This is a genomic window from Thermostichus sp. OS-CIW-30 (genome assembly GCF_054060215.1).
Genome location: NZ_JBSSCZ010000024.1, coordinates 1 through 55,129, shown reverse-complemented (window position 1 = coordinate 55,129; position 55,129 = coordinate 1). Strand labels below are relative to the sequence as shown.

General features: G+C 59.0%; 56 protein-coding genes, 1 tRNA gene and 2 pseudogenes (1 of these 59 cut by a window edge). 25 read left to right on the top strand and 34 right to left on the bottom strand.

All coding sequences use genetic code 11. From position 1 onward, the window contains the following. Both ACVWZF_RS10910 and ACVWZF_RS10905 read right to left on the bottom strand, forming a co-directional pair. Positions 1 to 542 carry the beginning of a TIGR03279 family radical SAM protein gene (locus ACVWZF_RS10910; protein ID WP_457411432.1) on the bottom strand. It extends 901 nt beyond the left edge of the window, so only the first 542 of its 1,443 coding nucleotides appear in the window; it begins with the start codon at positions 540 to 542; the stop codon falls past the left edge of the window. Between the two features lie 108 nt (positions 543 to 650). Beyond that, positions 651 to 935 carry a DUF2103 domain-containing protein gene (locus ACVWZF_RS10905; RefSeq protein WP_011432039.1) on the bottom strand — a complete coding sequence of 95 codons (285 nt, stop codon included), beginning with the start codon at positions 933 to 935 and terminating at the stop codon, positions 651 to 653. Positions 936 to 1,012: 77 nt separating this feature from the next. Here ACVWZF_RS10905 and ACVWZF_RS10900 point away from each other — a divergent pair, with 77 nt between their 5' ends. From ACVWZF_RS10900 to ACVWZF_RS10870, 7 genes and pseudogenes are all read left to right on the top strand, one after another. Beyond that, positions 1,013 to 1,714, top strand: a complete 702-nt coding sequence (locus ACVWZF_RS10900) for a molybdenum cofactor guanylyltransferase (protein ID WP_414355646.1) — start codon at positions 1,013 to 1,015, stop codon at positions 1,712 to 1,714. A gap of 32 nt (positions 1,715 to 1,746) precedes the next feature. Beyond that, on the top strand, positions 1,747 to 3,888 hold the full coding sequence (locus tag ACVWZF_RS10895) for an FAD-dependent oxidoreductase (protein WP_457411430.1): 2,142 nt from the start codon (positions 1,747 to 1,749) through the stop codon (positions 3,886 to 3,888). Between the two features lie 375 nt (positions 3,889 to 4,263). Then, positions 4,264 to 4,447: pseudogene (locus ACVWZF_RS10890) on the top strand (hypothetical protein); the annotation flags it as partial. A 46-nt stretch (positions 4,448 to 4,493) separates the two neighbouring features. Next, the gene (locus tag ACVWZF_RS10885; protein ID WP_414329426.1) at positions 4,494 to 4,832 is read left to right on the top strand and encodes a hypothetical protein; all 339 of its coding nucleotides are present in this window, start codon (positions 4,494 to 4,496) and stop codon (positions 4,830 to 4,832) included. Between the two features lie 84 nt (positions 4,833 to 4,916). After that, a complete protein-coding gene (locus ACVWZF_RS10880) occupies positions 4,917 to 5,258 on the top strand; it encodes a histidine triad nucleotide-binding protein (RefSeq protein WP_011432043.1) in 342 nt (113 codons plus the stop codon). Between the two features lie 85 nt (positions 5,259 to 5,343). Then, positions 5,344 to 5,994, top strand: a complete 651-nt coding sequence (locus ACVWZF_RS10875) for a precorrin-8X methylmutase (RefSeq protein ID WP_414329433.1) — start codon at positions 5,344 to 5,346, stop codon at positions 5,992 to 5,994. A 498-nt stretch (positions 5,995 to 6,492) separates the two neighbouring features. Continuing rightward, positions 6,493 to 6,912, top strand: coding sequence for a hypothetical protein (locus tag ACVWZF_RS10870; RefSeq protein WP_457411429.1), 420 nt, complete (start codon positions 6,493 to 6,495; stop codon positions 6,910 to 6,912). Positions 6,913 to 7,016: 104 nt separating this feature from the next. On the opposite strand, the gene ACVWZF_RS10865 is transcribed toward ACVWZF_RS10870, so the two are convergent. Together ACVWZF_RS10865 and hflX are read right to left on the bottom strand one after the other, a co-directional pair. After that, positions 7,017 to 8,765, bottom strand: a complete 1,749-nt coding sequence (locus tag ACVWZF_RS10865) for a diflavin flavoprotein (RefSeq protein WP_414416885.1) — start codon at positions 8,763 to 8,765, stop codon at positions 7,017 to 7,019. Positions 8,766 to 8,880: 115 nt separating this feature from the next. Beyond that, positions 8,881 to 10,647: a GTPase HflX gene (hflX, locus tag ACVWZF_RS10860; protein ID WP_457411427.1), complete on the bottom strand. Its 1,767-nt coding sequence runs from the start codon at positions 10,645 to 10,647 to the stop codon at positions 8,881 to 8,883. A 195-nt stretch (positions 10,648 to 10,842) separates the two neighbouring features. On the opposite strand from hflX, the gene ACVWZF_RS10855 reads away from it, so the two are divergent. Next, positions 10,843 to 10,977 carry a hypothetical protein gene (locus ACVWZF_RS10855; protein WP_414342083.1) on the top strand — a complete coding sequence of 45 codons (135 nt, stop codon included), beginning with the start codon at positions 10,843 to 10,845 and terminating at the stop codon, positions 10,975 to 10,977. 134 nt (positions 10,978 to 11,111) lie between these two features. Here the strand turns inward: ACVWZF_RS10855 and ACVWZF_RS10850 are convergent, their stop codons facing one another. The 7 genes from ACVWZF_RS10850 to ACVWZF_RS10820 all read right to left on the bottom strand — a co-directional run bounded on the left by ACVWZF_RS10850 (position 11,112) and on the right by ACVWZF_RS10820 (position 17,468). Further along, a complete protein-coding gene (locus tag ACVWZF_RS10850; protein ID WP_414400650.1) occupies positions 11,112 to 11,543 on the bottom strand; it encodes a DUF488 domain-containing protein in 432 nt (143 codons plus the stop codon). Beyond that, positions 11,540 to 12,157: a DUF488 domain-containing protein gene (locus ACVWZF_RS10845; RefSeq protein ID WP_011432050.1), complete on the bottom strand. Its 618-nt coding sequence runs from the start codon at positions 12,155 to 12,157 to the stop codon at positions 11,540 to 11,542. The genes ACVWZF_RS10850 and ACVWZF_RS10845 overlap by 4 nt, the downstream gene beginning before the upstream one ends. Continuing rightward, a complete protein-coding gene (locus ACVWZF_RS10840) occupies positions 12,154 to 12,837 on the bottom strand; it encodes a dual OB domain-containing protein (RefSeq protein ID WP_011432051.1) in 684 nt (227 codons plus the stop codon). Before ACVWZF_RS10840 ends, ACVWZF_RS10845 begins: the two co-directional genes overlap by 4 nt. Before the next feature lie 66 nt (positions 12,838 to 12,903). Then, a complete protein-coding gene (locus ACVWZF_RS10835; protein ID WP_457411426.1) occupies positions 12,904 to 13,860 on the bottom strand; it encodes an ABC transporter permease in 957 nt (318 codons plus the stop codon). 6 nt (positions 13,861 to 13,866) lie between these two features. Continuing rightward, the gene (locus ACVWZF_RS10830; RefSeq protein ID WP_011432053.1) at positions 13,867 to 14,916 is read right to left on the bottom strand and encodes an ABC transporter permease; all 1,050 of its coding nucleotides are present in this window, start codon (positions 14,914 to 14,916) and stop codon (positions 13,867 to 13,869) included. Further along, entirely contained in the window at positions 14,906 to 16,468 is a 1,563-nt protein-coding gene (locus ACVWZF_RS10825; RefSeq protein ID WP_457411424.1) for an ABC transporter ATP-binding protein, read from the bottom strand. Before ACVWZF_RS10825 ends, ACVWZF_RS10830 begins: the two co-directional genes overlap by 11 nt. Next, on the bottom strand, positions 16,440 to 17,468 hold the full coding sequence (locus ACVWZF_RS10820) for a BMP family protein (RefSeq protein ID WP_099812061.1): 1,029 nt from the start codon (positions 17,466 to 17,468) through the stop codon (positions 16,440 to 16,442). Before ACVWZF_RS10820 ends, ACVWZF_RS10825 begins: the two co-directional genes overlap by 29 nt. 401 nt (positions 17,469 to 17,869) lie before the next feature. Between ACVWZF_RS10820 and ACVWZF_RS10815 the strand changes: the two genes are divergently transcribed. Continuing rightward, entirely contained in the window at positions 17,870 to 19,144 is a 1,275-nt protein-coding gene (locus ACVWZF_RS10815; RefSeq protein WP_457411423.1) for an amidohydrolase family protein, read from the top strand. A gap of 3 nt (positions 19,145 to 19,147) precedes the next feature. On the opposite strand, the gene ACVWZF_RS10810 is transcribed toward ACVWZF_RS10815, so the two are convergent. The 4 genes from ACVWZF_RS10810 to ACVWZF_RS10795 are packed head-to-tail and all read right to left on the bottom strand — an operon-like array spanning position 19,148 to position 21,513. Next, on the bottom strand, positions 19,148 to 19,606 hold the full coding sequence (locus ACVWZF_RS10810; RefSeq protein WP_414332474.1) for an FxLYD domain-containing protein: 459 nt from the start codon (positions 19,604 to 19,606) through the stop codon (positions 19,148 to 19,150). A 31-nt stretch (positions 19,607 to 19,637) separates the two neighbouring features. Continuing rightward, positions 19,638 to 20,264, bottom strand: a complete 627-nt coding sequence (locus tag ACVWZF_RS10805) for a 5-formyltetrahydrofolate cyclo-ligase (RefSeq protein ID WP_457411422.1) — start codon at positions 20,262 to 20,264, stop codon at positions 19,638 to 19,640. A gap of 44 nt (positions 20,265 to 20,308) precedes the next feature. Beyond that, a complete protein-coding gene (locus tag ACVWZF_RS10800; RefSeq protein WP_414407059.1) occupies positions 20,309 to 20,773 on the bottom strand; it encodes an FKBP-type peptidyl-prolyl cis-trans isomerase in 465 nt (154 codons plus the stop codon). Between the two features lie 59 nt (positions 20,774 to 20,832). Continuing rightward, a complete protein-coding gene (locus ACVWZF_RS10795) occupies positions 20,833 to 21,513 on the bottom strand; it encodes a VOC family protein (RefSeq protein ID WP_011432060.1) in 681 nt (226 codons plus the stop codon). Positions 21,514 to 21,589: 76 nt separating this feature from the next. On the opposite strand from ACVWZF_RS10795, the gene cobJ reads away from it, so the two are divergent. Next, complete coding sequence (gene cobJ / locus ACVWZF_RS10790) at positions 21,590 to 23,485, top strand: precorrin-3B C(17)-methyltransferase (RefSeq protein WP_457394922.1); 1,896 nt, start codon at positions 21,590 to 21,592, stop codon at positions 23,483 to 23,485. A 16-nt stretch (positions 23,486 to 23,501) separates the two neighbouring features. Here cobJ and modB read toward each other — a convergent pair whose 3' ends face one another. Continuing rightward, positions 23,502 to 25,289, bottom strand: coding sequence for a molybdate ABC transporter permease subunit (modB, locus tag ACVWZF_RS10785; RefSeq protein ID WP_457394920.1), 1,788 nt, complete (start codon positions 25,287 to 25,289; stop codon positions 23,502 to 23,504). 37 nt (positions 25,290 to 25,326) lie between these two features. Next, positions 25,327 to 26,088, bottom strand: coding sequence for a molybdate ABC transporter substrate-binding protein (gene modA, locus ACVWZF_RS10780; protein ID WP_457411420.1), 762 nt, complete (start codon positions 26,086 to 26,088; stop codon positions 25,327 to 25,329). A 258-nt stretch (positions 26,089 to 26,346) separates the two neighbouring features. On the opposite strand from modA, the gene ACVWZF_RS10775 reads away from it, so the two are divergent. Continuing rightward, a complete protein-coding gene (locus ACVWZF_RS10775; RefSeq protein WP_414355661.1) occupies positions 26,347 to 26,556 on the top strand; it encodes a TOBE domain-containing protein in 210 nt (69 codons plus the stop codon). A 28-nt stretch (positions 26,557 to 26,584) separates the two neighbouring features. Here the strand turns inward: ACVWZF_RS10775 and ACVWZF_RS10770 are convergent, their stop codons facing one another. From ACVWZF_RS10770 to ACVWZF_RS10705, 14 genes are all read right to left on the bottom strand, one after another. Then, positions 26,585 to 28,237 carry a helix-turn-helix domain-containing protein gene (locus tag ACVWZF_RS10770; RefSeq protein WP_414419367.1) on the bottom strand — a complete coding sequence of 551 codons (1,653 nt, stop codon included), beginning with the start codon at positions 28,235 to 28,237 and terminating at the stop codon, positions 26,585 to 26,587. A 343-nt stretch (positions 28,238 to 28,580) separates the two neighbouring features. Beyond that, a complete protein-coding gene (locus ACVWZF_RS10765) occupies positions 28,581 to 28,838 on the bottom strand; it encodes a hypothetical protein (protein ID WP_011432066.1) in 258 nt (85 codons plus the stop codon). Between the two features lie 99 nt (positions 28,839 to 28,937). Beyond that, a complete protein-coding gene (locus ACVWZF_RS10760; RefSeq protein ID WP_238376962.1) occupies positions 28,938 to 29,207 on the bottom strand; it encodes a ferrous iron transport protein A in 270 nt (89 codons plus the stop codon). A gap of 136 nt (positions 29,208 to 29,343) precedes the next feature. Further along, entirely contained in the window at positions 29,344 to 29,643 is a 300-nt protein-coding gene (locus ACVWZF_RS10755; protein WP_414342063.1) for a 2Fe-2S iron-sulfur cluster-binding protein, read from the bottom strand. Positions 29,644 to 29,685: 42 nt separating this feature from the next. Next, entirely contained in the window at positions 29,686 to 30,051 is a 366-nt protein-coding gene (nifW, locus tag ACVWZF_RS10750; protein ID WP_414419366.1) for a nitrogenase-stabilizing/protective protein NifW, read from the bottom strand. After that, positions 30,048 to 30,311, bottom strand: coding sequence for a CCE_0567 family metalloprotein (locus tag ACVWZF_RS10745; RefSeq protein ID WP_099813097.1), 264 nt, complete (start codon positions 30,309 to 30,311; stop codon positions 30,048 to 30,050). Before ACVWZF_RS10745 ends, nifW begins: the two co-directional genes overlap by 4 nt. A gap of 60 nt (positions 30,312 to 30,371) precedes the next feature. Beyond that, positions 30,372 to 30,827 carry a NifX-associated nitrogen fixation protein gene (locus ACVWZF_RS10740; RefSeq protein WP_414390674.1) on the bottom strand — a complete coding sequence of 152 codons (456 nt, stop codon included), beginning with the start codon at positions 30,825 to 30,827 and terminating at the stop codon, positions 30,372 to 30,374. A 2-nt stretch (positions 30,828 to 30,829) separates the two neighbouring features. After that, positions 30,830 to 31,249, bottom strand: a complete 420-nt coding sequence (gene nifX / locus ACVWZF_RS10735; protein WP_414342057.1) for a nitrogen fixation protein NifX — start codon at positions 31,247 to 31,249, stop codon at positions 30,830 to 30,832. A gap of 81 nt (positions 31,250 to 31,330) precedes the next feature. After that, entirely contained in the window at positions 31,331 to 32,668 is a 1,338-nt protein-coding gene (nifN, locus tag ACVWZF_RS10730) for a nitrogenase iron-molybdenum cofactor biosynthesis protein NifN (RefSeq protein WP_457411418.1), read from the bottom strand. Beyond that, positions 32,668 to 34,062, bottom strand: a complete 1,395-nt coding sequence (nifE, locus tag ACVWZF_RS10725) for a nitrogenase iron-molybdenum cofactor biosynthesis protein NifE (RefSeq protein ID WP_457411417.1) — start codon at positions 34,060 to 34,062, stop codon at positions 32,668 to 32,670. Before nifE ends, nifN begins: the two co-directional genes overlap by 1 nt. Further along, on the bottom strand, positions 34,053 to 34,412 hold the full coding sequence (locus ACVWZF_RS10720; RefSeq protein WP_011430660.1) for a Mo-dependent nitrogenase C-terminal domain-containing protein: 360 nt from the start codon (positions 34,410 to 34,412) through the stop codon (positions 34,053 to 34,055). Before ACVWZF_RS10720 ends, nifE begins: the two co-directional genes overlap by 10 nt. A gap of 3 nt (positions 34,413 to 34,415) precedes the next feature. Next, positions 34,416 to 34,640: a DUF2949 domain-containing protein gene (locus ACVWZF_RS10715; RefSeq protein WP_011430659.1), complete on the bottom strand. Its 225-nt coding sequence runs from the start codon at positions 34,638 to 34,640 to the stop codon at positions 34,416 to 34,418. Positions 34,641 to 34,682: 42 nt separating this feature from the next. Beyond that, positions 34,683 to 35,228, bottom strand: a complete 546-nt coding sequence (locus ACVWZF_RS10710) for a ferritin-like domain-containing protein (protein ID WP_011432075.1) — start codon at positions 35,226 to 35,228, stop codon at positions 34,683 to 34,685. Between the two features lie 54 nt (positions 35,229 to 35,282). Beyond that, positions 35,283 to 35,576 carry an Asr1405/Asl0597 family protein gene (locus ACVWZF_RS10705; protein ID WP_041436135.1) on the bottom strand — a complete coding sequence of 98 codons (294 nt, stop codon included), beginning with the start codon at positions 35,574 to 35,576 and terminating at the stop codon, positions 35,283 to 35,285. A 773-nt stretch (positions 35,577 to 36,349) separates the two neighbouring features. Between ACVWZF_RS10705 and nifB the strand changes: the two genes are divergently transcribed. The 13 genes from nifB (at position 36,350) to ACVWZF_RS10640 (ending at position 48,297) form a co-directional block, all read left to right on the top strand. Further along, entirely contained in the window at positions 36,350 to 37,786 is a 1,437-nt protein-coding gene (gene nifB / locus ACVWZF_RS10700) for a nitrogenase cofactor biosynthesis protein NifB (RefSeq protein ID WP_011432078.1), read from the top strand. A 25-nt stretch (positions 37,787 to 37,811) separates the two neighbouring features. After that, positions 37,812 to 38,105, top strand: a complete 294-nt coding sequence (fdxB, locus tag ACVWZF_RS10695) for a ferredoxin III, nif-specific (protein WP_414332069.1) — start codon at positions 37,812 to 37,814, stop codon at positions 38,103 to 38,105. 34 nt (positions 38,106 to 38,139) lie between these two features. Beyond that, complete coding sequence (gene nifS / locus ACVWZF_RS10690) at positions 38,140 to 39,339, top strand: cysteine desulfurase NifS (RefSeq protein WP_414332070.1); 1,200 nt, start codon at positions 38,140 to 38,142, stop codon at positions 39,337 to 39,339. A gap of 59 nt (positions 39,340 to 39,398) precedes the next feature. Then, positions 39,399 to 40,337, top strand: a complete 939-nt coding sequence (nifU, locus tag ACVWZF_RS10685) for a Fe-S cluster assembly protein NifU (RefSeq protein ID WP_457411415.1) — start codon at positions 39,399 to 39,401, stop codon at positions 40,335 to 40,337. Between the two features lie 277 nt (positions 40,338 to 40,614). Beyond that, complete coding sequence (gene nifH / locus ACVWZF_RS10680) at positions 40,615 to 41,493, top strand: nitrogenase iron protein (protein WP_011430651.1); 879 nt, start codon at positions 40,615 to 40,617, stop codon at positions 41,491 to 41,493. A 95-nt stretch (positions 41,494 to 41,588) separates the two neighbouring features. Further along, positions 41,589 to 43,052 carry a nitrogenase molybdenum-iron protein alpha chain gene (gene nifD / locus ACVWZF_RS10675; RefSeq protein WP_011432082.1) on the top strand — a complete coding sequence of 488 codons (1,464 nt, stop codon included), beginning with the start codon at positions 41,589 to 41,591 and terminating at the stop codon, positions 43,050 to 43,052. A gap of 65 nt (positions 43,053 to 43,117) precedes the next feature. Then, complete coding sequence (gene nifK, locus ACVWZF_RS10670) at positions 43,118 to 44,653, top strand: nitrogenase molybdenum-iron protein subunit beta (protein WP_011432083.1); 1,536 nt, start codon at positions 43,118 to 43,120, stop codon at positions 44,651 to 44,653. Between the two features lie 253 nt (positions 44,654 to 44,906). Then, a complete protein-coding gene (gene nifV, locus ACVWZF_RS10665) occupies positions 44,907 to 46,094 on the top strand; it encodes a homocitrate synthase (RefSeq protein ID WP_457411413.1) in 1,188 nt (395 codons plus the stop codon). Further along, positions 46,084 to 46,233 (top strand): hypothetical protein, encoded by a 150-nt coding sequence (locus tag ACVWZF_RS10660; protein ID WP_011432085.1) that lies wholly within the window; start codon positions 46,084 to 46,086, stop codon positions 46,231 to 46,233. Before nifV ends, ACVWZF_RS10660 begins: the two co-directional genes overlap by 11 nt. Continuing rightward, on the top strand, positions 46,230 to 46,493 hold the full coding sequence (locus tag ACVWZF_RS10655; protein ID WP_011430646.1) for a nitrogen fixation protein NifZ: 264 nt from the start codon (positions 46,230 to 46,232) through the stop codon (positions 46,491 to 46,493). The genes ACVWZF_RS10660 and ACVWZF_RS10655 overlap by 4 nt, the downstream gene beginning before the upstream one ends. Then, entirely contained in the window at positions 46,490 to 46,690 is a 201-nt protein-coding gene (gene nifT, locus ACVWZF_RS10650; protein WP_011430645.1) for a putative nitrogen fixation protein NifT, read from the top strand. The genes ACVWZF_RS10655 and nifT overlap by 4 nt, the downstream gene beginning before the upstream one ends. A 152-nt stretch (positions 46,691 to 46,842) precedes the next feature. Beyond that, the gene (locus ACVWZF_RS10645) at positions 46,843 to 48,072 is read left to right on the top strand and encodes an L-lactate MFS transporter (RefSeq protein WP_011432086.1); all 1,230 of its coding nucleotides are present in this window, start codon (positions 46,843 to 46,845) and stop codon (positions 48,070 to 48,072) included. Positions 48,073 to 48,213: 141 nt separating this feature from the next. Then, a tRNA-Leu gene (locus tag ACVWZF_RS10640) sits at positions 48,214 to 48,297 on the top strand. Here ACVWZF_RS10640 and ACVWZF_RS10635 read toward each other — a convergent pair. Next, entirely contained in the window at positions 48,298 to 50,490 is a 2,193-nt protein-coding gene (locus ACVWZF_RS10635) for a glycosyltransferase 61 family protein (protein WP_238376858.1), read from the bottom strand. A 193-nt stretch (positions 50,491 to 50,683) separates the two neighbouring features. Between ACVWZF_RS10635 and ACVWZF_RS10630 the strand changes: the two genes are divergently transcribed. Next, positions 50,684 to 53,377, top strand: coding sequence for a phycobilisome rod-core linker polypeptide (locus ACVWZF_RS10630; RefSeq protein ID WP_011432088.1), 2,694 nt, complete (start codon positions 50,684 to 50,686; stop codon positions 53,375 to 53,377). A 62-nt stretch (positions 53,378 to 53,439) separates the two neighbouring features. Here ACVWZF_RS10630 and ruvB read toward each other — a convergent pair whose 3' ends face one another. Continuing rightward, on the bottom strand, positions 53,440 to 54,576 hold the full coding sequence (gene ruvB, locus ACVWZF_RS10625; protein ID WP_011432089.1) for a Holliday junction branch migration DNA helicase RuvB: 1,137 nt from the start codon (positions 54,574 to 54,576) through the stop codon (positions 53,440 to 53,442). A gap of 140 nt (positions 54,577 to 54,716) precedes the next feature. Next, positions 54,717 to 55,129, bottom strand: a pseudogene (locus tag ACVWZF_RS10620) (photosystem II q(b) protein); the annotation flags it as partial.

The following is a 55,129-nucleotide window of genomic DNA, read 5'->3' as shown; positions in this document are numbered from 1 at the left end:
CAGGCCAACTGCTCCAAAATCAGGCCAGCCCGCGGGTTTTTGAGCAAGCGGCTGCGCAGCTCCGGGTCGGTAGCATGCACTGACACGTAGAGGGGAGAAAGGCGCAGGCGAGCGATGCGCTCCCATTCGGCAGCAGGCAAGTTGGTGAGGGTGAGGTAGCTGCCGTAGAGAAAGCTGAGGCGGTAGTCGTCGTCCTTGAGGTGCAGCGTTGCCCGCATTTCCGGAGGTTGTTGGTCGATGAAGCAAAAGGGGCAAGCGTTGGCGCACTGGATCAGGCCATCGAACAGGGCTGTCTCAAACTCTAGCCCCAGATCCTCGTCGATTCCCTTCTCCAGCTCAACTGTGCGCGGGATCCCTTGGCTGTCCAAGATCTCCAGGCTTACATACTCCTCGGCGATCAGGAAGCGGTAGTCGATGAGATCGCGGGGGCGTTCGCCGTTGATGCTGACCAGGGCCTCTCCAGGTTGGATGCCCACTTCTGCTGCCAGGGATCCGGGTAAAACAGCGCTGATACGGGCGGGCTTGAGACTAGCACGAGACATAGCTAACTCATCCTCAACTGATGTGCCATTTGCCCCAGCAGGACGAAATTCTGGGTCGGGACAGCGTTGCGGAGCAATAACGAGGCTCGGTTGACTACAAACAGTTGACTACAAACAGCGGAGAATAGCCGCCTCTAGCTCGGTTTGGCTGAGATCCGTTACCACAAACACCTCTTGCACGCTGCTTCCCTTGCGGGCCACCAGCTTGTACCCGCCCCGGATCGGCACCGAAACCCGCAACTGCAACTGGGGGATCCGCCCACGGCTGCAGGACAGAGCGCCCGGCGTCACGGTTTTAATGCCGGCCTGCCGGGTCAGGCGTTCCAAAACAGGGATCAACCCTGAGATATGGGTAGAGTGGTTCCAAACCAGACGACCAGAAGGCTCAGACATGGCGGCCAAAGTGAGGAGAGGATGGGATCCCTATCCTATTCCTCCACAAATACCTGCTGCTCGTTGTGGAAAACTGGATGTCCAAAATGCCTGAAGATTCCCCGCCTGCGGTCGTGGCTCTGATCTTGGCCGGGGGCAACAGCCGCCGCATGGGATCCGACAAAGCCTTGGTGCTTTGGGATGGGATCCCCCTGCTGCGACGGGTGGCTCAGGTGGCAGCAGCCTGCGCCGACGCGGTTTACATCCTCACCCCCTGGCCGGAGCGCTATGCGCCGGTGGTGGATCCCGGTTGGCACCTCTGGCGGGAAAACGTTCCCCCCCTGGTCGGGCAAGACCCACGTGGTCGGGACAGCATTGCGGAGCAACACCGAGGCCCGCTGCTGGCCTTTCAAGAGGGGATCCGGCGGCTACAAACCTTGGCTGCTCCCCCGGAGTGGATCCTGCTGCTGGCCTGCGATCTGCCCTGCTTGCAGGAGCAGGTTCTTGGGGATTGGCGACAGCGCCTTGCCACCCTGCCCCCTCAGACGGTGGCCGCCCTGCCCAAAAGTCAGCGGGGCTGGGAGCCCCTGTGTGGCTTCTATCGCCTGGCGCAGCTAGGTTCTCTGGAGAGTTTCTTGCAGGCAGGAGGAAGATCCTTTCAGGGCTGGTTGTCCCAGGTGCCAACAGCCATCCTGCCCCTGACCGTTCCCGACAGCGGGACGGAGTCCCTTGAGAGGATGCTCACCAATTGCAACACCCCTGCAGATCTGCAGCTGGGGGGAAACCTGGGTAGGGGGTGATCCCTGGGATCGGCAAAGGGAGGGATCCCCTCATGTCACAATGGGTAAAGATTTGCTCGGTTTCTTATCTCGGCGCCGTGCTTACTTCCCTTTACTACCGCGAGATCCCTTGCCCCGATAGTGCTCAAGTGCTGCGCTGGCTACAGGAGTGTATCCCCCTGCCCCAAGGCAGCCAGAAGGTTCTTACCCCCACGGGCCTGCGCCTACAGGGATCCGGCGCTGAGCTGGCCCTTTTCTTGTGGTCGGGGCTGAACACTACCTATCTCAAGGTGTTCCAGTGGTCGGAACAGCCCTTCCCCCGCCAAGCTCGCTGGCTGGGAGAGCTGGAACAGGCCATCCAAAGCCAATTTCCCCACCGCTACCCGCAGTTGCCCCAGATCGACCTGAACCGGGGATCCATCTTCGATCAGCTTGAGCCTTTCTACCCGCAAACGGTGAAGTATTTTCGGCGGATCCCCAATGGAGAATTTGACCTGCAGCGGGTGTACTGGTGGGAAAAGCGCTGGCGGGAAGAAGTGCAACATTGCCACGCAGCCCACCGCCCTGCTCAGCCGGTCTTGTTTCGCCAGCCTGGCCCTGAGCCGGCCCCGGTGGAGTGGGATCTGGCCATCGTAGGAGGAGCGCTGGGAGCCATCTATGGAGCGGCCATGGCTCGCTTGGGCTACCGCGTGGCCTTGGTGGAGCGACTCCCTTTTGGCCGCATGAACCGCGAGTGGAACATCTCCCGGCGGGAGCTGCAAACCCTGGTGGATTTGGGCCTTTTGAGCGCCGAGCAGATGGAGAGCTTGATCCTGCGGGAATACACGGATGGGTTCAACAAGTTTTTTGACGGCAATAGCCCGGTTCGCGCTCCCGTTTTGCACACGCCGACGGTACTCAATCTGGCCATTGACGCGGAAAAGCTATTGCAGCTCTGTGGCCAAATTCTCACTTCCTGCGGGGGAGCTATCTACGAGCGCACCGAGTTTCAGCGGGCCTATGTTGGCGAACAAGGCGTCACGCTGGTTTTGAAGGATTTGCCCACCGGCGAGGAGTTTCGGCTGGGATCCCGCCTTGTGGTGGATGCTATGGGAACAGTCTCTCCCATTGCCCAGCAGCTTTACCGCCATCGGGCTTTTGATAGCGTCTGCCCCACGGTGGGGGCTACCATTGCGGGGGGGTTTGAGCCAGGGGTATGGGATCCCCAGTTTGGGGACATTCTGGCCAGCCACGGGGACATCAGCCGCGGTCGGCAACTCATTTGGGAGCTGTTCCCCGGCCCAGGCGAAGATCTTACCTTTTATCTGTTCCACTACCACCAGGTGCATCCGGAAAACCCCGGATCCCTGCTGGAACTGTACGAAGATTTTTTCACCATTCTGCCGGAATACCGCCGCTGCGACCCGGAGCGCCTGCAGTGGAAAAAAGCGACCTTCGGCTATATCCCCGGACGATTTGGCCAGCCCCGGCACCCTGTTCGCGGCAGCGGGGCGGAGTCTTCGGAACCCTTTGACCGGATACTGCTCATAGGGGATGCGGCGGCTATGCAATCGCCCCTTAGCTTTACCGGCTTTGGATCCCTGGTGCGCAACTGCCCCCGCCTGTGCGATCTGCTGGATACGGCGCTGCGCCACGACCTGCTCAGGGCTGCAGACTTAGCCCAGATCCGGGCCTACCAGGGCAACTCCGCCGTCACCTGGCTCTTCTCGCGGGGGATGATGGTGCCCACCGGCAAGGTGCTGCCCCCCGAGCGCATCAATGCCACTCTCAACAGCTTTTTCGGCATTCTCGCCACCGAGCCGCCGGAGGTGGTGGACGATTTCATCAAAGACCGGGCTGGCTGGCTGGCCTTTAACCGCATGGCCATCAAAGCTGCCCTGCAAAACCCACGGCTGCTGCTGTGGATCTGGGAGGCCGTAGGGGCCAAAGGCTTTGCCCAGTGGCTACCCACCTACCTCAGCTATACCGGCCTGGCCTTGACCTCTGCTTTGCTCAGGGGCTGGCTTCCAAATCTGCTGCGTCGCCTGCAGCCCTGGCTAGAAGCGCGTTACCCCCGCCTGTGGCTGCGCTGCCTGCAGTGGAGCTACACCCTCACCTATGGGGTAGGGCAGCCGCGCATCCAGTTTCAACTCCCCCCCACTCAAGAAAAGACCCAAGACACAATACCAACTTGGATAGGATCCCTGCAGCAGTGACATACTCCCGCACTCACGCTGATGCACAGAGGGCGGGGCTCCCCGGCGGTCTAGCTAAATGCACCGGACACCAAGGCAATAGCGCTGTCGCCGTGATCCCTCAATAAGGTCTCTATCTGCCGCTCGCGTCAGCAGGGCAGCGTTTTTTCCGGCTTGGCAGCTTGCCCAAGTTGGGTATAATCAATGCCTAATCAGAGATCGACGGCAGTTGGGAAGGGATCCCGACTTCAAACCGGTCGAGAGACTGCTGAACCCCATTTTTTGAGAACCCTTATTTTCGCAAAAAGTTAGGACTGAGCCCAGTCGCGTCAGCGTTGCGGAGCATGACTCTAGTCAATAATAAGCTCAACTATACTGAAAATAATGTATAATATGTTCAGTACGGATTACTACCAGTTGATCTTTCTGTTTACTTTCGAGTCTGCCAACATGGTAGCCAAAGCAAAGCAGAAAATTGGTAGTAAGACGACACGGAAACTGCGCTTTGGGTATTCTACTCAAAGCTTTGCGGGATACCGCCATTCTGGTTGGAAACAAACAGAATGCTATCGCTGCATAGTTGAACAGTGATGTTCAGCAGTGTTCAGCATAAATGTATCAGCAACATGGTTTACACCTTCGAGATCATCGGCATTGCCCCTGCTCTACAGTTCTTTCATCAGCAACAGAAGCTGGCCCAGCGGCCCTGTGGGGTGGAATACCTGGGTACCAGCTCCTGCACCCTCGATGCGTTGCTGGGATCCGTGGAGGAAGTGCCGGCCCGGCGCGGCTGGGACTTGGATCAGTTGGTCGACGCTGTTATCCGCTTTTGGTGCAGCAACCCCGATTTGGTGAGTTTGTGGCGCTCTCGTTTTCGCGATGCCGGGCGAGATGCGCTGTTGGTCTCGCGAGTGGGGCATATTCAATCACTGCGGCAGGAATTTGAATGGCTGCTGAAGCAGTAGGTGCCGAGCGCCACTCTCGCCACCTGGGTGGGAGAATGTGCGGTTAGCAGGTAGGCTAAGGGCAGAACTAATTTGTGAGCACCCATGAGCGACACAGTTTTCGGCAAGATTATTCGCAGGGAGATCCCTGCACAAATCGTTTACGAAGACGATAGAGCCCTGGCCTTCAAAGATATTGCCCCCCAAGCCCCTGTCCACATTTTGGTGGTGCCCAAAGAGCCCATCCCCGGCATTTCCCAGGCCAAGCCCGAACATGAGGCATTGCTGGGACATCTCCTGCTGACCGCTCAGCGGGTGGCTGCCGAGGCAGGTTTAAATAAAGGCTACCGATTGGTGATCAACGAAGGAGAAGACGGCGGGCAAACCGTCTTTCATCTCCACATTCACGTTCTGGGCGGTCGGGGGATGGGCTGGCCTCCGGGCTAAGCAATGGCTTTTCCCACCAACTGAAGCCTCTGCAGGTACAATCCTGTCATTACTGAGGACAAACGGCGGGCGGGGTCTGGGATCGATGGAGTGGCACGTAACCGATGCAGAGAGTTTGATGATCATCGACCAGGAGGTGGGCAAGCACGAGCTTTCTCCTGCTGAGTATGAGGTGGTTCGTCGGGTTATTTATGCTACCGCCGACTTTGAGTACTTGAACCTCATCCGTTTTGGTAACGAAGCCTTACAGGCTGGGGCGGCGGCCTTGGCAGCGCGTACCACCATTGTGGTCGATGAGCCGATGGTACAGGTGGGCATTGCCTGGGCTGTTCAGAACACCTTTTCCAACCCCATCTATTGCAGCAGCGAAGCGATTACCCGTCCCCAAAGGGACAAGACCCGCTCCGCTTGGGGCTTGGAAACCCTGGCCCAACGCTACCCTGAGGCGATCTTTGTGATCGGCCAATCCCAGACCGCCCTCTCCACCTTGGTGCAGCTGATTAGAAAGAAGGAGGTGGCCCCTGCTCTGGTCATCGCCACGCCGGCTGGGTTTGTGAACGTGGTGCAAGCCAAGCAGGAGCTAGCCGATTCCATGGTGCCCCACATCCGCACTGAGGGACGCAAAGGAGGCCCGGCAGTGGCTGCAGCGGTGTTGGATGGCCTGCTGGACTTGGCTTGGCACGCCTATGTACGGGTCAGCAGCGCAGACTATCCTGGCAAATCCGCGGTTTCATGACATGCTCCTTGCCCTTGGGCACCGTTCGCGGAAACAAGCCAAAACTTTGGCACTCAAAGCACATTTTTTCAGCAGTTGACTGCCCTGCCGCTGAAATCTCGCTTGGGACACCGCGCTTTATGGTCGTTTCAGTTTAGGGTGAGACGCCTGGACTACCGATCGCGCCAGCGGGACGGAGTCCTTGAAAAGCCTTCTGGCCTCGTGCATTCAATCATTCACTGTTTGAGGTGTGGGTGCAATGTCCTAGTTTGAATCGAAGTTTGAATTGAAATGACCATACACCCCTATAGTCAGTTGCTCTAGCGGTGCGGATGAGCTGGGGGCCTCGCAGCACTTTTGGGTCAAGAGTGGGTCTGCTGATCCAGATCACCCAGCCAAGGGGATCCCGAGCACCCGGCCTTCAAGTCGGCATCGGCAAGATGGGAGCTGCGCTCTCAGTCCTGCCCTTGAAAAATGGCCTGAGAGACGACTGGGTTGGGCCTATGGAAGGATCTTCCCATGCAGTGTGCCATCTTCTTTTGCTGGCTTGCCTGGGTTTTTGCGCCGGGGGCTTGGGCACAAGCTGAGCCATGTCCGGCGGTTGCCCTTCTGCCCTCTTCACTGCAGTTGTCAGAGGTGTCAGCACCTGCCTCTGCCCTCTCGACAACCCAGATGGACAAGGCAGGGATCCAAGTCAGCCCCTACCAGCGCTGGCGACAGAGGTATGCCCCCTCGGATCCCCTCTCTTCAGGTTTGAACAGCGTCCCTTATCGGCCAGCCCAGCAGGGATCCCAAAAGATTCAACAGGGAACAGAGGGGCTCCCCGCGAGGCCTGCGACCCGCCAAGGGGAACAGCTGGAGCAGATCGGGATCCGCCTGGGAGAAGACAGCCCCTTCTTCCTACATCCCAGTGGGTTGGTCTATCGGCAGTCCTATTGAATTTGTGAGTCTGTTCGCTACAGGGATCCCAGCTTCCCCAGGGAGAAGGGCTGGGAGTGAGAAATTATCTCTCACTTCTCTCTTCTCACTGCTCACTATCAGTATTAGTAATGATTCCCTACCTTGCGGTGGTGGATGGCGGTGAGGCCCTCTGGGCTGGAGACCCGACCAGCTTCCAAGGTGCTGTACACCACCCAGTGATCGCTGGTTTCCAGGCGGCTCACCACACGGCACTCCAGGTAGGCCAAAGCATCGGCCAAGATGGGGGATCCGTTGGCAGCAGGGTAGGTCTTGATCCCGGCAAAGCGGTCGGCTCCCGGTGGAAATCTCTTCAGGAAGTGGCGCATCAAGGGTTGGTAATGGCCTTCTTGCAGCACGTTTAACACGAAGGTATCTCCCACCTGCAGGAAGGATTCGATGGCCCGATCCTTGGCCACCGCAATGCTGATCCCTGGCGGATCGGTGCTGGCTTGGGCTACCCAGGAGGCGAGCATAGCGCTGGTGGCTTGCCCTTTGCGGGCAGTGATGATGTAGAGGCCATTGCTGATGCGGCCCAGGGCGCGATCCAGGTCGGCATCCAAGGCTTTCATCTGCTGAATGCTGCGATCCCGCGTCAGCCACTGCCCCAGGTCGGTACCTGCTTCTTCGGCCAGTTGCAGCAGGGCCTCGCCGGCAGGCTGCTTAAGCAGAATGGGGGCAAACACCTCTTTGGCGCCGATTTCTTGCAGTGTGTTGCGGCAGAGGTACACCGACTCGTCGTCTTCCCCCCCTGACTCGAACAGGCCAAAGCCCTGCTTGCTGTGGGCAGAGGCCAGCAGGGTTTTCAGCAGCACTTGAGTGGTGGCGGCCTCAGGCCCTGATTGGGGCGGCATGCCTATCACCACACCGGCGGCCAAGCTCATCAGCTCCCGCACCTCGTGGGCATCCACCAGCCGCAAATCTGCCAGCTCCACCTGGATGCCGGTTTTTTGGATCCCACGGGCAATGGCTTGAGCCAAGGTTTCCGCCTGGCCATAGCCGGACAGGTAGAACACTGCCACCAGGCGCTCGGCTTTGGCCTGCTCCAGGCTCCAGGTGCGATATTGCCCCACCCAGTCGGACAGGTGATGGCGCAGTAGGGGGCCGTGGCCGGTAGCAATGGCAGCGATGGGCGGCAAGGCTTCCATGCGCTTCAGGGCGGACAACACCGAGCGGGCGTTGGGCCCCATGAGGCAGTCGTAGTAGAGCTTGAAGTCGGCCTGCAACAGGTGGGGATGTTCGTCCCAGGCGAAATCGTCGCAGTAGTGCATCCCAAACACGTCGCAGGTGTAAAGGATCTGGGTGCCGTGGTCGTAGGTGAGGATGGTGTCGGGCCAGTGCAGGTTGGGGGCCGAGATGAACTCCAGAACGTGCCCTTTGCCCAGATCCAAGCGATCTCCCTGTTTCACCACCAGCCGCCGGAAGGGCCGATGCACCAGATCTTCCAGAAATTGCACCGCCACCTTGGAGGCCACCACCGTCATCTGGGGCGCCAGCTCCAGCAGATCCCCAACCAGGCCGCTGTGATCTGGCTCGGTGTGGCTGACCACCAGGTAGTCGATCTGGGCAGGATCTAGGATCCCTTGCAGGCAATCCAAGTACAACTGGCGAAACTTCTCGTGGGAGGTGTCGATGAGGGCCACCTTCTCGCCGCGAATCAAGAAGGAGTTGTAGGTGGTGCCGTTTTCCAGAGCAAATTCGATATCAAATCGATCCCGATCCCAATCTTGGGAGCGAATGGCAAGGGTGTCGGCCCCGATGGGCAGAGTTTGCAGCGTCAGATGGGGCTGGGCCAGGCGAGGTGCGACTTGAGGTGCAACTGCAGTGGTGGCCATGTTCTCTCCCTAACTTTAAGTCGGGTCACAATCCTGATCTCAATGTAACTGAATGTTTATGTTGACGGCGGATGAAGATGAGCTATGCAGGTTTGGAAATCCTTATGGAATGCTTTTAGGGATCCTTGGGTTCCTGACTATCGAAGGGGTTGGGGCTTAGAACTGCAGCAAATTGGGCCAGGGTGTGGTGCAACTGATCCAGGTTTTGGCCGGTGGTGGCGGAAACAAACAGGGCTTTGGGGTAGAGCAGGCGCACATCCTCTACCCATTCGGGATCCAGGCGGTCGATTTTGTTGAACACCAGTTGCCGGGGGCCGGTGGCCAAGGGCAGCTTGTCCAGCAAGGTTTCCACCGCCTCGATCTGTCCTTCCCAGTTGGGGTGAGACAGATCCACCACATGCAGCAGGGCATCCGCTTCCGTCACCTCTTCCAGGGTGGCTTGAAAGGCATCCACCAGTTGGTCTGGTAATTCGGTTAGGAATCCCACTGTGTCGGTCAACAGCACCGCCTGCTGGTCGGGCAGCTCCAGCCGCCGCGTGGTGGGATCCAAGGTGGCAAAGAGTTGGTCGGCCACGTAGACCTGGGCATGGGTGAGGGCATTGAGGAGGGTGGATTTGCCGGCGTTGGTGTAGCCCACCAGGGCCACCACGGGAATTTGGGATGCCTCGCGCCGTTGGCGCAGCCGCTGGCGGTGGCGGCGCAGCTCTTCCACCTCTTGCCGCAGCTTGCTGATGCGCCGCTGGATGGCCCGCCGCTCCATTTCCAGTTGGGTTTCCCCAGGGCCACGGGTGCCGATGCCCCCACCTAACCGAGACATGGTGCGACCGCGACCGGCCAGGCGAGGCAGCAAATACTGCAGTTGCGCCAGCTCCACCTGCAGCTTCCCGGCTCGGGTTCTGGCCCGCTGGGCAAAAATATCCAGGATCACCTCGCTGCGATCCACCACCCGCACCCCCACCGCCTCTTCCAAGGTGCGCACCTGGCTGGGGGTGAGTTCCCGGTCGAACACCACCAAGTTAGCGCCCAGATCCTGGACCAGCAGAGCCAGCTCTTGCACCTTACCGGATCCGATTACCGTGGCCGAATTGGGGCCTTCCCGCCTCTGCCAGAGGGCTTGCAGCACCTGTCCGCCGGCACTCTCCACCAGGCGGCTCAGCTCCGCCAACCCATCCATGAGATCCTCGTAGCTCTGCCCGGACTCCTGCAGCCCCACCAGGATGGCCCGATCCTGATCCAGATCCACCTGGCGGGCGGTCACTTGGCGCCGAAAGCCATCTTCTAGCTCCGCCACCAGCTCCTGCAGATCCTGTTCCGCCAGGATCCCCAAAGGCAGAGGCTCAGAGACCCACCAGCGGCTCTCTCCCTCCGGCAGCAGATGGGCCAGATAGGCCCGGTGAACAAAGCCCGTAGCCGCTCCTCCCCGGCGTCGGTGCCCTCCTGACTTGGACACGGAAAGGGTGATGAGGGCATCCAAACGCTGCAAAGCCATGGCCGTCAGCGCTTTTTGACCGGGGCCCCCCTCCCCCATTTGGGTGGTGATGCAGCGGATCCCGGATAGGCGCTCGGCCCCCTGGCGGGGCAATTCCCAAGCGGGAATCTGGGTTTCAAAAGGGGATCCCAGCCCCACGCGGATTACCTGGCCGCGCCGGTTGAGGTAAACGCTGATGGGCTGACCTTCCAGATCTTGGGTCAGGGATCCCAGCCGTTGGGCAAACTCCACCGTCACCAGGCGGTTGGGGGGTAGGCGCAGTTGGTAAAGCCGTTGCAGTTGCTTTTGTTGGTGGGGCTTTAACCCTTTGGCCTGTTCGGGAAAGCGTCGTGGAGCGATAGCAGAGCTGAAGCGGGGGTCGGTCTGATGGCGAGAGGTGCTAGCCCTGGGCATGGGGACGGGGAAAGACCCAAAAACAAGCTTTCATCTACCATACACGCTAGCTGCCCGCAGGAACTTGGGATCCAAAAGCAACGGCGGCAAACACTGGCCCAGTGTTGCGGGGGCAACAGTACGGCGATGTCATCAGCAACGGGTGCAACATTCAAACCAAGGTCATTCCCGAACAAAAGTAGGCGGAATACTTCCATGACCCAACCGAGGTACGCATGGGGCAGCCAAACCCAGACGATCACAGGCTTCCTGCTCGCCCATCATCTGCTCAAGGTCAACCCCAAAGATGTCAATGTGTTGGATCTGCCCAAGCGGGGATCCCTGTATTGAGCTTGCTGTCGGTGAGAGAGTTTCCAAATCGGTTGGGCAGTCAGGGATCCCTTTCGCTCCGTGTTGCCGGAATCCTGCTGCAACTCGGAGTAGCTGCATAAATCGGAAAAATCCGTAGTGCCAGCTCTTAGTTATCATAGATGCACGATTTCAACATCACCCCATTTTCTGCGCAAATATTCAGCAACTAGCCTACGATGACAGTGCTCAGGAGTAGCTTCACTACAAAGCAGACACCCTCCATCGAGAATACTTTTATCCACTTGATCTTCAATGCGACGCTCGGCCATCAGCGACAAAAACTGTCTCTCGTAGTTAGACCATTCACCACTGGCTTTGTAAGCATCGAGAATCTCTTGAGTTGGTGCAAGTTCCGGCAAATGAACATATCCAAGCTTGCAGATCTCGTGAAGAAAAAACTCTAGATCCCTCTTTTTCGTGAATCCCGCCAGTTGCGAGGTGTTATTAAGTCGAGTATCAACAACTCGAACCAGACCAGGCTGTTTTAAGCGATTAAAAAATTGCTCTGCACTTTTCTTCGTAAACCCTATCGTAAATATCTTCATGGCCTCGCGCTCCGCTCATCACTTTTTGACATTTTCTCATCTCGATAGGCGACACGCCTGCCTTGAATGAGATAGGCTTCGGCTATAAACTCTTCCCGACTTCTAAACAAGTCCCCCTCTGGAAGTTTGCAAAGGGCAAGAAGACGAGATTCTAGAGCCTCATGAGTCTCCAAAGAGCCATTGGCCAAGATGTGGTTGACCGGAATCCCACTTTGAAAAAGTTTACGCGCCACCAGCAACGATCTATGACATTCAATAGGGTCTTTCTCAGCACACATCAGTGCGATCCGATACCGACTAGAACCTTGGATCAGACGGTCGATCCCTTCGAGGAAGGCTGGCTCATTTGCCAGTCGTTCATACTGAATCCTACCCTGATCATAGCAGCTCGGATTTTCGCTACGTCCTCCCAATTCTTTGCCCAGAAAGACGTAAGCAATACCTGCTGCCGCTAAAGCACTTTTCAACTTTTCTTGTGAATATTGAGGGACGTAACGGCTATATGGACGTGAGCGAACGTCGCCAATACCGGTGATGTTGTACTGGCGCAGTAAGTCTATGAAAAAATCAATCTCGTGGTTTGAGTGACCAATCGTGTAGATCTCTGATTTCATATGAGTCGACCTGAGTAGAGAACAGCCGCTATCAGCTTGTAGTAATAGCCCAAGTAGGGATCGCTAAGGCTAACACACAGCACCGGATCGGGGATGTCATATTGACCGTCTTCGCCCATTAGGAAATCCCGTTCAATCACGGGATCGGTAACATCCATGCAGTATTTTACTCCCTTGTATACAAACTCGCCGCGTACTCTACGCTTAGAATTCGGGTATCCTGGTGCCTTGTAACCAACCAACAGACGCAAATGCTCGACCGGTACAAGGTAAAGAGAAACTCCGCTTTCTCGCCCGACACTTAACCGGTTGTTCCACCCAGCATAGCTGCTCTCGCCAGTGCCCCAGAGATTCTCAGGGTTGTCTAGCCAACTGTTGATGTCCTCCCAAGGCAGGTGGCCAACTTTTTTCCAGCGGTGCTTTGGATTGATAACGTGGTTCTCCCTCTGGTGAGGTAGTGGCTGAGGTGTATCACAAGAGACACAGAGAATATCAAGAAGTTCTGGGTCGCCACCGCTCTCGTAGTACCTCTCATGTTCAGAGACCTCATGTGACGGGCGGCTGCTGACAGGACGCACCCATTCTCCTGGCTCTCCGTTCTGCCATTCCTTGCCGGCAATACAGCGACCGGCCATTTTTCTGGAGTTGGCGAAACAGACAATCGTCTTGACGTAAGACATACAGGCTTCTGGGGCAAGGGCAAAGGCTCAATGGGAGTAATTTTCGGCTTCTTGGAAGTCCAGTAGTCAAATCCGTTCTTCAGGGCGAAAGGGGATCAAAAGGGCGCGGGGCGCTTTGGCATGGCGAGAGACCAAAATCAACGCCACAATACTGAGCAGATAGGGCAACATTAAGAAAAACTGATAGGGGATCCGGCTACCCCAAAGCTGCTGAAGGCGCAATTGCAAAGCATCAAACCCGGCAAACAGCAACGCTCCTCCTAAGGCTCGCCAGGGATCCCAAGCGGCAAAAACCACCAGGGCAATGCAAATCCACCCCCGCCCATTGACGATATTGAAGAAAAACGCATCGAACGCAGAGAGGGTTAAAAAAGCGCCGGCCACCCCCATGAGAGCGCTGCCCACCATCACCGCTCCGGTACGAACGGCATAGACCGGGATCCCCTGGGAAGCGGCAGCCTGGGGATTTTCTCCAACCATGCGCACGGCCAGGCCCAGCGGAGTTCGGTAGAGGATGTAGGCCATGAGGGGCACCAGGAGAAGGCCGAGGTAGGTGAGGGGCGGCTGGGTAAACAGGGTTTCTCCCAGAAAGGGCAGGCTGGAGAGACCCGGGATCGGCCAAGGGCTGAAGGGGACGATTTTGGGAGGAGAGGTGACCTGGGGCAGGGCCATGCGATAAACAAAATAAGCAGCATTGATGGTCAAGAGGGTAATGCCAATGCCGGTGACGTGCTGGGAAACCCCAAGGCGGACGGTCAACAGGCTGTGAATCAAGCCCACGCCGGCACCTAGGGTGGCAGCAAAGGCTACGCCCCACCACAATCCGGATCCCTGATAGACCACCAGCCAACCGGTCATGGCCCCCAGGGTCATGATCCCTTCGATGCCCAGATTGAGAACGCCGGCCCGCTCACAGAGGACTTCGCCCAAAGTGCCAAAGAGCAAGGGAGTGGCAATGCGCAGGGTGGCCACCCAGAAGCTGGTGGTGCTGATTAAGCTGATTAGACTCAGGAGTGCAGACACGGGTGCTCAGTCCCAGCGCAGACGATAACGGGCCAATCCCATGCAGACCAACATCCACAGCAGGGCAGCAGCAACAATGACATCGGCAAGATAGGTGGGAACGCCCAAGCTACGCCCCATGGTATCGGCTCCCACATAAACCCCGGCAATGAAAACTGCGGCCCCCACCACTCCCAAGGGATGCAGTTGGGCCAACAGGGCAACGACGATGCCGGTGTAGCCAAAGCCCGGGGATAAATCCAAGGTGAGATAGCCCTTGAGCCCGAGAAGTTCACAAGCTCCCGCCAAGCCTGCCAGCCCCCCTCCCAGCAGTGAGGTATACAAAATAACTCCCTGGACTGGGATGCCGAGGAACCTGGCCGCTTCTGGGTTGGCGCCTACGGCTCGCATTTCTAAGCCCCAAACGGTGAACTGCTCCAGCCCCCACACCCCCAGGGCAGCAAGCAGGGCGATGATTAAACCAGCGTGGAGACGACTGCGGGGGATCAGCCGCGGCAGAAGAGCACTCTCCGCCAGGGCACGACCTTGGGGCCAACCGAGAGCCAGAGGATCTTTGAGGGGGCCTTCCAGGAGATAGCTGATCCCAAGAAGAATGACAAAATTGAGCAGCAGGGTGGTCACCACTTCGTCCACCTGGAACTGAGTCTTGAGCCAGGCCGGGATCCACAGCAACAGCCCTCCGGCAATCCAGCCCGCCAGCAGCAGCACCAGCACCAACCACGGGCGCGGCAGCGAAAGCCCAGCGGTGCCCAAGAGGCTGGCAACCAGAGCCCCGCCATAAAACTGGCCTTCCGCACCGATGTTCCACAACTTGGCCCGAAAACACACCGCCACCGCCAATCCCGTCAGGATCAGGGGAATGGCCCGCGTCAAAGTTTCGCTCAGGGCAAAGGGGGATCCCACCGCTCCCCGCAGCAAAGCTCCATAGGCTGCCAAAACCGGGGATCCCGTCCACAGGATCAGCAGGCTACAGGAGAGGAAAGCCAGGACAATGGCTGCCATCGGCGCACTCAGGATCAGCCAAAGGGGCACAGTGGAACGAGGTTCAACACGCATCGGCCACCTCCTGCCCGGCCATACGCAACCCCAAGGCGGTCACCGTTGTGGTTTGGGTTGGGATTGCTGGGGAAAGCCGACCGCGATAGAGCACCGCCACTCGATCCGCTAAACTCAGCAATTCATCCAAGTCTTCAGAAATGAGCAGGATCCCGGCTCCAGCTCGGGCTGCTGCCAGCAGTTGGGCATGCACGTAAGCCACAGCCCCCAGATCCAGTCCCCGCGTTGGCTGGTGAGCCACAATTACCTGGGGATCCCGACACAGCTCCCGCGAGAGGATCACTTTTTGCATATTTCCGCCGGACAGCAGTTGCACCGGCATCTGGAGCGCCTGCCGCGGATCCCCCCTCTGGAGTCCCCGCACGTCGTAGGTCTGTAGCCAGGTGTGAGCCTGCTGATAGATTTGCCGGTGACGCAGGATCCCCCACCGCGAGAATTCGGGATCCCGATAGCGCTCGATCACCCAATTCTCCCACAGGCTAAGGGAACCGATCAGTCCGGTCTTGTGGCGGTCTTCCGGGATCCGGGCCATGCCTTGCCGCACCATCTCAGCAGGAGAGATCAGCCGCAGGACTCGGCCATGCAGATGGAGATGACCTTGGTGGGGCCGGATCACCCCACAGACCAGATCTGCCAGGACGGATTGCCCATTGCCCGCCACCCCAGCAATACCCACGATTTCGTGACGCCGCACCGTCAAAGAAACCTGCTCCAGATGCTGCTGCCCCACCCGACAGGAGACCTGCTGCAACTCTAAGACCGTCTCCCCCGGAGACAAAGGGGCTTTGACCACCGCCGCCAACCGCTGCCCCACCATCGCTTCCGCCAGAGCTGTGGGATGGATCTCAGCCGTCTTGCCCGCCATCACCACCCGCCCTGACCGCAGCACCATCACCCGGTCACTGGTGCGCATCACCTCCTGGAGCTTGTGGGAAATCAGCAGGATCCCCAGCCCGCGACCGGCCATCTGCCGTAGGGTGTGAAAAAACGGCTCAATTTCCGGTGGGGTCAACACCGCCGTAGGCTCATCCAAAATCAGGATCCGCGCCCCTCGATACAGCACCTTGAGGATCTCCACCCGCTGCCGCTCCCCTAAGGTTAGAGATCCCACCAGAGCATCGGGATCCACGGCCAACCCCAATTCCTCAGCCAGCTTTTGGATGCGCCGCCGTCCCTCTCGCCGCCGAGACCATAGGTGCCACAGGGGCTGAGTGCCCAGCAGAATGTTGTCCAGCACCGATAGATTATCGGCCAAGACCACATGCTGATGCACCATGCCTATCCCCGCCGCCAGGGCAGCCGCCGGGGATCCCAGCTTGAGGGGCCGACCAAACACCCACACCTGACCCTGATCGGGAACATAGTGCCCAAACAGGATATTCATCAGCGTCGTTTTGCCCGCCCCATTTTCCCCCAAGATGGCCAGAATCTCCCCGGCCCGCAGTTCGAGATCGATCTGGTCGTTGGCCAGCAGAGCACCAAAGCGCTTGGTGATGCCCACCACCTTCAAGGCCAAAGGCGCTTCAGAGGGTGGACTTGGGTTCGCTATCATCGATGGCTACAACAAAAGACCCTGCCAGAATCTCTGCCTGCCGCTGCATCACCTTAGCTTTCAGTTCAGCCGGAACCTTGTCGGCGAAGGTTCCCCAGTCGGAGAGGCTGGATCCCCCATATTTCATCATGCTGTAGATCCCGTAGTCCTCTGCCTTAAACTCTCCGGCCTTCACCGCGGCAATGGCTCTGTCGATGGTGGGTTCCATGTGCCACAGGGCGCTGACCACCACCGTTTCCGGGTAGTCCGGCTGGGTATCGATCACATTGCCGATGGCCAAAACGCCCCTCTCTTTGGCGGCATCAGATACCCCAAACCGCTCCGCGTAAAGGATATCTGCGCCGGCATCAATTTGGGCAAAAGCCGCCTCTTTGGCTTTGGGGGGATCAAACCAACTGCCGATAAAGGTGACCAAAAACTTCACCTCCGGCTGCAGTTCCCTCGCCCCTGCCATAAAAGCATTCATGAGGCGGTTCACCTCTGGAATGGGATAGCCCCCCACCATGCCGATGATTTTGGAGCGGGTCAGCCCCCCGGCCACCATTCCCGTCAAATAGGAAGGCTCGTGGATGTAGTTGTCAAACACGGCAAAATTGCTCAGGGCAGGATCCGGCTTGAGGCTGGATCCCATCAAAAAGCTGACCTTGGGATAGTCTTTGGCTACTTCCCGCGCTTCCCGCTCCACCCCGAAGACCTCACCCACCAGCAGTTGGACGCCGCTCTCGGCATACTGACGCAGCACCCGTGGGTAGTCGGTGTTGGAAACTGACTCCGACCAGGTGTAGTCAATATCCCCCCGCTTCTGGGCAGCCATCAACGCTTTATGGATCCGGCTCACCCACTGCTGCTCAATGGGAACCGTATAAACCCCGGCCACCTTCAGCTTGGTTCCTTGAGCCACCGCGGCATCGCGAACCAACCAGCGGCTCCCCATCAGGCCAGCCACAAAAGCCCCAGAACGCAGGCAGAAGTCCCGCCGGGAGAGTTCTAAACGTGCCATAGTCGCTTCTGTTGAGGTTACTTCGAGATCGGGTTACTGCTCGGCTTATCCTAAGGGGGAGATCCCTGAAAATATGTATCCTGAAATACAATTTTTTGAGAAGGAGCTTGTTTGTAATGGACAACGAAGTTTCGCTGACGGTTGGAATGGATGTAAGGGCCAAGTCCTCTCAAATCAGCTCTCGATAGATTATCCCTCTGACTACTTGGTTGATATCTTGCACAACCGGATGCTGTTGGGGACTACAGCCCTCTTTTATAAAGTGAGCAATAACCCAATCAACTGGTTTCCTAAATTCGGGCTTTGAGGTAATTTAAGACATCTTTATCTGATTTGGCCTATCATTCAGTCAACTGTAGTTGCTTCTTTCCATCCTAAGTTCAAACAAATAGCCACAACATATGGATCTCATTTTGCGCCGGGCCAACTTGCCGGATGGCCGCAAGGGAATCGATATCGGTATCCAGGGGGATCGCATTGTGGCTCTGGAAAACAACTTGCAAGCCACTGCCCCCCAAGAAATTGATGTCAGCAACCGCTTGGTGTCGCCCCCCTTTGTGGATGCCCACTTTCACCTGGATGCTGCCCTCACCTACGGGATCCCGCGTGTCAACCAATCGGGCACCTTGCTGGAAGGGATCGCCCTCTGGGGAGAGTTGAAGCCACTGCTAACTCCGGAGGCGGTCATCGAGCGGGCTCTAACCTACTGCGACTGGGCAGTGGCGCGCGGGATCCTGGCCATCCGCACCCATGTGGATGTGTGCGATCCCAACCTGTTGGCGGTGCGGGCGCTGCTGGAAGTCAAGCAAAAAGTGGCTCCCTACTTGGATTTGCAACTGGTGGCCTTTCCTCAGGATGGCTACTATCGCTCGCCAGGGGCGGTGCAGCTTCTGGAGAAGGCTCTGGATTTGGGGGTGGAGGTGGTGGGCGGGATCCCCCACTTCGAGCGGACGATGGCCGAGGGAGCAGCTTCGGTGCGGGCCCTGTGCGAGATTGCTGCGGCGCGCGGCCTGCGGGTGGATCTGCACTGCGACGAGACGGACGATCCGCTTTCGCGCCATGTGGAAACCTTGGCCTACGAAACGCTGCGGCTGGGCTTGCAGGGGCGGGTAGCCGGATCCCATCTAACTTCCATGCACTCGATGGACAACTACTACGTCAGCAAACTGATCCCCCTGATGGCCGAGGCAGAGCTGGGGGTGATCGCCAACCCGCTGGTCAATATGGTCATCCAAGGTCGCCACGACACCTACCCCAAGCGACGGGGGCTGACCCGGGTGCCCGAGCTGATGGCCGCAGGCTTGACGGTAGCCTTTGGCCAGGATTGCGTGATGGATCCCTGGTACCCTTTGGGCAGCGGCAACATGCTGGAGGTGGCCCACATGGCCATCCACGCCGCCCACCTGACAGGCTATGAGCAGATGCGCCAGTGTTTCTTGGCGGTTACGGAGAATCCGGCCCGCATTCTGGGGTTGGAAGGCTACGGCCTGGAACCCGGCTGCTACGCCGATCTGGTGGTGCTCCAGGCCGCCGATGCCGTCGAAGCCATTCGCCTGAAACCAGCTTGCCTGTATGTCTTCCGCCGGGGCCGGCTGATCGCCCAAACGCCGCCTGTGGTCGCGCAACTCCATTTGCCTGAGCGCCCCACCCAGGTGGAGTTCACCCGCCAGCTTTAGACGTTAACGACGCACGGTACCGCTGAAGCCGCTGGCCTTGAATTGCTCCAGGGTGAGGGGCAGGGGGCTGGTTATGGGCACCGAGATGCGAATTGAAAAAGGGCTCTCGCCGGGAGGAACTTCTGCAATGGCCCCCAGGCGGGTACGCTCCGGCAGAACCTCGTTGCCGTTGGCATCGTAAAGCCGACCGAAGACATCCGCGTTCAGCAGGGTATTTTTGGAGCGGTTGACCACTGTGCCTTCGACGAACAGGCACCTGGCCGGTATGGGGTTGCCGTTGCTGGTCACCAGGTTGGTGTATTCGGGGGTATCGGGACAGGGGGTGACGTGGAGATCCTTCAGTTGCAGGGGGATCGCCCCAAAGCCCATCAAGAGCACCGCCAATGCCACACAGCCAAAGCTCATGCAGACAAGACGCAGCTTTTGGGTTAGCCACTGCGCCGGCTTCCAAACTTGGCTCATCGTTTTTCCTCCAAGGCCCACCCTCTTTAGTCTAGGGGATCCCCGTCTCGTAGAACCTCTCCTCGGTTTGGATCCCATCCAGGCGCTGATCCCAAGGATCCTGAGGCAGGGGCTGCTCCAGCAAGCAGGCTTGGGGGAGGATGCCCCACTTGGGCACACTAGGATCCGGCAAAGCGGCCAAAAAGCGGTCGTAATAGCCGCCGCCGTAGCCCAAACGCCTTCCCCAACGATCGCAGGCCAGGGCGGGCACCAGGATCAAATCCGCCTCGGTGGGGTCGAGGGTTTTGCTGTGGGGAGAGGGCTCCAGTAGCCCCCGGCGATTGGGAATCAGCTCAGCCGAGCCGTACCGGTGCCACTGCATTTGCCGCTGCGGCAGACAACGGGGGATCCCCCACTGCTTCTCTGGAAAAAGGGCAAACAGGGATCCCAAGTCCACCTCGGAGCCGAAGGCCACATAGGCCAGGATGGTTTTGGCGGCCAAAAGTTGGGGGCAAGAGGCCAAATGAGCCACGATCTTCTGGCTGATAAGGGATCTGTCCAACCCCTGCCGCACCTGGCGAAAGTGCTGGCGCAGGCGAGCTTTTTCTAGGGCAGGATCTGCTGCCAGAGAACTGGGCCGCCAAGAAGAAGACAGTTCCGGGGAAGGGAGTTCCTGCACAAGCCCAATGCCGCTTGGATATTCGGTCTCTGCAAGATCTGAATCTACTGGATGGCCAGGAGCTCCACTTCAAAATCCAAGGTGGCATTGGGGGGGATCACCCCGCCTGCCCCGCGGCTGCCATAGGCCAACTCCGGCGGAATGCGCAAGTACCGCTTGCCCCCCACCCGCATGGTGGCCAGCCCTTCCTCCCAGCCACGGATCACCTGCCCTACTCCGTAGGTGAAGACAAAAGGCTGATTGCGCTTGTAGGAGCTATCGAAGATGGTGCCATCCTGTAGCTTGCCCACGTAGTTGACCACCACCGTTTGCCCCGGCTGAGGCGAAGGCCCACTGCCTTGAGTGATGTCGTAGTATTGCAATCCCGACTCGGTGGTGATGAAGTCCTTGGCTGGGGATTGTACGCTCACCACCGGATTGTCCTTGGCCCGCGACAGAGCCACGGCCGGCTGGCCGCCCCACACCCCGAGCCACAGCAAACACAGCACCAGCAGCAGCACCCGTTTCATCGTTGGCATCTCCCCACCGCCGACTTTTGGCTTTCCTTTAACAATCTTAGGGGATCCCGTCAGCCTTTCAGTTCGGCAAATTCGATAATCTGACCCTGGTGATCCCGCACCCAAAAGACGAAGGGCTTCTCGGAGCGAATGCTGTTGCGGATCCCTTGTTTGTTGATTCGCTTCAGAAGGGCCTTAAGGGACTCCCGCTCATAGCTGACATGGCGATAGCGAACGCCGCTGCTGCGGCCCGCTGCCGGTACAGTCCCGTAAGCAGAAGCAGATGAGGAGCTAGGCCTAGAGGCGTTGCCGTAGGAACCGGACCCCGCATAGGGATCTGTAGAGCCAGGGATCACGTGCAATTGAACATTGTCGGAGAGTTGGTACCAAAGTCCGGGGGTATCCAATTGGGTGGGCCCAGAGGTGGGACGGGCTTTGGCATCGAAGCGGGGACTGAGGCCAATATCCCCTGGAAAGTAAGCGGATCCTAGGCTGTAGCCGACCATGCTTTGCTCGTAGCCGTAGTAGTACTGCAGGGGCAGCTCCGCTTCCGGCAGTTTCAACACCTTCTCGTAAAACCCTCTGGCCTGCTCCAAGTCCGGCACGATGATGGTGTGGACGCGGGGAGCGCCGCTTAAGAATGTCCACATGGCCCCCCCATAGGCCGATAGCAGCAAAAACATCAGCCCCTTCGTGGAGAGCAAAACCTCCAGGGGGATTAGGGGCAGCATCAGTCCAGGTGGGATGACCATCGGCACTTGTCCCTTCGCGGGTGGCTCTATGTCCAGTATAGGATCCGGGGAGAATCCTGGCCTTGGCCCACGCTCGATGAAGCTTGCTCTGTTTGCCCCCAGCCCGCGCGCCCGCCGGTTGGCCAACTCTCTGATCCCGCTCTTGGGCAAGGAGGTGAGCTGCTGGAGCAAAGCTGACCCGCAGGGGCTGCCCTCCCCCTGGCAGGCTTACGGGGATCCCAAGGATCCCACAGCGCCAGGCTCCCTAGCAGAAGCCGTTGCCCAAGCCTGGCCCCAGGTGCAGGGCTGTCTCTTCATCTTGGCCGCAGGGTCGGTGGTGCGGCTCATTGCCCCCCTCTTGCAGGACAAGCAGCGGGATCCAGCGGTGGTGGTGGTGGACGAAGCCGGTCGCTGGGCTATTAGCCTGTGCGGGGGACATGTGGGGGGGGCCGATGCCCTGGCGCGGCAGGTGGCCGCTACCTTGGGAGCCCAGCCGGTTCTCACCTCTGCTTCCGAGGGGCTGGGGATCCCGCCTTTGGATTTGCTGGGGGATCCCTACGGCTGGCGGCGGGGCGCTGGAGATTGGAACGGGGTGGCAGCCGCCTTGACGCGGGGAGAGCCGGTGGCCGTTCACCAGACCTGCGGCACGCGGCTTTGGCGACAAGCTTGGCCGGCAGATCATCCCCTAGTGGCCTCCTCTCCTCCCCATCCCGTTGCCCAGATCTGGATTGGGGAATACCTCTCCCCTCCCACGGGGATCCCGACAGTGCACTGGCATCCGCGGGTGCTCTGGGTGGGGGTGGGCTGCGAGCGGGGCACTACCCGCGTTTGGCTAGAGGGATCCCTGCGCCGCCTGCTGCAGGCCCAGGGGCTGGCGTTCGAGGCCATTGCCGGCCTGGCCACCCTAGAGCTCAAGCAAGACGAGCCAGGTCTTCTGGAGCTGGCCCAAGCCTATGGCTGGCCCATTGAGTTTTTCTCGGCAGAGGCTTTGGCTGGGATCCCGGTTCCCCACCCTTCGGAGGCCGTTCGGCAGGCGGTGGGCACTCCCTCCGTAGCCGAGGCGGCTGCTCTTTTGGCGGCTCAGATCTGGGGAAGAGGTGACCGAGCTTTTGAGAGGCCCTCTTGCGTTGCGGAGGGGAAGGCAACTCTTCTCTGCCCCAAGCAGGTCTTCACGTCAGAAACCGAAGGGGCCTGCACCCTGGCCATTGCCCGCGCGGCGCAGGAGTATTCCCCTCGCAGCGGCCACCTCTGGCTCATCGGCACTGGTCCTGGGGATCTGGGTCAATTGACTTTGGCTGCCCGTATGGCTTTAACTCAGGCCGATGTGGTTGTTGGCTACCAGCTTTATCTGGATCTGGTGGATCCCCTTTTGCACCCCGGCCAAATCCGGGAGGCCTCTCCCATTACCCAAGAGCTGCAGCGAGCCGAACGGGCGATTGCTTGGGCGCAGCAGGGGCTGAAGGTGGCGGTGATTTCTTCGGGGGATGCCGGCATTTACGGCATGGCGGGCTTGGTGCTGGAGTGCTTGGTCCGCTCTGGCTGGGATGGGATCCGCCCTTCTCTGGAGGTGCTGCCGGGGATCTCTGCCTTCCAGGCGGCTGCTGCCCGGCTGGGGGCTCCGCTGATGCACGACTTCTGCGCCATTTCCCTCTCGGATCTGCTTACCCCCTGGCCAGTGATTGCAAAACGCCTGCAGGCGGCTGCAGCTGCCGATTTTGTGGTGGCCCTCTACAACCCCCGCTCGCGGCAGCGGCTGGATCCCTTCTTCAAGGCTCTACAGATCTTTCTGCAGGCCCGACCCGCCCATACCCCCGTGGCTTTGGCCCGCAACCTCTACCGCCCCGGCGAAACCCTCCACCTCACCACCCTAGGGGAGCTGGATCCAGAGCAGGTGGACATGCTCACCCTGGTCTTTATCGGCAACTCCCAGACCTTTCGCCATGGGGAGCGGCTGATTACCCCGCGGGGCTACCGCTTGGGCGAGCCCACCTGACTCCTGGGCTCCAGACTCAAAACACCCTCAGATGCCGGGGATCCAACTGCAGCCACCAGGGGGATCCCCAAGTCTCCACCTCGCGCCAGCGCTCCCGCCACACCTCAGCTTGCAGGTGATAGTCCTGGCGGTGGGCAGGAGGGCTGCCCAGCTTAAAGAAGAGGGTCAGCCGGTGGGGGGTCTCGCTCCACTTCACCAGCCAAGCGGGAAACGTGTTGGGCAGCTTCCCGTCGGGCCGGAAGGTGAGGTGGTGGGCGCGGATGGCGATGTATTCTCCCGCTGGGGATCCCTGTACCTGCAGCTCACAGCCCCAATCCAAGGCCAGCACCCGTTGAGGGCCCAGGAGCTTGGCCCGCGAGATGTTTTTGCAACCCGTCAGTTGCGCCACACTAAGGCAGGGGGGAGCCTCAAATAGCTGACGCTTGTCCCCCTGGGCAATGATTCGCCCCTGCTCCATTACAGCCAGATCCCCGCAGAGGCGGAAGGCTTCCTCGATGTTGTGGGTTACCAAAAGCGTGACTCCCTTGTAGCCCGCTAGGATTTCCCCCATCTCCTGCTCCAGTTGGCTGCGCAGGTGGGCATCCAAAGCAGAAAAAGGCTCATCCAGCAGCAAGATCTCCGGCTCAGAAGCCAAGGCTCGCGCCAGGGCCACCCGCTGCTGCTGTCCTCCGGAGAGCTCCGTGGGATAGCGGTTTTCCCAGCCCTTCAGCTTGACCAACCGCAGCTGGGCCTGGATCCGCTCTTGTTTTTCCGCTTCGCTCAAGCCCGCAGGGATCCCAAAAGCGATGTTCTGGGCGACGGTGAGGTGGGGAAACAGAGCGTAGTTCTGGAAGATCACCCCCACCCGCCGCTGAGCCGGAGGCAGCCGGATCCCCTGTTCGGCGTCAAACAACGCCCGCTCGTTGAGCAAAATGCGCCCACCATCCGGGGTTTCGATCCCGGCAATGCAGCGCAAAAGTAGGCTTTTGCCGGATCCAGAGGCCCCCAGCAAGCCCAGGGGTCGCCCGTCGCAGCTCAGTTGCGCCTGCAGCTCAAATTGGGGCAGCTTCTTGTCAATGTCTACCCAGAGGCGAGGGGCCGGAGTTGAGAAATCCGGATCCCTTCTGGCCAGAACCCGCAGGGGGCGAGGGGGAAGCTGCTGCAGAGGCTGTCGCTGAAACCAAAGGTTAACTGCCGTCATCACCCCCAAGGACAACCCCAAGACCAGGGCCGAGCTGATGGCCGCCCCCCGCATATCCCCCGCCTGAACGGCAAAGAAGATGGCCATGGACAGGGTTTGCGTGCGGCCTGGGATGTTGCCTGCCAGCATCAAGGTGGCGCCAAACTCCCCCAGAGCGCGAGCAAAACTGAGGGTAACCCCCGCTAGGATCCCCGGCAAGGCCAGTGGGATCAGCACCCGCGTAAAAATCTTGGCCCTACTTGCTCCCAGGGTGCGGGCTGCCGCCACCAGCGTCGGGTCGATCTGCTGGAAAGCTCCCAGGGCCGTGCGGTACATCAGGGGCAGGGCCACCACCGCTGCCGTGATCACCCCGGCATACCAGGTGAAGATGACCGACAAGTTCAGCGAGGCCAAAAGTTGTCCCAGAAGGGTTCGCCGGCCAAACAGCAGCAGCAACAGGAAGCCCACCATGGTGGGCGGCAACACCAGCGGCGCCAACAAGAGGGCCTCGATGAGAGAGCGCCAGCGACCTCGGTAGTGCAACATCCCGTAAGCCGCCAGCGTCCCCACCCCAAAGGTGATGCCCGTGGCCAAGCCGGCAATCCGTAGGGAGATCCAAAGCGGGGATAGGTCGTAGTCGCTCATTTGGAGTAACTCATCCGCGCCATTGCAGAGGGATCCCTCACAGGCGGATAAAGCCGTACTTCACAAACACCTCTGCCGCTTCCCCTGAGGTCAAAAACTCCAAGTAAGACCGTCCGGCGGGAGTATCGCGCACCAAGGCCACCGGGTAGATAATTGGCGTAATGGGATCCGCCGTAGCCACTACTCGCACCCGATTTGAAAGCTGAGCATCCGAGGTAAACAGGATCCCAGCGTCGGCATTGCCCTGTTCTACCGCCGTTAAGATTTCCCGCACCGTGCTGGCAAACACCATCTTGGGCCGCAGCGTCTCAAACACCCCTGCTTGGGTGAGAATTTCCTGGGCGTAGCGTCCGGCAGGCATGGCCTGCAAATCTCCAATCGACAAAACCCGGATCTCCTCCGCCACCAGGTCGGCAAAATCCTGAACCTTGGTTCTGGCATTGGCAGGCACAATTAAAGCCATGCGGTTGCTGAGAAGATCTCGCCGGGATCCCTCCACCAGCAGGTTTTGCTTGGCAAGGGCGTCCATAAAAGAGGCGGCTGCGAAAAATACCACGTCCAGAGGCGCCCCCTGCTCCACCTGTTGCTGGAGAAAGCCGGAATTGGCAAAGTTGTACTCAACCTTGATGTCGGGGTGGTTGGCAGCGAACAGCCGGTCGATTTCCATTAAAGCCGGTTGCAGGCTCACCGCAGCCCCCACCAAAATGGGCTGAGATTGTGCCAAGCCAGGAGCCAGCCCCCACCTCAAAGCCAGGGCGGCCAGGATCCCTAGGAATAACATTGCAGTTCTTCGTTTCATAGCCATTTTTCTTTGACCCGTGACAACTCTCAGAACAGGAAAATCCGCCAATGGTTCGGTGCTTTTGACTGTCGGAATTGGGTTGTAATTTGTATCTGTAGATACACACCTAGACTATCGGCAGCCATTCCTCCCCAGAGGCAACGATAAGCATCTGATAGTATTGAAACCAATGTTGAATGGCCATCTGCCGAGATCCCTTCTTGTTCAGTTTGGTCAACACCCCTGTTGCTTTAAGTGTTCAACAAAGGAGAAATCATGCAAATCAGCACTCGCAACTTGTTTAAAGGAACTGTAAAAAGTGTCCAGGTAGGCATGGTCAATGCCGAAATTATTCTGGAAGTTGCACCGGGTATAGAAATAACAGCCATTATTTCTAAGCACTCTGCCGAACGGTTGGGCATAGCAGTTGGAAAAGAAGCGTATGCTGCCATTAAAGCCTCAGATGTGGTCATCGCCGTGGATTAGTGGTGGATTAGCAAATTGAGTGACTGGCCTAGACTTGCTGTTGCCTGGGATCCAAATACAGGGCTTTGATAAGGCGCTGGCGATCGTTTAGGCTGATCTGAAGCCGCCCATTCTCTACATCCCGCACCCAGCTCTGGCTGCGCCCCAGCCTCTGGGCCAATTCCCGCTGGCTGATTCCCTTTTGCTGGCGTGCCGCCGAGATATCCGCTCCACGCAAAGCTTTGCTTGAGGGGAAGTCTTTTGGGTTTTCGGGAGGGCCAGGGAGATCCGAGTCTGTTGCAACAGGCGCAGACTTTGCCCTACGCTGCCGCCGAGATCCCGATTCTCGGGTTGGGGATCTGGCTTCTTGAACTACTCGACGATGCCAGTCGGAGGGCAGATGAAATCGTTGAATGCGAGCCTGCATCAAGAGTCCCCACTTGCCCCGCGGCCCGGCAGCCGTCAGCAAGCCACCGTTGTTGGCATCTTCAATCCAAAAGTTCAATGCCTCGTCCGCATCCTCGGGCACAGCTTCCAGGCGAGCCCACAGGGGTTGAATGGAAGAAGGATAGGTGAGGGGATCGAACTCCGGCTTGAGGCCATAGTGGTTGAGAACCTCCAGATCGCTTTCAAAGGTGCGCACCAGCCGTTTGCGTTCTTGGAGATTGAGATAAGCTTCCTGCAGTCGCTCTTCCCCGTAGGCCACTCGCATCAGGGTGGGCACCGTCAGACGCTGTTGCCGCCCCATCCTCACTTTGAACAACAGCCACAGCAGCAGGCGCATGGCTCCTTCATGGTGTTGCCAATGGCTCATCACGGCCTGCAGCAGGGATAGGGGCAGGCTGCTGTACTGATAAAAGGCTTGCCCCTGGCGGCACCCTTGTCGATTGAGAAAGTACCGTGTCCATTCGCCGGGCTGAATCGCCCAAGTCAGGCCCACCAGATGGTTGCAGCCCTGCTCATCTTTTTGAAAGTGGCGATGCATCTTGAGCAGCCTCCACAGAGGGCCAGCCGGTACCGAAAACCCCTTCACCCGCCCCTGATCCGGCCAATCGATGGAGACTTGAATCCGACAGAGCTGCTCTATCCAGGTCATGAACAGGTGGAGACGGGTCATCTTGCTCAGATCTTTACGTTTATCCCAGCCCAAATAGGACTCCAATTGTGAGTCGGTGAAAACAAAGGATTCCTTCCAGGGGCTATCCAACCCGGCGGCATAGGCAGCAAAAATAAGATGCAAACAGGCAGTTCGCACATCGATCGGAGCACTTTGTGGGATCCCGTCCAAACATAGAGTTAGGGTCAGAGATCCCTGGTTGTGGCCAACAGATTTCTGATAGCAAACCTGGTTATCTCCCTGCTTTTGCAGATTGAGAGATTGAAATTGAGATAGGAAATTGCAAGCTTCCCAGACCACAATTGACGAAGCAAAAGCCTGGCTATGGCCGTTCAAAAATAGAGGTGGACTGCTGCGAATGCGGGCCGTGACCGTGCGGTTGCGCCCCTTCATGGCTTCATAAGGCTGCGGGGCAGAACCGGGACACAGGCTAACGCACTGAGGTTCTGGGAAGAAACCTTCGCAGTCATTGCACAACAGAGGATTAATCCAGTATTCCCCATCCTGGACAACGATAGCTTTTGTAGGACAGCTATCTACGCAAGCGTGGCAACCGATACAATCCCCTGAGATTTGATAAGCCATAGCCCTCGAACTCCATAGCGTTTCCCTGTAGCTCTCCTTTGTTCACGCCTGCTATCGCATCTGCAAAACCCTAAACCCGGCCATGGAGACCTTCCTCGCAAAGCCGTGGCAGCCCGGCGAGAGACCTTAGTTTAAGGTCTGTTTCCTAAGCTCAATTCGTGAACTGGATTGAACGATACCTCAAAAGATCCCCGGCAGGCCAGGGAGATTTGGTCTAGGGTGAACCTTCTGGAAAGCTTTGTTTTCTCTTAACTTCTAATGTTTGCAGTGAACTTTTGAGATGGCTTTGCAGGCTACTCCTCCCCCCTTGAGAGCCTTTTAGGGATCCGAACTGCAACAAGTGTCAGGCGAAACGCTCAATAACCAAGCCGACACAAGGTCGTCCGCCCACCCAATACGTCGATTCATCGGCAAGGTTGTGGCTTGGCTCTAGATGCCAACCCAAGGGATTGGGTTCTAGCTCCAGCGCCCGCACGATTTCTTCTGGGCTGAGCCCTGTGCAGAGTTGAATGTGTTGCAACTTGGGAAATGGCTTTTCCACAAGGCTAAGCTCTTCAGCAGCTTTAAGGATGGAGCCCAGGTGCAACAAACAGGTGTTCATGGCTTTGCTCCCAAATCAAGATAGGTTATGAAGAGATGAGCTTCCCTTACTTTGAGTGTCCCTCATTACAGGTTAAAAATTGGGTAAATAGACTACATTTTAGAAGGCTCTTGGCAAATTTAAGATTGTTTTCTTATTCGGTTCTTGGGTAGACATCAAGGCGCAACGGGGATCCATGTAAACCCAGATGGGTTTAGCTAAATGAGCAGGAAGGGAAAGTTGGCCACTGGGTAGGAGTAGGATCCACTCAGGGTGACGTTGGATAACCTGGAGATAGGTACCTGGAGTGAGACCCATTTGCTGCAATTGGGCGCAAGCAGCTTCGGATCCGCGCAGTTGGTAGATGCGACCTTCTTCTCCAACCTTCATGAGTTGGAGAGGAGATATGGTTATTGAGATCTTAGGAACCGTGGACGGGGCCAACATACAGGGATCCCTAATCTTAGAAGAGGCCATTTGAGCCTTGCCCGAGTCCATTTGCGAGCAGCTTGGAAGCAGCGATCTATCAAACCAAGTAAGCTTCCTGGTGGGTACGAATTGTACAACTGGAGCGAGGTCTGGCCACACAGAGCAGCACAAATCCTTTGGCTATTTGCTCCTCATCCAGAAAGGTTTGCTCCGATTGATCGACTTCTCCTTCTACCACTTTGGCCACGCAAGAGGAACAACTACCGGAGCGGCAGGAAGAGGGCAAATCCACATCTTGATCCTCAGCCGCTTCTAGGATGGTCGAATCTTCATCTACTGAGATATAGGTGTCGAGCCGTCGTTTTGGGTTAACCAAGTGAACTGTGTAGGTAGCCATGATGAGATCTCCAGAGAGTTGACGAGGGGTAAACAAGGGAGCTTAGGCAGGGATCCCAGGGCTGCATTCGCCCCGCTCTCCCGAAGAGCTGCAGCCGGCACAGCCGCCAACGGGATCCGGACAACCATAGTCTTGAAAGACTCGGAAGAGCTTCTCCTGCTGCGGGGTAGAAGTGAGAAAGGTTTGATACGCTTTTTCCAGCGCTTGCCGAGCTTGCTCCAATCGCTCTTCTTCGCTGCCCTGGAAACACTCCAGAGGGCCTAGATACTGAGCGAATTTGCGTAAGATATGCAGGCGATTCACGTTGACCACCCGCGGATCGTAGGGGAGCTCGAAAAAAGCGAAATAATCCTCGGCATTGACTAGGGCTTGGAAGTCTTTCCAACGGCGGTTGTGGTTCCAACTCATCGGCAGGTCTCCAGGGTTTTCAAGCGTTGTCTGAGGGTGTGCAGCCGGGCAAACAGGGCATAGGTGCGGGCTGCCAAGTCGGGGAGTCGCTCGAACCCGTCGGGTAGCCCCTCGGCCAGATCGTGCAGATCCATTTTCAGTTGGCCTGCTTTGCTGTTTAGGCGCTTGATCTCGCTGCGGAGCTGGTCGGCAGACAGGTGTTCGAAGGGCTCGAAAGCCAGGTCGTTCACAACATTTTCAACATCCCTCTCATTCAACATGGGCAAGGCACTCCTGATGGCTAAAGAAATTGCTGCACAGACAAAAGGGGAGGCAGGCGGCTACAGCCGGCCCACCTCGGGGTAGGTTCGGGCCAGTTGGATCCCTTTGTCGATAAGGGCAGTAGCTTTTTCAGTGAGCTGTTCGAGAGACTCGAAACCGAAGCGATGGGCGTCTCGCAGGGTGTTGACCACCAACAACAACCGCCCTGAGAAGACCAGCACCCAACCAAAACCTTCACTGTTGAGATCCAGCACCACCTGAGCTAGGAGGCCCGTTTCCTTTTCAATCAGGGCGGCAATGGCGCGGTAGTAGATGAGAATGCGGCTCCGCACTGCCGGATCCACCTCCCCTTCCAGGGATATTTGGCGCTTCTGGGCTTTGGTGACGACAAAGGGCTTGAGCAGCAACTCATCCCTCCAGGTGCGGTAGGTGCCGTAGGGATCCGCCGCCCGCATCTGGCGAACGATCTCCTGCAGGATGGGGCTGGTCGAGGGGGAAAGAGGGGTAACCGTCATGGCTAAACCTCCGCAGGGGAAGTAGAGGGATTTGGGGCTTCGGCTTTGCGGGCGCGCTCGGCCAAGAGCACTTTGCGCAGCCAGGGGGGAGGATTGTGCAGGGTGGTTACCAGGCGCTGCAACAAGCTCTCGATGGATTCTTCTTCCGACTGCACTTTAATGGGGGTGATGCGGCGGTTGATCAGGCGGGCGGCGGCACTGCTGCCAATGGCAGCCACGTAGATGAGGGTGACATCGGCCAAAGCCTGCAGCTTGGGCACCAGCTTGTCCTCGTTGCCATCTGCCTCCAAGTTGCCCCCAAAGGTGAGGGTCTTACAAAATCGGTAGCCTTCGGGGGTGACTTCGTAGAGGTCGATCTGGTTGGCCCAGCCAAAGTGGGCATTGACGTGCTTGCCGTCGCGGGTTGTAAAGGCCACTTGCATAGGCGTTCTCCTTAGAAACGTGAACTTGAGGGTTTGGGGGAGCTAGGGGCACTTGGGCTGCCCTTCGAAGCTCTGGATCCCTTAGAATCCATGCCCAGAAACCTGGGGTGGGCTGGGGTGACGGGCTTCCTCCTGCTCCATCAGCAGGTTGCCGACAGCAAACAGTTGGGATAGGGTGCCGCGATAGCCCACCTGACAGATGTGGTTGGCCCCCAGCCGGTCGAAGATAGGGATCCCCATTCGATGCACCGGGATCCCCAGCCGCTTGCCCAGGCGCGCCACGTGGGAGTTGCCCACCAGCAGGTCGGCCCCGGGTGCTAGCTCCTCCAGATCCCCCAGATCTCCCACCCGCACTGCCTCAATGGGAAGGGTGGTCAAGTGGGGATCCGGTGTGGGGCTGATGGCCGCCTGGATCTGACAGCCCATATCCAGCAGCCAGTCCACCCACCCCCAGAGCAGATCGGCTTCCAGGGCCAGGGCAATCCGCTGGTTGCCGAAGAAAAAGTGGCAGTCCAGGAGGGCATCCTGGACTTGGCTGCGCTGGCGGCGGTAGCGCAGGGGCACCGGCTGTTGGCTGTAGTCGGCCAAGGTTGCCAAAAAGGGATCCACAGCCTTGAGGCCGGTTAGGTGGGGAAAAGCCCGATAGGGGGTGCCGAAACGCTGGGCCAGGAGCTGGGCGACAGGGCGCATGCTCTCCCCAATGGCCAAGGTGAGGCCGGATCGCCCCAGCTGCCGCAGTTGCTCGAGGCTGGTGCCGCCGTCCGGGGTTGCCCTAAAGCCAGTGCCCAAGTGGCCATCTAGGGAGCCTGAGAGATCCGGCACCAAGATTGGCTCCAGGCCAAAAGCTTCCACCATTTCCTTGATCTCCTGGGCATCGGCGGGGGTGAGGGCAGGCCCGCACAGCACCGTTACCTGAGCAGGGTGGACGGATCCCGACGGCGGCTCTGGCAAGGTGCTGACCAAGCTGTGGACAGCGATGGCATAGCCGTCCTGCAGGGATCCCTTAAAGTCAGGCGTGGAGGCCAAGACGATGGGCAGATCCTGCAATTGCGGCTGGCGTCGGCGCAGCTCCCGCAGGATGCGCGGCATATCGTCGCCGCGGGTTTCCGTGAGGCCGGTGGTCAGAAGACCAATCAGCTCCGGCTGGGCCTTCTCCACCAAGGTGAGGATGGCAGCTTCGACATTCTCCTCCCCCCCCAAGATGGTGTCCACTTCGGACATGGCAGTGGTGGACATGGGAATGGCCTCGCGGAAATGGCGTACCAGCAGCGCTTTGGCAAAGGCCGTGCAGCCCTGGGAACCGTGGAAGAGCGGCAGACAGCCCTTGATCCCCAGAAAGGCCAGGGCCGCTCCCAGCGGAGCGCTGAGTTTGAGGGGGTTGACGCTGAGAGGCTTGCGTTCTTGGATGAGCTGGGCCATCATCCCACCTCCTCTTCGGCTGGAGTCTCCCAGGGGGCAGGCCGTCGCAACTGCTCCCAGATGGGGCTGTGGAGGGCGGCATCGATCTCCCGCGCCAAGTTCACCAGGCCGCGATAGCCGGCATAAGCGTGGTGCCGCTCCTGGTTGATGTCCAGAAAGGGGATGCGGGCCTTGAGGGCGGTGTACTGGTTGCGTCCGCCGGCGATGAGCAAGTCCGCTTTCGTGCGCCTCACCACTTGGAGCAGCTCTTGAGGGCTGCCCTTGTCCAAGAGAATGCCATCCTGGCCGAGCAGCTCGCGGATGCGGGCTTTGTCTTCTTCGGTGCTTTTGCGGGTGCTGGTGGCCGTTACCTGCATCCCCAGATCTCGAGCGGCGGAGATGATCGACCAACTTTTCACGCCGCCGGTATAAAGGACAACTCGTTTGCCCGCCAGCCGCTGCCGGTAGGGGGCCAAAGCCGCCTCGGTGGCGCGAGTTTCTCGCTCGATGAGGGCCTCGGTACGCTCCTGCAGTTGCGGATCCTTCAGCCCTTGGGCAATGGCCCTTAGGCAGTGGTTCATCTCCTGCAGCCCGTAAAAGGAAGCCTCGATGTAGGGGATCCCATAGCGCTCCTGCATCTTGCGGCCCACATTGAGCAGGGCTTTGGCGCAGATGAGGACGTTCAGCTTGGCCCGGTGGGCGGTACAGATCTCGCGGTAGCGGCCATCGCCGGTGATCTTGGCCAAGATGCGGATCCCCAGCTCGTCAAACAGAGGCAAGACATCCCACAGCTCGCCGGCAATGTTGTACTCGCCGATGAGGTTAATGTCGCGGGGAGTGGTGTACTCCGGGGAGGCGGTGCCGATCACATAGTCCAGCAGGGCTTCTCCGGCCAGACGGTTGCCTAGGTTTTTGCTGCCCACAAAGCCGGGCGCATTCACCGGAATGACCGGGATCCCAAGCTGGCGGCTGGCCCGCTGACACACGGCCTCCACATCGTCGCCAATGAGGGCAGTTACACAAGTGAGATAGACAAAAATGGCGGCAGGTCGGTATTTGGCCTGTAAGTTGCAGATGGCCTGGAACAGCTTCTCCTCCCCCCCGAAGATGATCTCGTTCTCGCTCAGATCGGTGGTGAAGCCCACCCGATAAAGCTGGGGGCCAGAAGAGAGGCTGCCCCGCGTCCCCCAAGAGTTGCCGCTGCAGGCGATTGGCCCATGTACTAGATGGGCGGCATCGGCGATCGGCACCAGGGCAATCGAAGCCCCGTCAAAGGCACAGCCTCCCTGCGCTCCTCCTGGCTTGGCTTGCTCGGCACAGACTTTGTTTTTGCCTTTGCCGTCTTTCTTGTGGTTGTGCTCGCAGGCGGTCTCGTTGAGCAGCTCCGCCACTTTAGTCCGGCTGATCATGGGCATGATGGGATCTCCTGAGAAGAGGGGGGCTGGGGTTGAGCCGCAGCTTCGGCCAGATAAGCCGCCGCCCGTAGCCGCAGGGCGATGATCTCCTCGTAGAGGGGGTTGATGCGACAGAGGGCCGGAATGTGGACGGTGCGGGATCCCAGCCGAATATCCCGCTCAAAGGGGCAGGAAGCCGGGATCAAACGGCAAATCCAACGGGCCTGCCGGGATCCCCGAATTTCAATGCTGTTGAGCCAGCGGCGCGGCCACTTCAGGGCGGATCTGAAAATTGAGTTCAAAACCAGGCCGAGCCATCCCAAAGGGTTGCCGACTCTGGGAAAGGGAAGAGAAGGGTAGGGATAAGTCATGGCTTAAACCTCCGAATGGGTAGAATTGGTAACAAGAGGAGGGGGAGCACACCATTCAAAAATCTGCTCCAGTTGCTCCAAGGAAATCAGCCCGTAATGCCAAAGAATCATGGGCAAAGGGCCCTGTTCACACCCATGCCGTTTCAGGGCGAAGGTGAGGGCGGATTCCGGGATCCCAAGCTCAACTTGCAAAAACTGCAGCAGCGGCGCCCGATCGGGGGTAAGCATGGCAGAGTCTCCCAAAACGAGGGGTGGGCGTAGATGGGCAAGCTAGGATGGGGACAAGCCCAAAACCAAGCTGTCGGCAGCCAGAAAGTGGGCCAGGTGAAAGGCCCGTTCTTCCGTCCGCAGCAAAATCTGCTCGTAGAGGTGACGGGTGGCGCGATCCCCAACACTTTCCGCCAGAGCCGCCTGGCGACGCAGCAGATCGATTAGGCTTTGCTCGGCCCGCAAATCCGCTTCCAGCATGGGCCGCACAGCCAACGCATCGTCCCCTTCTGGGCTGAAGCAGCACAGCTCCGCCAGCTTGGCAAAGCTGGAGGCCGGGATCCCACCCAGGCCGTTCAGGCGCTCCCCCACCTCATGGGCGTGGTTCTGAACTTCCTGTAGACTTTCGTTGAAAAATTGATGAATTGAGTAGAACTCTGCTCCTTCGACAACCAGATGGTGCTTCAGATACTGCAAATACAGCCCCTGAAGACTGGCCCAAGCCAGGTTGAGGCCCTCGCAGATGGGAACCGTGATCTCCCGTCCCAGGTGAACGGGGTTGTCTCGGACTTGTTGGAAGGAGCGAGTTGAGGGGGATGGAGTGGTCATTGGCGCTACCAAAACGAGGTGAACAGGAGAAGCAAGAAGGCAAACGGCAGAGGTTCAGGGGTGGTCATCCCCTCCTGCAGATCTCTCAGGGGGATCCCAGGTCTGGAGAGACCAGCAGCGATCCAACCAATTCAGCCAGCCAGAGCGGTTGAGGGTGAAAAGGCGGAGCACACTGTGGACGAGGAGGGCTTCGGTGGGGGTGCGAATCATCACCCACAGTTGGCCGGTCGGGGTACAGCCACAGGTCAAATCCAGCTCCTGCAGACGGTAGAGAATCCGCCAGCGATCGCAACGGGGCACCTGCAGCACTTCAGCCGTTTTCGGTGGGGGAGAAACAAGGGGGGACATAAGCTCACCGGTTGGGAAGCAGGGGGCGAGTCTCAACAGAGGGGCAGAACCGTTGGGGTTCTGTTCCCCCGCTTATATCCCCCGCTTATAGCAAGCGGCTGCAGGGGCTCAGGCTTGGCAGCGGGCGATCAGGACTGATTGAGTTATTGCTGATGTACTCAAGCCCTGGAAGCTTGGCCCAGAGCGCAAAAAAAGTTTTTCTGGGGATAGGGGGTTGAGTCTTTTGCCTGCAGGGATCCGGTATTTTTGGGGAAGGGTATGGGTATTTGAGCGAGTACATCCCCCCTGTCACAACAAGAAAGTCCGACGGCCTGCCGCCGCAATAGTCTTCACTTCCTTGGCGAGGACTTTGCCCCAGGGGGATCTTTCCTCAAACTCAAACGGCTATTTTCAATACACTTTTGGGCTGATACGATATTAAATCGTAGCAATTGATGCAAAACGCAGCCGAGGCTGCGGCGCTTGAGTGCATCTGAGCAGATTTTTAGTATTTCTTAAGCATTGCCCCAAGCCCTTGTCGAATCAGGGATTCCGGGGATCCTCCCCACAGCCGGATCCCCCGCCCCTTTGGGTCAAAATACGGCATCCCCGGCCTTGAAAAACCAGACCCTTGACCCCTAAAAAAAGTTGGATTTGGCCTGCCATTAGGCTTTGCAGGTCTTGAGTACAAAGCCAATAAACTCGATCAGTTCTACCGGGCTGAGTGCAACGGAGCGGGCAGAGGGCGGTTGATATAACCGCCAGTAACGTTCTATCCCCTGGTTGACCCCACTATGCCGCCCCTTTCAACTCCGCCCCGCCAGGGATCCCCCTTCCCATCGGCCTGCGCTTGCAGCAGCAGCCCCCGCCAGGCTCTCCCCCCTCATCTGCAGCAACGCATCGCCACCCATCCCTGCTACAGCGAAGCAGCTCACCATCACTACGCCCGCATGCACGTGGCGGTAGCCCCCGCCTGCAACATCCAGTGCAACTACTGCAACCGCAAGTTCGACTGTGCCAACGAGAGCCGGCCCGGTGTGGTCAGCGAGCTGCTTACCCCGGCGGAAGCCGCCCACAAAGTGCTGGTGATTGCCGGCAAGATCCCGCAACTGACGGTGGTGGGCATTGCTGGGCCTGGGGATCCCTTGGCCAACCCCAAGCAAACCTTCGAAACCTTTGCCCGCATCGCCGAGAAAGCCCCGGATCTCAAGCTCTGCCTTTCCACCAACGGCCTGATGTTGCCGGACTACATCGACGAGATCAAACGGCTGAACATCGACCACGTCACCCTGACCATCAACATGGTGGATCCAGAGATCGGAGCCAAGATCTACCCCTGGATCCGCTGGCGGCGCAAGCGCATTCGAGGGGTGGAGGCAGCCCGCATCCTGCACGAACGGCAGATGGAAAGCCTGGATCTGCTGCGGGAGGCAGACATCCTCTGCAAAGTCAACTCCGTTCTCATTCCCGGCATCAACGACACCCACCTCTTGGAAGTGAACCGGGTGATCCAGGAGAAAGGGGCTTTCTTGCACAACATCATGCCCCTGATCTCGGCGCCCGAACACGGCACCTACTTCGGCCTTATCGGCCAGCGGGGCCCCACCCCTCAGGAGTTGAAAGCCCTGCAAGATCGGTGCTCCGGCAACATGCGGATGATGCGCCACTGTCGCCAGTGTCGGGCGGACGCGGTGGGCCTTCTGGGGGAAGACCGCAGCCAAGAGTTCACCAAGGAGCGCTTTATGCAGATGACCCCCGAGTACGACCCCGAAAAACGCCGCCAGGTCCAGGCAAGCATTGCCCAACTGCAAGCTCAGCAGCAGGCAGCCCCGACCCACTGGACAGCCGACCTGCCTCCCGACAGCCCCTCCATCCTGGTGGCCGTGGCCAGCAAAGGCGGTGGCTTGGTCAATCGCCACTTCGGCCATGCGCGGGAGTTTTTGATCTACGAGGTCAACGCCCGTGGGGCGCAGTTTGTCGGCCACCGCAAGATCCCGCAGTACTGCCACGGGGGATCCGGCGAGGACAACAACCTAGAGCAAATTCTGGATCTCATCCGGGATTGCCGAGCTGTATTGGTCTCCAAGATTGGCGATTGCCCCATGAAGCGTATTCGCGAGGCCGGCATCGAAGTGGTGGAAGACTACGACCTCATTGAAACGGTGGCCCTCAAGTTTTACCGCACCTGGTTGGTCAACCAGGCCCTGGACAGCAAATCTTCCCGATCTTGAGACCTCATCTTTTGGAGACGCGGCCATGGCTACTGTAACTGCTCTCACCAAAGGCGGACTGCCCTGGATCCCACAGTTTATCGAAAGCCTGGATATCACCCGCTGCCTCGGCTGTAGCCGTTGCCTCAAAGTCTGTGGCCGTGGTGTGTTTGCCCTCAGAGCCCTCAACGAAGACGGCGAGTTTGTCGACAACGAAGAGGAAGAGGAAAGCGAGCGTAAGGTGATGACCATCCTCAACGCTGCCCTCTGCATCGGCTGTCAGGCTTGCGCCCGCATTTGCCCAAAGCAGTGCCATTCCCACGCTCCGCAAGCCGTTTAACTTTGCCCAACCCCTATCTTGTACCGGAGCCTGTATGAACCCTGTGATCTACCTGGACAACAACGCCACCACCGCCGTGGATCCCCTGGTTCTGGAGGCGATGCTGCCCTATTTGCAGACCTTCTACGGCAACCCCTCCTCGATGCACAGTTTTGGCGGCCAGGTGGGGCGTGCCCTTAACCAAGCCCGCGAACAGGTGGCAGCCCTTCTGGGAGCCGACCCGACGGAGATCGTCTTCACCAGTGGCGGCACCGAAGGCAACACCACGGCCATTTATGCAGCCTTGGCAGCCCAACCCCAGAAGCGCCACATCATCACCACGCAGGTAGAGCACGCCTCGGTGCTCAACGTCTGCAAGCACCTGGAAAAACAAGGCTACCGCGTCACCTACCTCTCGGTGGATGAGCAAGGCTGCCTGGACTTGCTGGAGTTGGAAGCAGCCCTGACCGGCGATACTGCCCTGGTGAGCTGCATGGCCGCCAACAACGAGACGGGCGTGCTTTTCCCCATCGAGGCGGTGGGATCCCTGGCTCGCAGCTATGGGGCTGTTGTCCATGTGGACGCAGTACAGGCGGTGGGCAAGATCCCTCTCGATCTGCAGCGCCTGCCGGTGGATCTCCTCACCCTTTCCGGGCACAAGCTGCATGCCCCCAAGGGGATCGGCGCTCTCTATGTGCGGCGGGGCTTGCGCTTCCGTCCGTTGCTGCTGGGAGGGCATCAGGAGCGAGGCCGCCGCGCCGGGACGGAAAATGTGCCGGGCATCATCGCTCTGGGCAAAGCGGCTGAGCTGGCCCAAGCCCACCTCGGGGATCCCCATGAGCGGCTGCTGCGGGATCGCCTGGAGCAGGGCTTGCTGCAGCGGATCCCGGATGTCCAGGTTAACGGCCACCCCACTCAGCGGCTGCCCAACACCACCAACCTGGGCTTCAAGTTCGTGGAAGGGGAGGCGATCCTCTTCTGGCTGAACAAATACGGCATCTGCGCCTCCTCCGGCTCCGCCTGCACCTCGGGATCCCTGGAACCCTCCCATGTGCTGCGGGCCATGCGCCTGCCCTACACCGTTTTGCACGGCTCAATCCGCTTCAGCCTCTCCCGCTTTACCCAGCCGGCAGAGGTGGAGCGGGTGCTGGAGGTTTTGCCGGGGATCATCGAGCATTTGCGGGCCATCTCCCCCTTCAGCCACGAGGCGGAAGACTGGCTGCAACAGCAGGAGCGGGAACTGGCTCACCGCTGACCGCCCGGCTCAAACTCATCTTCGCTCGACCGTTAGCATCCTCAACTCAGGATCCAGCCATGTGGGACTACAGCGAAAAAGTTTTGGAACTCTTCTACCACCCCAAAAACCAAGGGCCAATGGATCCCAGCTCCGAGCCTGGTGTTCGGGTGGTGGTGGGAGAAGTGGGCAGCATCACCTGCGGCGATGCCCTGCGGCTCTACTTAAAGGTGGACGAGGCCAGCGAGCGCATCTTGGCTGCCAGCTTCCAAACCTTCGGCTGCACCAGCGCCATTGCCTCTTCCTCGGCCCTGACGGAGCTAATCACCGGCCTCACCCTGGATGAAGCCCTGCAGATCGACAACCGCCAGATCGCCGATTACCTGGGCGGCTTGCCCCCCGCCAAGATGCACTGCTCGGTGATGGGGCAAGAGGCTCTGGAGGCAGCCATCTACAGCTATCGCGGCCTTCCTCTGCCTGACCACACGGATGATGACAGCGCCTTGGTCTGCTCCTGCTTTGGCGTCAGCGAGCAAAAGATCCGCCGCTTGATCCGGGAAAACCACCTCACCTCCGCTGAGGAAGTAACAGCCTACAGCAAAGCGGGTGGTGGCTGTGGTTCCTGCCTGGCCCAGATTGAAGACCTGATCGCCGCTGTTCTGGCCGAGACTGACGCAACCCCTTCAGAAGATTCAAGAAATTCAAAAGGGAACTCCCAAAACCAGACAGAGCCCTCTCCTGCTGCTCCCCCTCCTGTCTCGGCCACAGCGACACCCCCTCCCCTCACCACCTTGCAAAAGATCGCCCGCATTCAGGCCGTCCTGGAGGAGGAAGTTCGCCCGCTGCTGTTGGCCGATGGCGGCGATGTGGAGCTGTACGACCTGGAAGGGGATCAGGTGTGGGTACGCCTCAAGGGATCCTGCACCGCCTGCCCCAGCCAGCAAAACACCCTGCGGTTGCTCATCGAAACCCGCCTGCAAGAACAGGTGTGGCCCACCTTAACCGTGCATGCCCTCTAGTTCCCCATTCTCGATAAGCCTGAGAGCCCTATGATCTGCCCCACTGTTACTCCCCGTCGCTTCCCCCATCTCCTGCCTCGATTCGGGAGAGCCCCACCGTTCAACCGGTTTGCTTTTGGATTCCAAGGGATCCAAGGCTGCCTTCCCGCGAGCTGAAATCCTTTGCAGTAAGGATCCCGTCTCGCTAATGCGACCAGTTGCGCCCATTGGCAAGAGATTTCTAACCCTTAAGTCGCCCTCAAGTCTTTCCTCAAGTCTTCATTAGGAGAACTGAACCATGAGACAAATTGCATTCTACGGCAAAGGCGGTATCGGCAAATCCACCACCTGTCAGAATACCGTTGCCGGTATGGCCGAATTGGGACAGCGGATCATGATCGTCGGCTGCGACCCGAAGGCCGATTCCACCCGCCTCATGTTGCACTGCAAAGCCCAGACCACCGTCCTTCACCTGGCGGCTGAGCGGGGATCCGTAGAAGACGTGGAGCTGGAAGAAGTGGTGCTCACCGGCTACCGAGGGGTGCGCTGCGTGGAATCCGGTGGCCCCGAGCCTGGTGTTGGCTGTGCCGGACGAGGCATCATCACCGCCATCAATTTCTTGGAAGAAAACGGTGCCTACGAGGATCTGGACTTTGTCTGCTACGACGTGCTGGGGGACGTGGTCTGCGGCGGTTTTGCCATGCCCATTCGGGAGGGCAAGGCCCAAGAGATCTACATTGTTTGCTCCGGCGAAATGATGGCCATGTATGCGGCCAACAACATCGCCCGCGGCGTGCTGAAATACGCCTACTCTGGCGGCGTGCGTTTGGGTGGCCTGATCTGCAACAGCCGCAAGGTGGATCGCGAGATCGAGCTGATCGAAGCTCTGGCCGAAAAGCTGAACACCAAGATGCTGCACTTCATCCCCCGCGACAATGTGGTTCAGCACGCAGAATTGCGCCGCATGACGGTGATCGAGTACTCCCCCGACTGCAACCAAGCTGACGAGTATCGGGCCTTGGCCAAAAAGATCATCAACAACACGGATCTGAGGATCCCCACCCCCATCTCTATGGATGAGCTGGAGCAGTTGTTGATAGAGTTCGGCGTTTTGGACGACGACCAGAAAATCGCCCACCTCATCGGCAAAACCGAAAAAGAGTTGGCCCCTGTCTGATCCCCGAAAAGACGGGCTGGGGGTAGCTGGTTTCCTCCCTCAGCCCCCCTTCGCACTGTGGCTTTTATCCATGACACCCAATAGCTGAGGTTCTCATGACTACTCTGAAAAGTACCCTCAAAGAGGAAACTCGGAAAATCGTAACGGAGGTTCTGGAAACCTACCCCGAAAAAGCTCAGAAAAAGAGAGCTAAGCACCTCAACGTCTATGACGAGGGCAAAGCAGATTGCGGAGTAAAATCTAACATTAAATCCATCCCCGGCGTCATGACCACTCGCGGCTGTGCCTATGCCGGTTCCAAAGGAGTGGTGTGGGGGCCGGTCAAAGACATGATCCACCTCAGCCACGGCCCCGTGGGCTGCGGCTACTACTCCTGGTCGGGACGGCGCAATTACTACGTGGGAATCACCGGGGTGAACACCTTCGGCACCATGCAGTTCACCTCCGATTTTCAGGAGCGAGATGTGGTGTTTGGGGGGGACAAAAAACTGGCCAAACTCTTGGTAGAAGCCAGCGAACTCTTCCCCTTGGCCAAAGGCATTACCATCCAATCCGAATGCCCCGTCGGCTTGATCGGGGATGACATCGAGGCAGTGGCCAAGAGAGTTTCCAAAGAAATTGGCAAGCCGGTGGTACCGGTGCGCTGCGAGGGCTTTCGGGGGGTTTCCCAGTCCCTGGGCCACCACATCGCCAACGATACGGTGCGGGACTGGGTTTTGCCCATTGCTGACAAGAAAGCCAAGGAGGGATCCCTCAACTTTGAGCCCGGCCCTTATGATGTGGCCCTGATTGGGGACTACAACATCGGCGGCGACGCTTGGTCTTCCCGGATTTTGCTGGAAGAGATGGGCCTGCGGGTAGTGACCCAGTTCTCCGGCGATGGCACCTGGAACGAGATGTTGCTTGCCCCCCGGGTAAAGCTGAATCTCATCCACTGCTACCGCTCCATGAACTACATCTGCCGCCACATGGAGGAAGCCTACGGGATCCCCTGGCTGGAGTTCAACTTCTTTGGCCCCACCCAAATTGCCAAATCCCTGCGGGCCATCGCCCAGCGGTTTGACGAGACCATCCAGGCCAAGGCAGAGCAGGTGATCGCCAAGTACAAGCCCCAGAGCGAGGCCATCATTGCCAAGTACCGTCCCCGCCTGGAGGGCAAGCGGGTGATGCTGATGGTGGGCGGACTGCGGCCCCGCCACGTCATCCCGGCCTTCCGGGAGCTGGGCATGGAGGTGATTGCCACCGGCTACGAATTCGGCCACGGCGACGACTACAAGCGCACCACCCAGTACATCGACGATGGCACCCTCATCTACGATGACGTGTCCGGCTACGAGTTTGAAGAATTTGCCAAGAGGTTGAAGCCAGATCTCATCGCCTCCGGCATCAAGGAGAAGTACGTCTTTCAAAAGATGGCTTTGCCCTTCCGCCAGATGCACTCTTGGGACTACTCCGGCCCCTACCACGGCTACGACGGCTTTGCCGTGTTCGCTCGCGATATGGATTTGGCTTTGAATAGCCCCACCTGGGATCTGGTCAAAGCCCCCTGGAAATCCTAGCTTGCCGCCGGGATCCCAGACGCCAACGGCCCTTCCTTCCCCTGCCCCTCATTAGGAGACCGACCATGCCGCAAGATATCCAAGACATCAAAGATCATGCCCGCCTGTTTCAAGATCCGGAATATCAGGCGCTTCTGCAGTGCAAGCAAACCTTTGAAGATCTCCCTTCCCCGGAAGAAGTGGCCCGGGTGGCCGAATGGACAAAATCTTGGGAATACCGGGAGAAAAACTTTCAGCGGGAAGCTTTGACGATAAACCCTGCCAAAGCCTGCCAACCCTTGGGGGCCATCTTCGCCGCTGTCGGCTTCGAGGGAACTCTGCCCTTTGTCCATGGATCCCAGGGGTGTGTGGCCTATTTTCGCACCCATCTCACCCGCCACTTTAAGGAGCCCTTTTCGGCGGTCTCCACCTCGATGACGGAAGATGCGGCGGTGTTTGGCGGCCTCAAAAACCTAATCGAGGGACTGGAAAATGCCTACGCCCTCTACAAGCCCAAGATGATCGCCGTGTGCACCACCTGCATGGCGGAGGTGATCGGGGATGACCTGGGGGCCTTCATCACCACGGCCAGAAATGAGGGAGTGATTTCCCGCGACTTCCCGGTGCCCTATGCCCACACGCCAAGCTTTGTGGGATCCCACATCACCGGCTATGACAACATGCTCAAGGCCATTCTCAGCACCCTCACCGAGCCGGTGGGCCGCACGGGTAGCAATGGCTACATCAACGTCATCCCCGGTTTCGATACCTACATGGGCAACTTGCGGGAGATCAAGCGCATCTTCGGCTTATTCGGGATCCCGCTGACTTTGCTGGCGGACAACTCCGACTATTTGGATTCGCCCAACGACGGCACTTTCCACATGTATCCCGGCGGAACCCCTCTGGAGGTGGCCGCCCAATGCTTGAACGCCGAGGCTACTTTTTCCTTCCAGCGCTACACCACGCCCAAGACCCTGGAGTTTCTAGCAGAGGCCTCGGGTCGGCCCACCCTGACGGCGCGGCCAGTGGGTATTCGGGGCACGGATGAGTTTTTGATGCAGCTATCCCAGTTAACGGGCAAGCCCATTCCCGCCGAGCTGGAGATCGAACGGGGCCGGGCGGTGGATGCTTTCACGGACTCCCAAGCGTGGATCCACGGCAAGCGGGTAGCCCTGTATGGGGATCCGGATCTGGTGATGGGCTTGCTCAGCCTGTTGCTGGAGCTGGGAGCGGAGCCGATCCATGTGGTGGTGACCAACAGCAACGAGGAGTTCGAAGCCGAGGCGCGGGCACTGCTGGCCTCCAGTCCCTATGGACAGGGGGCAACCGTCTGGGGGGGCAAGGATCTCTGGCATCTGCGCTCTCTGATGTTCACCGAGCCGGTGGATCTGCTGATCGGCAATTCCTACGGCAAATACCTGTGGCGGGATACGGGCACACCTTTGGTGCGCATCGGCTACCCCATCTTCGACCGCCACCACCTGCATCGCTATCCCACCTATGGCTATGTGGGGGCGCTCAACCTCCTTAACTGGATTGTCAACACCATTCTGGATGAGGCAGATCGGCGCAGCATCATCCCCGGCAAAACCGACATCTCCTTCGACTTAATTCGTTGATGGCCAGAGCAGCGGGATCCCAAAGGCCGGACTTTGTCGGACTTTGTCAAGGATCCCCTGCTCCAAAGACTCCACCCCGCTAAGAGGAACAGCCAAGCCTTACAGGAATCTGATGAATTCTGCGGCAACTTGGTTGAGCTTTCTACCCTGGACATGATTGCCCTGACGCAACCGGGGTCCCGCTAGCGGTGCGGAGCACCATCGACGGTTACCGATTGCCTAGGCGGGCCGTAGGTCTTGGAGGATGGATCCCATGAATTCCTCTATCACCATCAACGACACCACCCTACGCGATGGGGAGCAAGCGGCAGGGGTAGCCTTCCAAATCCCCGAGAAAATCTCCATTGCTGCCCTCTTGGATGCCATTGGCGTGCCCGAGATCGAGGTGGGGATCCCGGCCATGGGCGCCGTGGAAACGGAAGCCATTCGCGCCATGCTCAGCCTGGGGCTGCGGGCCCACCTGCTGGGGTGGAACCGGGCTGTGCCCAGCGATATCCTCGCCTCTATTCGTTGCGGCCTCAAGCGGATCCACATCTCCGTGCCGGTCTCGGATCGGCAAATCGCTGCCAAGTTCCAAGGGGATCGCCCTCGGCTGCTGCGACAGTTGCGCCAATGCGTGGAGATGGCCTTGGAGCAAGGGCTGTGGGTCTCGGTGGGGGCAGAAGATGCCAGCCGCACCCCCCTGGAGCAGGTGATCGAGTTGGCCCAAATGGCCCAAAGCTGGGGCTGTCGGCGCTTCCGCTACTGCGATACGGTGGGCATTTTGGATCCCTTTAGCACCTACAAGCAGATTCGCCGTCTGGTGCAGGCCATCGATATCCCTGTGGAGATGCACACCCACGACGACCTGGGCATGGCCACTGCCAATGCCTTAGCCGGGATCCGCGCCGGCGCTCAGTCGGTGAACACCACCGTCAACGGCCTGGGGGAACGGGCCGGCAATGCCCCCTTGGAAGAGGTGGTGATGGCTCTGCGCTGCACCTTGGGGATCGATGTTGGGGTGGATACCCGCCGTTTGCGGGAGCTGTCTCAACAGGTGGCGCGGGCCAGCGGTGCTCCCCTACCTCCCTGGAAGGCCATCGTCGGTGACAACGCCTTTGCCCACGAGTCGGGCATTCATGCGGCGGGAGTGCTGCGGGATCCCCAGACCTATGAGCCTTTCCCACCAGAAGCCGTGGGCGGCCAGCGGCGGCTGGTGTTGGGCAAACACTCCGGCCGGCATTTGCTGCTGCAAATCCTCAAGGAACAGGGGATCCCTGTCGAGCAGATCCCACCTGGCCAACTGGAAAAGCTCCTGGAACAGGTGCGGCAGCACGTCACCCACTGCAAGCATCCGATCCCACCGGCGGAACTGGCCCGTTATTGCCGCGCAACGCTGACGCAATGGGCGCAACACACTCCAGAACCCATCCCAGAGGAGAGCCATCCCGATGTTGTCTAACCGCTTGTCCGGAAAGGAAACTTCCAAATCTCAGGCCATTTTGGCAGCCGTGTCTCGACGGGCGCGCCAAGTAGGCCGCAGCCTAACCCGCCAAGAGCTTTGTCAGGTGCTGGCAGAAATCACAGGAGGTACCCCATGAGCGACGAACTGGAGCTGGATCGCCCTCCCCAATTTGAGCTGGGCGACAAAGTCCGCATCCGTAAGGTCATCCGCAACGATGGCACCTTCTTCGGCCAGCCGGTGGGGAAAATCTTGGCCGTTCCGGGCGACGAAGGTTACGTGATTTCCATTGGCACCTTTCTACAACGGTTTTACGTCTATGCCGTCCACTGCTTGGCCAAAGGCTTGGTGGTGGGGTGCCGTGCCCAAGAGCTGGAACTTGTGGAGAAAGGGCTATGAAAGTCATCCTGCACGAAAGTGCCTACGGGCATTTGATGGTCTACGTTCCCAAAAAAGATCTGGAAGAATCGGTTGTGGCCACCCGTTCAGAGGCCGGGGAAACCATTTTCACCTTGAGCAACGGTTGGGAATTGTCCATCCCGGAGCTGCCGGAGCCTTTGTCTCTGCCCAAGACGGTAGAGGCCAAACGCCTCTAGCCAACGGTTGGCTGAACAATTCAAGCAATTCTATTCCTATCGGCTCATCCCCGAAAGGGCTGAGAGAATGGGTTGAACTCAGCTCCAACAAGCTCTAGATACCCATGAAAAGGGTTGGATTCCCCGTTACTTTGTATGGACAACCGGCCCATATGGGGAGATGGCTTTTCATCCTCCAGGGGCTCCTGGTTCTTCTTTGCTTGGGAACCGTCTATTCCTGGAGCATTTTCCGCAAGCCCCTGGAAACAGAGCTGGGGATTGGGGCCAGTGAGAGCCTGCTGCCCTACACGGTTGCCCTCGTGTTCTACGCTACCCTCATGCCCATCACAGGGTTTGTCATCCCCCGCTGGGGATCCCGCCGAGTACTGGCTCTGGGGGGCAGCTTGGTGGGTTTGGGCTATGGGCTGGCTAGCTTTGCCCCTTCTATTGGGTGGATCACCCTCTGCTATGGGGTGATTGCCGGTAGCGGAGTAGGGGTTGCCTATGGGGTGCCGATGGCCGTGGCAGCCCGTTGGTTTCCCGATTGCAAGGGATTGGCCGTGGGATCCACCATTGTCGGCTTTGGCCTATCCCCCCTGCTCACTGCTCCCCTGGCCAACTGCTTGATCGAGGCACTGGGGGCTCGGCCTACGCTGCTGATTTTGGGGATCCTCTTTGCAGCGGTGATCTTGGGGATCGCAACCCAACTGAGATTTCCTCCCCCCGATTGGATCCCTTCCTCACCTTTTCCAAGAAAATCCACGAATGGCCCAGATCGCTCTCCGTTGACTTCTCGGCGCTCTCTCCCTCTGCTGAGAAACCCCTCCTTCTATGGCCTGTGGATCTGCTACGCCATCGGCACTCTGATCGGTTTAAGCGCCATTGGGATTTCTGGTCCTGTGGGGGAAGAGCTGATCGGCCTGGATCCCCCTGCGGCTGCCAACAGCGTGGCTCTCTTCGCCATTTTCAACGGGCTCAGCCGTCCTCTGTTTGGCTGGTTGGCCGATCGATTACATCCCCATCAGGTCACTACGGGCTCCTATGGGCTGATCCTGCTGGCCTGTGGGCTAATGCTCCTGCCTCCTCAGGGATCCCTTCTGGCCTACTGGGTAACTTTTTCCTTGCTTTGGTTTTGCCTGGGGGGGTGGCTGGCCATGGCTCCCGCCCTGACCCTGCGCTTGTTTGATCCCGAACGCTACGCCCAGAACTACGGCATTGTGTTTACCGCCTATGGAGTTGGGGCCTTGGTGGGAACGATGATCGCGGGGCAAATTCGCGATAGGCTGGGCAGCTATAGCTATACCTTTTATGGGATGGCCGCCTTGGCGGTGGTGGGGATCTGGGTGGCCAACGCTTTTTTGAAGGAGAAGCGGAAGTTAACGCGGCAGGGATCCCATAAGTAGAGGCAGCAATCTGGCGCTAGGCACTGCTAGCGCGAGCGGCGATTTCATACTCCCCACTGCAAGGCTGAGTGAACCAACTTAAAGACTTGCCCCCCCACGGCGAGCAGTTTGGTAGAGTAGTACGGCTATTGCCGACAGATTGGGATCGTGGCGGAATGGTAGACGCTACGGACTTAAAATCCGTTGTTCCTCAAGAACGTGAGGGTTCGAGTCCCTCCGATCCCATTATCCCCTGATCCCTGTCTGTTCCAGCACATTCAGCAAGTCCGGGATCCGAACCCAGGCATCTTCTCGATCCAAATCGGGGCTGGAAAGAAGAGCCACCAAAGCCGGATCGCAAACAGGCGCCACCAAGGGGAAATACCTTAACCCTGCCACCTGAGCAATACTCCAAAAATAGGGAAGCACTGCATTGCTGGGCAAGATCTCGATGACGGTGGTGCCGGGTGGACAAAAGGCGAGGTTGGTCAGGCCCGCCCCGTGGATCCCGATCACTGCCTCTGCCCCTTGCATTAGGGCTATTTGCTCGGGAAGAGAGAGGGTTTCCATCTGCACCGGTACAAATCCCCAGGGGCGCAAGCAGGCCAGCACCTCCGCTTCGTTGATCACCCGCCGCCAGCGGGCAGAGCGACGGCTGATGTAAATCCGCCGCGGTTGTAAGGGGTCAATGGATAAACTCGGCTGGGCCAGTTGCCGCAGCACCTCCAATCCCCTAGGCGTCAAACACCCCACCGGAGCGCCTGCTGAGGGCACGATCAGGTTCTGGGCTTGCAGATGGGATCCCCCCAACTGCTCAAAGCTGAGGATGCGCTCGGCTGGGATCCCCAAAGCAGCCAAGCTCTGCACCTGAAAGGGCTTTCTTTGATACCCGTGGATCAAGATGGGGATGTCCTTTTCCAGGGCGCCCGACCGCTGCAGGATATCGAGGGCCGGCAGAATATCCACCATCCAGTGAAAGTAATTAACTGCCCCCAAGGGCAAAAGGGCAACGGGGCCATCCAGTGGGATCGGTGGGGGGAGATGGGGCAAGCCCAGCAGGGGGTGGTGTCGCAGGTGATCTGGCCTGTAGTCCCAGTCGAGGAACTCCGGCGGCGGCAAGCTCAGGGATAGATCGGCGAGCAATTCTCCCCGGCGGGTGAGCACCCCGCTGGCAAAGCTGGCGTAGAGGTGGCGGGGATAGTGGCCCACGTGGACGGATCCTCGGGGGATCTGGGCGACAAAGGTCTCTGCCAAGGGGATGCGCTGCGGGCGCAGCTTTTGCAAAATGGCGGGATCAGCCGCAGGGGGCGCTTTTAGACAGAGAACCCCCCCTGGATCCAGCAGTTGGTAGTCCCCTTCGCCCGTGGCCTGATGCCACTGTCGGGTGGTGAGGTAGCCTTGGGTTGGCACTGGCCAGAAGTCAGTTGTAGGGGGAGTGCTCTGGGAAAAGGAGTCTGCTGGAGGGGCAACGCCTTCTGGAGCCCAACGCTGCCGCCAAGCCGAATACAGGAAATCGGGGATCCTCGCAGATCCCTCTCCCCTGCATGCCTGCTCCAGTCCAGATCGCAGAGGGCTTTCTCCGCCGCTGCCCTCGCACCACGCCTGCACCCAATTCCGTTCCGCTGCCACCGCTCGGCAAACCTTCTCCCAAGCCGCCTCAGGGTGAGCCAACCGCACTTCCGCTTCCGCCCAGTAGCTGTAGAGCTGCGCTGTCCCGGTGCCCCGCGCCTCAGCCGCCTGGAAACACCCCACAGCCTGAACTGGATCCTGCAGATCCAGCCACGCCAGGCCCATCTGTACCCAGGGATCCCCCCACTCAGGGCGCAGCCGCGCAGCCTCCTGCAGAGGGGAAATCGCCTCTCGCAAACGGCCCAGCTTCATCAGGGCCAAGCCCCAGCGCCAAAAACTCTCTGCCGCCGTCGGATCCTGCTGGCAAGCCCGCTCAAACCACTCCGCTGCCGCAGCCCACAGCCGGCTCCGCTCTTGGGTCAGGCCAATGCGGTGAGCAGCCAAAGCCTGGCCAGAAGACAGCTCCAGCTGTCCATCCCCCAACTCCAGAAGCTGCCGATACAGAGCTGCTGCCTGCGGCCAATGGCCCTTCTCCCACAGGCTTTCCGCCAAAGCCTGCAAGCTCCTCAGCAGGTGGTAGACGGCCTCGGATTCGGCCACCCCCCCCGCTTGCAGCATTGCCAAGCCCTCTTGCCACACCAGCTGCGCCTCCAGTTCCCGACCCAGCAGGAGATAGGCGGCTCCCAGCTCCCAATACAGCTCTGGAGAGGGGGATCCCTGCTCGAGCTGTTGCTGTAAAACCTGGGTAACGCGTTCGTAATGTCCCTGCTCCCAATCCTCAAGGAGAAAAGCGGAAGACAACAGATGGGAGGGTAGAGCTGGGTTGAGAGCCATGTCTTTGTGGATGAGAAACAGTGTTACAAACTGCAACAACCTCCCCACTCTGGGCCCGTGCCCCTAGTATTCTAGGCTTGGCTTCCCCCTCAGGGATCGGGCATCGATCCTTCTCAGCTTAGAGAGGGATGCTCCTCCAGTCGTGGGTCAGCCTCTTCACCCCCTTCGATGGCACTGTCCTCGGCCTTTGTCGGCAGTTTTTTCGATCAAAACGGAGTTTAAAAGATCGATGGGTATCAACGTATCCGCTGGCGCAGTCGTTTCCAACCCCCGTCTCTACCAAACCGTGCCTGTATCGACCATCTCCCAGGCGGAACAGCAGGATCGCTATCTGGGACGCACCGAGCTGGATCGCCTCGAGGACTTTTTCTCCAGCGGCCTGAAACGGCTAGAGATTGCCGAGGTCATTGCGGCCAATTCGGAAATCATCGTCAGCCGGGCAGCCAACCGCATCTTCACAGGGGGCTCGCCCATGGCCTATCTGGAGCGGCCAGAAGCGACCCAAGACGAGAAAGAAGCCTTCAAGCTGGGTACTGCCTTCTACGTGGAATCCACCGGCGGATTCATTGAGGCCATCCGCAACATCTTTAGCGCCAGCGGTGTGGAGATTCCCCCCAATTTCCGCCCCATCAACATCTCCCGCTACGGAGCTGCCAACATGCGCAAATCGCTACGGGATCTGAGCTGGTTTTTGCGCTACGTTACCTACGCCCTGGTGGCCGGGGATCCCAGTATCATCGCCGTCAACACGCGCGGCCTGCGGGAGATCATCGAAAATGCCTGCTCCGCCGAGGCCACCATTGTCGCCATTCAAGAGATGAAGCGGGCAGCGGCTGGCTACTTCCGCAAAGATGCCGAAGCAGTTGCCATCATCAACCAATACTTCGATGTTTTGCTGAGCGAGTTCATCGCTCCCGCCCCTTCCGACAAGCTGCGGCAGCGCAATGCCAGCACCGCCGACGGGATCCCTCTGCAAGGGCTGCAGCTACCCCAGATCTACAACTTGGCTGCCGAAAAAGTTCCCGTTTTTGCCATGAAGCCGGGGCTGTCCAACGCCGAGAAAGAAGAAGTCATCAAGGCCGCCTACCGGCAGGTGTTTGAGCGGGATATCCGCCGCGCCTACGGCCTCAAGCTTTCCGACCTGGAGTCGAAGGTGAAAAACGGCGAGATCTCCATGAAGGAGTTCATTCGCCGCCTGGGCAAATCGGAGCTGTATCGCAAGCAGTTCTACGAGCCTTACATCAACAGCCGCGTCGTGGAGCTGGCCTTCCGCCACTTCCTGGGGCGGGCTCCCGAAACCCGCGAGGAAGTGCAGACCTACTTCTCCATCATCTCCAGCAAGGGTCTGGCTGGCCTGGTGGACGCGCTGGTGGATAGCCGCGAGTACGGAGACTACTTCGGCGAAGAGACGGTACCCTACCTGCGCAAGCTGGGGGTAGAAGCGCAAACCAGCGCCAACTGGGGGGCCAAATTCGACCTCTACAACTACGCTGCCCCCCGCCGCAAGGTGCCCCAGTTCATTACCCTCTTTGCCCGCTACAACCGGCCCCTGCCGGATCAGCATGCCTATGGCTCCGGCAATGACCCGCTGGAGATCCAATTTGGGGCCATCTTCCCCAAGGAAACCCGTTCCCTCAGCGCCCGCCCTGCTCCCTTCAACAAAGATGTCAAGCGCATCCTCATCCGGCGCGGCTTTGCCCTGACCAACGAGCGCACCAATCCCAGAGCAGCAGGGGATCCCGGCAGCCTTGGCCCCAAAGTCTTCAAGCTCACCCAAACTCCCGGCGATCGCAGCCGGCGGCTAGGGGTGCGGGCGGGGATTGTTGGCAGCGAAGTCTCGACGCAAGCGGTGATCCGCGCCTGCTACCAGCAGGTGTACGGTTACATGCCCTACGAAGGCCAACGGCTAACCCGTTGGGAGATCAAGCTGGAGTCGGGGGAAATTCCCGTCAAAGAGTTTATTCGCCAACTGGCCAAGTCGGATCTCTTCCGCAACAAGTACTGGTCCAGCTTGTATGTCTGCAAAGCCATCGAGTTCATCCACCGCAAGCTACTGGGCCGACCCACCTACGGACGGCAAGAGATGAACCGCCTGTTTGACATTGCCTCCAAGCAGGGGTTCTACGCGGTGGTGGATGCCATCTTGGACGGCGAGGAGTACCAGCAGGTCTTCGGGGAAGATATCGTGCCCTACGAGCGCTACCTCACCCCCGGCGGCCTGGCGCTGCGGCGGATGCGCCCCGGCTCCACCGACATGGCAGTGACCAAGCCCATTCGCACCGACGACGACATCCCTCTCTTTGTCAAGTTGGGTCAGCCTCGGGATATGCCTTCCGGCGAGCTGGAAATCCAGCGGCGGGCCCAGCAGGGGGTGCCCAAGGTACGCCAAGAGATCCCTGTCTTCAAGCTCACCAGCCTGGCCAACAAAGCGGAAGTCAACAACCTCATCCGCGCCGCCTACCGGCAGGTCTTCGAGCGGGATATGGACATCTACAACATCAGCGCCGAGCTCAGCTCTGCCGAGTCCAAGCTGCGCAACGGCGAGATCACCGTCAAGGAGTTCATCGAGGCCCTGGGGTGTTCCGAGCTGTACCGCTCCGAGTTCTATGCCCCCTATCCCAACACCAAGGTGATCGAGCTGGGCACCAAGCACTTCCTGGGCCGTGCTCCTCTCAACCAGCAGGAGATCCGCAAGTACAACCAGATCTTGGCCACCCAGGGGGTGAAAGCCTTTGTGCGCGCCCTGCTGAACACCCAGGAGTATCGGGATCTCTTCGGCGAGGACACAGTGCCCTATCGCCGCTTCCCCACCTTGCCGGCGGCCAACTTCCCCAACACGCAGGAGCTGTACGGTCGTCTCACCAAGCAAAACCGCGAGCTGGTGGTGCCCAGCTTCAGCCCTGTGGGCAATGACCGTAGCTAGATGGGGCTCTCAACTGCTCTCTTTCTTGTGAGAGAGGGGTCGGGGGTGAGGGGAGAGACGAGTTAGCTCCACAAAGGCAGAGGAGACTGGGCTTCATAGCCCAAATGCCGTAGCGCAGCAGGGGTAACCACTCGACCCCGGGGCGTGCGCTGCAGGTAGCCGATTTGCAGCAGATAAGGCTCATACACTTCTTCAATGGTTTGGGGATCCTCACCCGTCACCGCGGCCATCGTCTCCAAGCCCACTGGCCCTCCACCGAACTGCTCCACCAGCACCGTCAGCAGCTTGCGATCGATCCAATCCAAACCCATGGGATCCACCTGGAACAGCTCCAGAGCGGCTGCTGCCACTTCTTGGCTAATGTGGCCATCCCCTCGCACCTGGGCGTAGTCTCGCACCCGCTTGAACAGGCGGTTGGCAATGCGGGGCGTGCCCCGAGAACGGCGGGCGATCTCTGCAGCCCCTTCTGGATCGGTGGAGACATTTAAGAGGCGAGCCGTGCGCAGCACGATCTGCACCAGCTCGTGAGGCTCGTAAAAGCGCAGCCGTTGCACGTGGCCAAAGCGATCCCGCAGCGGAGAAGTGAGGGCGCCAATGCGGGTTGTGGCCCCGATGAGGGTAAAGCGTTCCAAGGGCAGAGAGGTGATGCGAGCAGAGCGACCTTTGCCAATGGTGATATCAAGACGAAAATCCTCCATCGCCGGATAGAGCAATTCTTCTGTAACCTTGGGCAGGCGGTGGATCTCGTCAATAAACAACACATCCCCCCGCTTCAAGCGCACCAAATACCCGGCAATGTCGCGGGGGCTCTCCAAAGCCGGCGCGGTGGTCATGTAGAACTGGGATCCCATTTCTGCCGCCAGCACTGCTGCCACCGTGGTTTTGCCTAGACCAGGCGGGCCGTAGAACAGCAGGTGATCCAGAGGCTCTTGGCGAGCGCGGGCCGCCGCAATGGCAATGGAGAGCACTTCTTTAAGTTCCGTCTGGCCAATATATTCCGCTAGGGTGCGCGGGCGCAGGGATTCTTCCTGGGCTTCGCCAGGGTGGGCTTGCGGCTGCAACAGGGCAGAGGGATCCGCTCCCCTTTCCCCAGCAAAGCTCAACTCTCTGACTTCTTTTCTCCAGGCTGAAGACTTTTGCTGCCGCCGCTTGGGGCCCTCAGCGTTCTGGCCTGTATCCCGAGAAGAAATGATTGCCATATCCCTAAGTCACAGAGGCAATGGCCCCAATTTAACTCTAGAAAAGCTCTGGGAAAGATCACCCCAGCAAAGAGAACAAAAAAATCCCCCAGACCAAGCCGGGGGATCCACCAATGCTGTTGAAGCGTCAGGTCAGGCCATCAGCCACGCACCGCAGGCGCTACCTCCACCGCCGCCAAATCCAGCGGGAAGTTGTGCGCATTCCGCTCGTGCATCACTTCCATCCCCAGGTTGGCACGGTTCAGCACATCAGCCCACGTCCCAACCACTCGACCGTTGCTGTCCACAATCGACTGGTTGAAGTTGAACCCGTTCAGGTTGAACGCCATGATGCTGATCCCCAGCGCCGTAAACCAAATCCCAATCACCGGCCAAGCCGCCAGGAAAAAGTGCAGGCTCCGGCTGTTGTTGAACGACGCATACTGGAAAATCAACCGGCCAAAATACCCGTGCGCCGCCACAATGTTGTAGGTCTCTTCCTCTTGCCCAAACTTGTACCCCAGGTTCTGAGACTCCTCTTCCGAGGTCTCCCGAATCAGGCTCGAGGTCACCA

Coding starts and splice junctions, on each gene's coding strand:
- ACVWZF_RS10905 (WP_011432039.1), bottom strand. CDS start 935: ATGTCTGAGCCTTCTGGTCGTCTGGTTTGGAACCACTCTACCCATATC.
- ACVWZF_RS10900 (WP_414355646.1), top strand. CDS start 1,013: ATGTCCAAAATGCCTGAAGATTCCCCGCCTGCGGTCGTGGCTCTGATC.
- ACVWZF_RS10895 (WP_457411430.1), top strand. CDS start 1,747: ATGTCACAATGGGTAAAGATTTGCTCGGTTTCTTATCTCGGCGCCGTG.
- ACVWZF_RS10885 (WP_414329426.1), top strand. CDS start 4,494: ATGGTTTACACCTTCGAGATCATCGGCATTGCCCCTGCTCTACAGTTC.
- ACVWZF_RS10880 (WP_011432043.1), top strand. CDS start 4,917: ATGAGCGACACAGTTTTCGGCAAGATTATTCGCAGGGAGATCCCTGCA.
- ACVWZF_RS10875 (WP_414329433.1), top strand. CDS start 5,344: ATGGAGTGGCACGTAACCGATGCAGAGAGTTTGATGATCATCGACCAG.
- ACVWZF_RS10870 (WP_457411429.1), top strand. CDS start 6,493: ATGCAGTGTGCCATCTTCTTTTGCTGGCTTGCCTGGGTTTTTGCGCCG.
- ACVWZF_RS10865 (WP_414416885.1), bottom strand. CDS start 8,765: ATGGCCACCACTGCAGTTGCACCTCAAGTCGCACCTCGCCTGGCCCAG.
- hflX (WP_457411427.1), bottom strand. CDS start 10,647: ATGCCCAGGGCTAGCACCTCTCGCCATCAGACCGACCCCCGCTTCAGC.
- ACVWZF_RS10855 (WP_414342083.1), top strand. CDS start 10,843: ATGACCCAACCGAGGTACGCATGGGGCAGCCAAACCCAGACGATCACA.
- ACVWZF_RS10850 (WP_414400650.1), bottom strand. CDS start 11,543: ATGAAGATATTTACGATAGGGTTTACGAAGAAAAGTGCAGAGCAATTT.
- ACVWZF_RS10845 (WP_011432050.1), bottom strand. CDS start 12,157: ATGAAATCAGAGATCTACACGATTGGTCACTCAAACCACGAGATTGAT.
- ACVWZF_RS10840 (WP_011432051.1), bottom strand. CDS start 12,837: ATGTCTTACGTCAAGACGATTGTCTGTTTCGCCAACTCCAGAAAAATG.
- ACVWZF_RS10830 (WP_011432053.1), bottom strand. CDS start 14,916: ATGCGTGTTGAACCTCGTTCCACTGTGCCCCTTTGGCTGATCCTGAGT.
- ACVWZF_RS10825 (WP_457411424.1), bottom strand. CDS start 16,468: ATGATAGCGAACCCAAGTCCACCCTCTGAAGCGCCTTTGGCCTTGAAG.
- ACVWZF_RS10820 (WP_099812061.1), bottom strand. CDS start 17,468: ATGGCACGTTTAGAACTCTCCCGGCGGGACTTCTGCCTGCGTTCTGGG.
- ACVWZF_RS10815 (WP_457411423.1), top strand. CDS start 17,870: ATGGATCTCATTTTGCGCCGGGCCAACTTGCCGGATGGCCGCAAGGGA.
- ACVWZF_RS10810 (WP_414332474.1), bottom strand. CDS start 19,606: ATGAGCCAAGTTTGGAAGCCGGCGCAGTGGCTAACCCAAAAGCTGCGT.
- ACVWZF_RS10800 (WP_414407059.1), bottom strand. CDS start 20,773: ATGAAACGGGTGCTGCTGCTGGTGCTGTGTTTGCTGTGGCTCGGGGTG.
- ACVWZF_RS10795 (WP_011432060.1), bottom strand. CDS start 21,513: ATGGTCATCCCACCTGGACTGATGCTGCCCCTAATCCCCCTGGAGGTT.
- cobJ (WP_457394922.1), top strand. CDS start 21,590: ATGAAGCTTGCTCTGTTTGCCCCCAGCCCGCGCGCCCGCCGGTTGGCC.
- modB (WP_457394920.1), bottom strand. CDS start 25,289: ATGAGCGACTACGACCTATCCCCGCTTTGGATCTCCCTACGGATTGCC.
- modA (WP_457411420.1), bottom strand. CDS start 26,088: ATGAAACGAAGAACTGCAATGTTATTCCTAGGGATCCTGGCCGCCCTG.
- ACVWZF_RS10775 (WP_414355661.1), top strand. CDS start 26,347: ATGCAAATCAGCACTCGCAACTTGTTTAAAGGAACTGTAAAAAGTGTC.
- ACVWZF_RS10770 (WP_414419367.1), bottom strand. CDS start 28,237: ATGGCTTATCAAATCTCAGGGGATTGTATCGGTTGCCACGCTTGCGTA.
- ACVWZF_RS10765 (WP_011432066.1), bottom strand. CDS start 28,838: ATGAACACCTGTTTGTTGCACCTGGGCTCCATCCTTAAAGCTGCTGAA.
- ACVWZF_RS10760 (WP_238376962.1), bottom strand. CDS start 29,207: ATGAAGGTTGGAGAAGAAGGTCGCATCTACCAACTGCGCGGATCCGAA.
- ACVWZF_RS10755 (WP_414342063.1), bottom strand. CDS start 29,643: ATGGCTACCTACACAGTTCACTTGGTTAACCCAAAACGACGGCTCGAC.
- nifW (WP_414419366.1), bottom strand. CDS start 30,051: ATGAGTTGGAACCACAACCGCCGTTGGAAAGACTTCCAAGCCCTAGTC.
- ACVWZF_RS10745 (WP_099813097.1), bottom strand. CDS start 30,311: ATGTTGAATGAGAGGGATGTTGAAAATGTTGTGAACGACCTGGCTTTC.
- ACVWZF_RS10740 (WP_414390674.1), bottom strand. CDS start 30,827: ATGACGGTTACCCCTCTTTCCCCCTCGACCAGCCCCATCCTGCAGGAG.
- nifX (WP_414342057.1), bottom strand. CDS start 31,249: ATGCAAGTGGCCTTTACAACCCGCGACGGCAAGCACGTCAATGCCCAC.
- nifN (WP_457411418.1), bottom strand. CDS start 32,668: ATGGCCCAGCTCATCCAAGAACGCAAGCCTCTCAGCGTCAACCCCCTC.
- nifE (WP_457411417.1), bottom strand. CDS start 34,062: ATGCCCATGATCAGCCGGACTAAAGTGGCGGAGCTGCTCAACGAGACC.
- ACVWZF_RS10720 (WP_011430660.1), bottom strand. CDS start 34,412: ATGACTTATCCCTACCCTTCTCTTCCCTTTCCCAGAGTCGGCAACCCT.
- ACVWZF_RS10715 (WP_011430659.1), bottom strand. CDS start 34,640: ATGCTTACCCCCGATCGGGCGCCGCTGCTGCAGTTTTTGCAAGTTGAG.
- ACVWZF_RS10710 (WP_011432075.1), bottom strand. CDS start 35,228: ATGACCACTCCATCCCCCTCAACTCGCTCCTTCCAACAAGTCCGAGAC.
- ACVWZF_RS10705 (WP_041436135.1), bottom strand. CDS start 35,576: ATGTCCCCCCTTGTTTCTCCCCCACCGAAAACGGCTGAAGTGCTGCAG.
- nifB (WP_011432078.1), top strand. CDS start 36,350: ATGCCGCCCCTTTCAACTCCGCCCCGCCAGGGATCCCCCTTCCCATCG.
- fdxB (WP_414332069.1), top strand. CDS start 37,812: ATGGCTACTGTAACTGCTCTCACCAAAGGCGGACTGCCCTGGATCCCA.
- nifS (WP_414332070.1), top strand. CDS start 38,140: ATGAACCCTGTGATCTACCTGGACAACAACGCCACCACCGCCGTGGAT.
- nifU (WP_457411415.1), top strand. CDS start 39,399: ATGTGGGACTACAGCGAAAAAGTTTTGGAACTCTTCTACCACCCCAAA.
- nifH (WP_011430651.1), top strand. CDS start 40,615: ATGAGACAAATTGCATTCTACGGCAAAGGCGGTATCGGCAAATCCACC.
- nifD (WP_011432082.1), top strand. CDS start 41,589: ATGACTACTCTGAAAAGTACCCTCAAAGAGGAAACTCGGAAAATCGTA.
- nifK (WP_011432083.1), top strand. CDS start 43,118: ATGCCGCAAGATATCCAAGACATCAAAGATCATGCCCGCCTGTTTCAA.
- nifV (WP_457411413.1), top strand. CDS start 44,907: ATGAATTCCTCTATCACCATCAACGACACCACCCTACGCGATGGGGAG.
- ACVWZF_RS10660 (WP_011432085.1), top strand. CDS start 46,084: ATGTTGTCTAACCGCTTGTCCGGAAAGGAAACTTCCAAATCTCAGGCC.
- ACVWZF_RS10655 (WP_011430646.1), top strand. CDS start 46,230: ATGAGCGACGAACTGGAGCTGGATCGCCCTCCCCAATTTGAGCTGGGC.
- nifT (WP_011430645.1), top strand. CDS start 46,490: ATGAAAGTCATCCTGCACGAAAGTGCCTACGGGCATTTGATGGTCTAC.
- ACVWZF_RS10645 (WP_011432086.1), top strand. CDS start 46,843: ATGGGGAGATGGCTTTTCATCCTCCAGGGGCTCCTGGTTCTTCTTTGC.
- ACVWZF_RS10630 (WP_011432088.1), top strand. CDS start 50,684: ATGGGTATCAACGTATCCGCTGGCGCAGTCGTTTCCAACCCCCGTCTC.
- ruvB (WP_011432089.1), bottom strand. CDS start 54,576: ATGGCAATCATTTCTTCTCGGGATACAGGCCAGAACGCTGAGGGCCCC.